Annotated in this window: 51 protein-coding genes; 35 read left to right on the plus strand and 16 right to left on the minus strand. The window is 65.1% G+C overall.

Annotated features, from left to right (window positions below):
• From A8G08_RS27545 to A8G08_RS17255, 7 genes are all read left to right on the plus strand, one after another.
• A partial coding sequence (locus tag A8G08_RS27545; RefSeq protein ID WP_169823325.1) for a hypothetical protein occupies nucleotides 1-457 on the plus strand: 457 nt, incomplete at its 5' end.
• An 8-nt stretch (nucleotides 458-465) separates the two neighbouring features.
• Nucleotides 466-1,221, plus strand: a complete 756-nt coding sequence (locus A8G08_RS17230; RefSeq protein ID WP_068276691.1) for a thioesterase II family protein — start codon at nucleotides 466-468, stop codon at nucleotides 1,219-1,221.
• A complete protein-coding gene (locus A8G08_RS17235; protein ID WP_068276694.1) occupies nucleotides 1,218-2,537 on the plus strand; it encodes a beta-ketoacyl [acyl carrier protein] synthase domain-containing protein in 1,320 nt (439 codons plus the stop codon). The genes A8G08_RS17230 and A8G08_RS17235 overlap by 4 nt, the downstream gene beginning before the upstream one ends.
• Nucleotides 2,440-6,789 carry a nocobactin polyketide synthase NbtC gene (gene nbtC, locus A8G08_RS17240; protein WP_084436432.1) on the plus strand — a complete coding sequence of 1,450 codons (4,350 nt, stop codon included), beginning with the start codon at nucleotides 2,440-2,442 and terminating at the stop codon, nucleotides 6,787-6,789. The genes A8G08_RS17235 and nbtC overlap by 98 nt, the downstream gene beginning before the upstream one ends.
• A 2-nt stretch (nucleotides 6,790-6,791) precedes the next feature.
• Nucleotides 6,792-7,739, plus strand: coding sequence for a daunorubicin/doxorubicin resistance ABC transporter ATP-binding protein DrrA (locus A8G08_RS17245; RefSeq protein ID WP_068276817.1), 948 nt, complete (start codon nucleotides 6,792-6,794; stop codon nucleotides 7,737-7,739).
• Nucleotides 7,736-8,524: an ABC transporter permease gene (locus A8G08_RS17250; RefSeq protein ID WP_245672870.1), complete on the plus strand. Its 789-nt coding sequence runs from the start codon at nucleotides 7,736-7,738 to the stop codon at nucleotides 8,522-8,524. The genes A8G08_RS17245 and A8G08_RS17250 overlap by 4 nt, the downstream gene beginning before the upstream one ends.
• Nucleotides 8,521-9,309, plus strand: coding sequence for an ABC transporter permease (locus A8G08_RS17255; RefSeq protein ID WP_068276696.1), 789 nt, complete (start codon nucleotides 8,521-8,523; stop codon nucleotides 9,307-9,309). The genes A8G08_RS17250 and A8G08_RS17255 overlap by 4 nt, the downstream gene beginning before the upstream one ends.
• A 52-nt stretch (nucleotides 9,310-9,361) precedes the next feature.
• Here A8G08_RS17255 and A8G08_RS17260 read toward each other — a convergent pair whose 3' ends face one another.
• Entirely contained in the window at nucleotides 9,362-10,735 is a 1,374-nt protein-coding gene (locus tag A8G08_RS17260; protein WP_068276699.1) for a SagB family peptide dehydrogenase, read from the minus strand.
• Between the two features lie 312 nt (nucleotides 10,736-11,047).
• Between A8G08_RS17260 and rplN the strand changes: the two genes are divergently transcribed.
• The 5 genes from rplN (at nucleotide 11,048) to A8G08_RS17285 (ending at nucleotide 13,531) form a co-directional block, all read left to right on the plus strand.
• Nucleotides 11,048-11,416, plus strand: coding sequence for a 50S ribosomal protein L14 (gene rplN, locus A8G08_RS17265; protein WP_068276702.1), 369 nt, complete (start codon nucleotides 11,048-11,050; stop codon nucleotides 11,414-11,416).
• Nucleotides 11,416-11,730 carry a 50S ribosomal protein L24 gene (rplX, locus tag A8G08_RS17270; protein WP_068276705.1) on the plus strand — a complete coding sequence of 105 codons (315 nt, stop codon included), beginning with the start codon at nucleotides 11,416-11,418 and terminating at the stop codon, nucleotides 11,728-11,730. The genes rplN and rplX overlap by 1 nt, the downstream gene beginning before the upstream one ends.
• Before the next feature lies 1 nt (nucleotide 11,731).
• Nucleotides 11,732-12,298, plus strand: coding sequence for a 50S ribosomal protein L5 (gene rplE, locus A8G08_RS17275; protein WP_068276708.1), 567 nt, complete (start codon nucleotides 11,732-11,734; stop codon nucleotides 12,296-12,298).
• Nucleotide 12,299: 1 nt separating this feature from the next.
• A complete protein-coding gene (locus A8G08_RS17280; protein ID WP_068276711.1) occupies nucleotides 12,300-12,485 on the plus strand; it encodes a type Z 30S ribosomal protein S14 in 186 nt (61 codons plus the stop codon).
• Nucleotides 12,486-12,592: 107 nt separating this feature from the next.
• Entirely contained in the window at nucleotides 12,593-13,531 is a 939-nt protein-coding gene (locus A8G08_RS17285) for a hotdog family protein (protein ID WP_245672871.1), read from the plus strand.
• A gap of 567 nt (nucleotides 13,532-14,098) precedes the next feature.
• Here the strand turns inward: A8G08_RS17285 and A8G08_RS17295 are convergent.
• The 3 genes from A8G08_RS17295 to A8G08_RS17305 are packed head-to-tail and all read right to left on the minus strand — an operon-like array spanning nucleotide 14,099 to nucleotide 15,866.
• Complete coding sequence (locus tag A8G08_RS17295; protein WP_068276718.1) at nucleotides 14,099-14,872, minus strand: hypothetical protein; 774 nt, start codon at nucleotides 14,870-14,872, stop codon at nucleotides 14,099-14,101.
• Nucleotides 14,872-15,198, minus strand: coding sequence for a type VII secretion target (locus A8G08_RS17300; protein ID WP_068276721.1), 327 nt, complete (start codon nucleotides 15,196-15,198; stop codon nucleotides 14,872-14,874). The genes A8G08_RS17295 and A8G08_RS17300 overlap by 1 nt, the downstream gene beginning before the upstream one ends.
• A complete protein-coding gene (locus tag A8G08_RS17305) occupies nucleotides 15,198-15,866 on the minus strand; it encodes a hypothetical protein (RefSeq protein ID WP_157108629.1) in 669 nt (222 codons plus the stop codon). The genes A8G08_RS17300 and A8G08_RS17305 overlap by 1 nt, the downstream gene beginning before the upstream one ends.
• Nucleotides 15,867-16,068: 202 nt before the next feature.
• Between A8G08_RS17305 and A8G08_RS17310 the strand changes: the two genes are divergently transcribed.
• Entirely contained in the window at nucleotides 16,069-17,607 is a 1,539-nt protein-coding gene (locus A8G08_RS17310; RefSeq protein WP_068276727.1) for an APC family permease, read from the plus strand.
• Nucleotides 17,608-17,696: 89 nt separating this feature from the next.
• Here the strand turns inward: A8G08_RS17310 and A8G08_RS17315 are convergent, their stop codons facing one another.
• Both A8G08_RS17315 and A8G08_RS17320 read right to left on the minus strand, forming a co-directional pair.
• Nucleotides 17,697-18,782 (minus strand): NAD(P)H-dependent amine dehydrogenase family protein, encoded by a 1,086-nt coding sequence (locus tag A8G08_RS17315; protein WP_068276730.1) that lies wholly within the window; start codon nucleotides 18,780-18,782, stop codon nucleotides 17,697-17,699.
• A gap of 39 nt (nucleotides 18,783-18,821) precedes the next feature.
• Nucleotides 18,822-19,850: a Rieske 2Fe-2S domain-containing protein gene (locus A8G08_RS17320; protein ID WP_068276733.1), complete on the minus strand. Its 1,029-nt coding sequence runs from the start codon at nucleotides 19,848-19,850 to the stop codon at nucleotides 18,822-18,824.
• 129 nt (nucleotides 19,851-19,979) lie between these two features.
• Here A8G08_RS17320 and A8G08_RS17325 point away from each other — a divergent pair, with 129 nt between their 5' ends.
• From A8G08_RS17325 to map, 10 genes are all read left to right on the plus strand, one after another.
• Nucleotides 19,980-20,609, plus strand: coding sequence for a TetR/AcrR family transcriptional regulator (locus A8G08_RS17325; RefSeq protein WP_068276736.1), 630 nt, complete (start codon nucleotides 19,980-19,982; stop codon nucleotides 20,607-20,609).
• A 341-nt stretch (nucleotides 20,610-20,950) separates the two neighbouring features.
• The gene (gene rpsH / locus A8G08_RS17330; RefSeq protein ID WP_068276739.1) at nucleotides 20,951-21,349 is read left to right on the plus strand and encodes a 30S ribosomal protein S8; all 399 of its coding nucleotides are present in this window, start codon (nucleotides 20,951-20,953) and stop codon (nucleotides 21,347-21,349) included.
• A 12-nt stretch (nucleotides 21,350-21,361) separates the two neighbouring features.
• The gene (gene rplF / locus A8G08_RS17335) at nucleotides 21,362-21,901 is read left to right on the plus strand and encodes a 50S ribosomal protein L6 (protein ID WP_068276742.1); all 540 of its coding nucleotides are present in this window, start codon (nucleotides 21,362-21,364) and stop codon (nucleotides 21,899-21,901) included.
• Nucleotide 21,902: 1 nt separating this feature from the next.
• Nucleotides 21,903-22,310, plus strand: a complete 408-nt coding sequence (gene rplR / locus A8G08_RS17340) for a 50S ribosomal protein L18 (protein WP_068276745.1) — start codon at nucleotides 21,903-21,905, stop codon at nucleotides 22,308-22,310.
• 34 nt (nucleotides 22,311-22,344) lie between these two features.
• Nucleotides 22,345-22,977: a 30S ribosomal protein S5 gene (gene rpsE, locus A8G08_RS17345; RefSeq protein WP_068276747.1), complete on the plus strand. Its 633-nt coding sequence runs from the start codon at nucleotides 22,345-22,347 to the stop codon at nucleotides 22,975-22,977.
• Nucleotides 22,977-23,156, plus strand: coding sequence for a 50S ribosomal protein L30 (gene rpmD / locus A8G08_RS17350; protein ID WP_068276750.1), 180 nt, complete (start codon nucleotides 22,977-22,979; stop codon nucleotides 23,154-23,156). The genes rpsE and rpmD overlap by 1 nt, the downstream gene beginning before the upstream one ends.
• A gap of 2 nt (nucleotides 23,157-23,158) precedes the next feature.
• The gene (gene rplO, locus A8G08_RS17355; protein WP_068276753.1) at nucleotides 23,159-23,599 is read left to right on the plus strand and encodes a 50S ribosomal protein L15; all 441 of its coding nucleotides are present in this window, start codon (nucleotides 23,159-23,161) and stop codon (nucleotides 23,597-23,599) included.
• 322 nt (nucleotides 23,600-23,921) lie between these two features.
• Complete coding sequence (gene secY / locus A8G08_RS17360) at nucleotides 23,922-25,244, plus strand: preprotein translocase subunit SecY (protein ID WP_068276756.1); 1,323 nt, start codon at nucleotides 23,922-23,924, stop codon at nucleotides 25,242-25,244.
• Nucleotides 25,241-25,786, plus strand: coding sequence for an adenylate kinase (locus A8G08_RS17365; RefSeq protein WP_068276758.1), 546 nt, complete (start codon nucleotides 25,241-25,243; stop codon nucleotides 25,784-25,786). The genes secY and A8G08_RS17365 overlap by 4 nt, the downstream gene beginning before the upstream one ends.
• 10 nt (nucleotides 25,787-25,796) lie before the next feature.
• Nucleotides 25,797-26,594: a type I methionyl aminopeptidase gene (gene map, locus A8G08_RS17370; RefSeq protein ID WP_068276827.1), complete on the plus strand. Its 798-nt coding sequence runs from the start codon at nucleotides 25,797-25,799 to the stop codon at nucleotides 26,592-26,594.
• Between the two features lie 65 nt (nucleotides 26,595-26,659).
• Here map and A8G08_RS17375 read toward each other — a convergent pair whose 3' ends face one another.
• Genes A8G08_RS17375 through A8G08_RS17400 form a run of 6 tightly spaced genes read right to left on the minus strand, consistent with a single transcriptional unit; the run spans nucleotide 26,660 to nucleotide 31,346 of the window.
• The gene (locus A8G08_RS17375) at nucleotides 26,660-27,712 is read right to left on the minus strand and encodes an NADH:ubiquinone reductase (Na(+)-transporting) subunit F (RefSeq protein ID WP_068276762.1); all 1,053 of its coding nucleotides are present in this window, start codon (nucleotides 27,710-27,712) and stop codon (nucleotides 26,660-26,662) included.
• Nucleotides 27,713-27,722: 10 nt separating this feature from the next.
• The gene (locus A8G08_RS17380; protein WP_068276765.1) at nucleotides 27,723-28,043 is read right to left on the minus strand and encodes a phenol hydroxylase subunit P4; all 321 of its coding nucleotides are present in this window, start codon (nucleotides 28,041-28,043) and stop codon (nucleotides 27,723-27,725) included.
• A gap of 1 nt (nucleotide 28,044) precedes the next feature.
• Nucleotides 28,045-29,601, minus strand: coding sequence for a YHS domain-containing protein (locus A8G08_RS17385; RefSeq protein ID WP_068276768.1), 1,557 nt, complete (start codon nucleotides 29,599-29,601; stop codon nucleotides 28,045-28,047).
• Between the two features lies 1 nt (nucleotide 29,602).
• Entirely contained in the window at nucleotides 29,603-29,890 is a 288-nt protein-coding gene (locus A8G08_RS17390) for an MmoB/DmpM family protein (RefSeq protein ID WP_068276771.1), read from the minus strand.
• On the minus strand, nucleotides 29,887-30,903 hold the full coding sequence (locus A8G08_RS17395) for a ferritin family protein (protein ID WP_068276775.1): 1,017 nt from the start codon (nucleotides 30,901-30,903) through the stop codon (nucleotides 29,887-29,889). The genes A8G08_RS17390 and A8G08_RS17395 overlap by 4 nt, the downstream gene beginning before the upstream one ends.
• Before the next feature lie 11 nt (nucleotides 30,904-30,914).
• Nucleotides 30,915-31,346 carry a hypothetical protein gene (locus A8G08_RS17400; protein ID WP_068276777.1) on the minus strand — a complete coding sequence of 144 codons (432 nt, stop codon included), beginning with the start codon at nucleotides 31,344-31,346 and terminating at the stop codon, nucleotides 30,915-30,917.
• Nucleotides 31,347-31,523: 177 nt separating this feature from the next.
• Between A8G08_RS17400 and A8G08_RS17405 the strand changes: the two genes are divergently transcribed.
• Nucleotides 31,524-32,471 (plus strand): AraC family transcriptional regulator, encoded by a 948-nt coding sequence (locus tag A8G08_RS17405; protein WP_068276830.1) that lies wholly within the window; start codon nucleotides 31,524-31,526, stop codon nucleotides 32,469-32,471.
• 112 nt (nucleotides 32,472-32,583) lie between these two features.
• On the opposite strand, the gene A8G08_RS17410 is transcribed toward A8G08_RS17405, so the two are convergent.
• Together A8G08_RS17410 and A8G08_RS17415 are read right to left on the minus strand one after the other, a co-directional pair.
• Nucleotides 32,584-33,585, minus strand: coding sequence for a MerR family transcriptional regulator (locus tag A8G08_RS17410; protein WP_068276781.1), 1,002 nt, complete (start codon nucleotides 33,583-33,585; stop codon nucleotides 32,584-32,586).
• 16 nt (nucleotides 33,586-33,601) lie between these two features.
• Nucleotides 33,602-34,255 (minus strand): HEAT repeat domain-containing protein, encoded by a 654-nt coding sequence (locus A8G08_RS17415; protein WP_068276833.1) that lies wholly within the window; start codon nucleotides 34,253-34,255, stop codon nucleotides 33,602-33,604.
• A gap of 110 nt (nucleotides 34,256-34,365) precedes the next feature.
• On the opposite strand from A8G08_RS17415, the gene A8G08_RS17420 reads away from it, so the two are divergent.
• Nucleotides 34,366-34,791 (plus strand): VOC family protein, encoded by a 426-nt coding sequence (locus A8G08_RS17420; protein WP_068276784.1) that lies wholly within the window; start codon nucleotides 34,366-34,368, stop codon nucleotides 34,789-34,791.
• 3 nt (nucleotides 34,792-34,794) lie between these two features.
• On the opposite strand, the gene A8G08_RS17425 is transcribed toward A8G08_RS17420, so the two are convergent.
• Complete coding sequence (locus tag A8G08_RS17425) at nucleotides 34,795-35,895, minus strand: epoxide hydrolase family protein (protein ID WP_068276787.1); 1,101 nt, start codon at nucleotides 35,893-35,895, stop codon at nucleotides 34,795-34,797.
• A gap of 41 nt (nucleotides 35,896-35,936) precedes the next feature.
• Nucleotides 35,937-36,371, minus strand: coding sequence for a D-aminoacyl-tRNA deacylase (dtd, locus tag A8G08_RS17430; RefSeq protein ID WP_068276836.1), 435 nt, complete (start codon nucleotides 36,369-36,371; stop codon nucleotides 35,937-35,939).
• A gap of 72 nt (nucleotides 36,372-36,443) precedes the next feature.
• On the opposite strand from dtd, the gene A8G08_RS17435 reads away from it, so the two are divergent.
• The 10 genes from A8G08_RS17435 (at nucleotide 36,444) to A8G08_RS17480 (ending at nucleotide 44,709) form a co-directional block, all read left to right on the plus strand.
• Nucleotides 36,444-37,292 carry an LLM class F420-dependent oxidoreductase gene (locus A8G08_RS17435; RefSeq protein WP_068276790.1) on the plus strand — a complete coding sequence of 283 codons (849 nt, stop codon included), beginning with the start codon at nucleotides 36,444-36,446 and terminating at the stop codon, nucleotides 37,290-37,292.
• A 253-nt stretch (nucleotides 37,293-37,545) separates the two neighbouring features.
• The gene (infA, locus tag A8G08_RS17440; RefSeq protein WP_003418601.1) at nucleotides 37,546-37,767 is read left to right on the plus strand and encodes a translation initiation factor IF-1; all 222 of its coding nucleotides are present in this window, start codon (nucleotides 37,546-37,548) and stop codon (nucleotides 37,765-37,767) included.
• A gap of 75 nt (nucleotides 37,768-37,842) precedes the next feature.
• Complete coding sequence (rpmJ, locus tag A8G08_RS17445) at nucleotides 37,843-37,956, plus strand: 50S ribosomal protein L36 (protein ID WP_040515091.1); 114 nt, start codon at nucleotides 37,843-37,845, stop codon at nucleotides 37,954-37,956.
• Nucleotides 37,957-38,152: 196 nt separating this feature from the next.
• Nucleotides 38,153-38,524, plus strand: a complete 372-nt coding sequence (gene rpsM, locus A8G08_RS17450; RefSeq protein ID WP_068276792.1) for a 30S ribosomal protein S13 — start codon at nucleotides 38,153-38,155, stop codon at nucleotides 38,522-38,524.
• Nucleotides 38,524-38,937, plus strand: a complete 414-nt coding sequence (gene rpsK / locus A8G08_RS17455; RefSeq protein WP_068276795.1) for a 30S ribosomal protein S11 — start codon at nucleotides 38,524-38,526, stop codon at nucleotides 38,935-38,937. The genes rpsM and rpsK overlap by 1 nt, the downstream gene beginning before the upstream one ends.
• 20 nt (nucleotides 38,938-38,957) lie before the next feature.
• Nucleotides 38,958-39,563, plus strand: a complete 606-nt coding sequence (gene rpsD / locus A8G08_RS17460) for a 30S ribosomal protein S4 (RefSeq protein ID WP_068276798.1) — start codon at nucleotides 38,958-38,960, stop codon at nucleotides 39,561-39,563.
• Between the two features lie 100 nt (nucleotides 39,564-39,663).
• Nucleotides 39,664-40,728, plus strand: a complete 1,065-nt coding sequence (locus tag A8G08_RS17465) for a DNA-directed RNA polymerase subunit alpha (RefSeq protein WP_068276800.1) — start codon at nucleotides 39,664-39,666, stop codon at nucleotides 40,726-40,728.
• A 41-nt stretch (nucleotides 40,729-40,769) separates the two neighbouring features.
• Nucleotides 40,770-41,351, plus strand: a complete 582-nt coding sequence (gene rplQ, locus A8G08_RS17470) for a 50S ribosomal protein L17 (RefSeq protein ID WP_068276803.1) — start codon at nucleotides 40,770-40,772, stop codon at nucleotides 41,349-41,351.
• Nucleotide 41,352: 1 nt separating this feature from the next.
• The gene (truA, locus tag A8G08_RS17475; RefSeq protein WP_084436434.1) at nucleotides 41,353-42,279 is read left to right on the plus strand and encodes a tRNA pseudouridine(38-40) synthase TruA; all 927 of its coding nucleotides are present in this window, start codon (nucleotides 41,353-41,355) and stop codon (nucleotides 42,277-42,279) included.
• 231 nt (nucleotides 42,280-42,510) lie between these two features.
• Entirely contained in the window at nucleotides 42,511-44,709 is a 2,199-nt protein-coding gene (locus tag A8G08_RS17480) for a sensor histidine kinase (protein ID WP_068276809.1), read from the plus strand.
• Nucleotide 44,710 lies beyond the last annotated feature (1 nt).

Consider the following 44,710-nt stretch of genomic DNA (forward strand, 5'->3'; position numbering starts at 1 on the left):
GATCGATGTGGAACGCGCCGAGGCGGATCCAAAACTGGGGCGCACCCTGCTGGATTCCGTCCGCGCCCATATCGCGTCGGTGCCCGAGCAGGGACTCGATTTCGGCTTGCTGCATTCGGTTCTCGGTGTTCCCGGGCTGATCGATGCCCACGAACCCGAGATCGAATTCAACTATCTGGGTCGGGTCGATCTCGGCGGGCAGAGCGGTCGGGCGTGGTCGATGGTGACCGATCCGGTGTTGGTGCGGGCGATGCCAATCGCGCCCGAACCCGATCTGCCGCTGCGCTATTCGCTCGGTCTCATCGCCGCTGTGCAGACCACGGCGGAGGGTCCCCAATTGATGATCACGTGGCGTTGGAGCGACGCCATGTTCGACCAGTCCGACATCGACCGACTGTCCGGACTCTTGAATCGCAGTGTCGCAGCTCTCCTGGCCGCGACGAATCCTGAAAGTTGAGTATTTTGGTGACTACTGCCACGCGCAAACCGGGATGGATTCGGAAGTTTCACAAGCCGGATTCGCCGGAACGGCTGCCGCTGTTGATCTTTCCGCACGCTGGTTCGGGAGCGTCCGCGTATCGCGAGCTGTCGAAGGCGCTCAGCGCGCACTATGACGTCATCATCTTCCAGTACCCGGGACGCCAGGACCGTGTGAAGGAACCGGCCCTGGCCTCGTTGCCGGAGATCGCCGCCGGCGCCTTCGCCGAATTCCAGGCATCCGGTTACAACCGCGGCGTGCCGGTCGTCACCTTCGGGCACAGCATGGGCGCCATGGTCTCCTTCGAATTCGTCAGGCTCGCAACGGCAGCGGGAATTGACGTGCGCCAGGCGACTGTTTCAGCCGCGGTGCCACCCAGTCGAGGCGCGTTCCGCAAGCGCACTCCCGATGACGACGACGAGCTGCTCGATCACCTCGCCATGCTCGAGGGAATCGATTCGGACGTTATGGCGAGCCGCGAGATCATGCGAATGTCATTGCCTGCCATCAAAGCCGATCACAAAGCCGCCGAGGCATACACCTGTCCGCCGGACATTCGGATCGGCACCCGGATCCACGCGATAGGTGGTGACCGGGACCCGATCGTCTCCATGGCTGATCTGCACGGCTGGCACAACCATGGTGAGAACGTGGAGGTCACGATGTTCGAGGGTGGGCACTTCTATTTGAACAGTCATATCGATGCGCTCGCGGAGATCTTGTCGAAGCAGGCGCAGCGATGACCACTGCGATCGCGCGGGATACCGACCACATCGTCATCGCCGGTATGGCCGTCGAGGCGCCGGGTGGAGTCGACAGTCCCACGTCCTACTGGTCCGCGCTCGCGGCGTCGGAAGAATTGATCGGTCCGCTCCCACGAGATCGAGGCTGGCCGCTCGAGGAACTGCTGTCCACTTACCAGATCGAGGGCTGGAGTGAGGTGCGCGACGCAGGAGGATTCCTCGACGCCGCGGCCCAGTTCGACCCTGCCTTTTTCGGAATCGGACAGCGTGAAGCTCTCGCGACGGATCCACAGCAGCGGGTGGCGCTACGAGTAGCTTGGCGCGCGCTCGAGAACGCGGGAATCAATCCGGGCGCCCTCGAGGGCGAGGACGTCGGATGTTTCATCGGCTGTTCACCGATGGAGTACGGACCGCGCTGCGCGGAAGTGAACGAGTACAGCGGGAATCGCGTCATCGGTTTCGGGCTGAGCGCCGCCGGGCGGGTGTCGCACAGCCTCGGACTCATCGGACCGACGATGTGCGTCGACTCCGCCTGCGCCTCGTCGTTGACAGCGCTCCATCTGGCTGCCGCCGCGGTGCGCGAGGGGGATTGCGAATGGGCGCTGGCCGGCGCGGTAAGTGTGATGGGCTCCCCGGCAGCATTTTTCGAGTTCTCGAAGCACAACGCGCTGTCCACCGATGGGCACTGCCGGGCCTATGCCGATAACGCCACCGGCACCTTGTGGGGTGAGGGCGCGGGCATGGTCGTCGTCGAACACGAGTCGCGTGCCCGGCGACTGGGGCATCGCGTATACGGCCGCATCCTCGGTTCGCACACCAACCACAACGGCAAGGGCAGGCCGATCCTGGTGCCCCGCACCGAGGCTCAGGAACGAATGATTCGGAAGACCATCGACAAGTCGGGCATCGACCCTGCCGATGTGAAGATGATCGAGGGTCACGGCACTGCAACCAGAGCCGGCGATCCCATCGAACTCACCGCCCTGCAGAACACCTACGGTGCAACGGGTTCGCGCCCGCTGCTCGGCTCGGTGAAGTCGAATGTCGGCCATGCGCAGGCCGCTGCCGGGATGCTCGGTCTGATCAAACTGCTGCTCGCCGGCAGGCACGGTCGAATTCCGGCGACGCTGCACTCCGAAAACCCCACCACGCGAGTGGATTGGGACCGGTCCAGCCTGCGGCTCGCCACGGAGCTACAGCCATGGGAGCCCACGAACGATGTCCGCTACGGCGCCGTCTCGTCGTTCGGTGCGTCGGGATCCAACGCGCACGCCATCATCGCGATGCCCGTCACTGAGGAGAACGCCGATTTCTAGCTATCGACTGCCCGACGGAACGATCCCGGTCCTGCTGTCGGCAGATACTCCACGAACGCTGTGTGAAGAGGCCGCAGCCCTCCATTCCTACGTCAGCGACCGGCCCGAGGCTATGCCCGAGCGGATCGCCGACATGCTGTTCCGCACGCGCGTTGCGCGGCGCCACCGCGCGCTTGCGATGGTGACCAACCGGGACGAACTGCTCGTGGCGCTGCAATCGGTACAAGGCGGCCGCGAACACCCATTGGTCGTCAGCACGGCCGAACCCGCTGCGGCGCGCCGGCTCGCCTACGTGCTGCCGGGACAGGGGAGCCAGCGCCCCGGCATGGGCAAGCTCTTCTACGACCGGGTGCCGGCGTTCCGCACCGAGGTGGACCGCTGTGCCGCGATCTTCGAGGAGCTGTTCGGCGAATCGCCGTTGCGCTACCTGCTCGACGCCGACGCCGAGGCCGATGACAGCGCTCGAATCGTTCAGCCGGCTTTGTTCCTGCAGATGGTCGGGCTCGGCGCGATGTGGCGATCGGTGGGCATCGAGCCGAACGCCGTCGTAGGCCACAGCCAAGGCGAAATCGCTGCGTCGTACCTTGCAGGCGCGATGACCCTGTCCGACGCGATCGTCGTCGTCGGCACGCGGGCGCGCGCCGTCGACAAGATCTCCTCGGACAGATTCGCGATGGCGGTCGTCGCCGCCGATCGCGACGAGTGTGAGGAACTGCTCGCACGGCAGTCGGGCTGGGCTCAGGTATCGGTCGTCAATTCGCCACGGATGATGGGGATCTCCGGCGATCGCGAAACCGTTGGGAACGTCGTCGACGTGCTCACCGAACGCGGCCGGTTCGCCCGCCTCATCCGGGTCCGGTACCCGGCGCATACGAGCATGCTCAACGAGTTCCGCGACGTGATTAGCGACGCCGTGACCGAGCGTCTCGAAAACTCGCACTTCCTCGACACCGATATCGAATGCTTCGGTGCAACTCTCGGTGGACCGGTCACGTCGGACATTCCGGTCGACGAGTACTGGTTCTGGAATCTGCGCAACCCGGTGCGGTTCGACAGAGCCATCGGCGCGGCAGTCGAGCGGGACGTCGACACGTTCATCGAACTCGCCGAGCATCCGACGTTGCAGCTGGCAGTCGAGGAGAACCTCGCGGCCCACCCTGCCACGGTGACCGGTACGTCCAATCGGACGGCAACGGATCTGGCCGAGTTCACGCGCAACCTGGCGACCCTGGCAGTCCGCGATCTGAACTACCGGTGGGACACCCTGCGCACGGAATCCGACGCCCCCGTTCGGCTTCCACTGCCAGATTTCCCGAATGTACGGATGAACGAGACGGCGCTCTGGTTGCCGTGGGACCTTCACGCCGGGTCGACGAGGCACGTCGTCACCCAAGCACCGGCACCGGTCGCCCCGGTCCAGCCGATCGCTTTTGTCCACCCGATCGCCGCGCCGGCCACGCAGCTAGTGTCCGAGGACTGGGTCCGGCTCGTGCAACGCTCGATGACCGCGCCACGCTCTCTCGGGATTGTCGACCACACCGGCGGCCTCACGGAACTCGTCGATGCGCTGGGTGAGTACGCGTCGAGCCAAGGCCTGACAGCGCGGCTCATCAACGGCGACACCGTCGAGGGGCGAAGCCACTCGCGCACAGATACAGCTGAATTCGACACGATCGTGACGCTTCTGCCCGCCCTGCCCGACATGGACGGATCGACGGCAGTCGCTGCGACCGCGGAGTTCTTCGGCGATCGCGGCTGGTGGTCCAAGCCCGACTCGTCGGTGACCGAGTACTGGCTCGTCACCGTCGGCGGCGAAGCCGTACTCCCGACCGACATCGCGCCGCACCCGGTGCATGCCGCGGCTGCTGCGGGATTCCGTGCGGTGGGCACCGAATACCCAGGTATCGAGTTCCGGCATCTTGATCTCGCTCCCGGCCAGGTTGGATCCGAGTCGGTGACCGCGATCTTCGCGGCATTGCATACGGCGCTTGAGCCGGAGTTGGCGCTGCGCGACGGCAATCTGTACGCGAAGCGGCTCGTCGCGGCCGACCCTTCCGTTGCCGCCGTGGCAGCGCCGGAGAACGTCGTGATCACCGGTGGTACAGGCAGTCTCGGGCTCGAATTCTGTGAGGACCTCGCGCGCAGGGGCGCCCGGCGCGTCACGCTGGTCAGCAGGTCGGGGGAGACGGCGGCGGTCGCAGAGCGGCTGCGGCGGATTCGTGCGCTCGGAGCGACCGAGATTCGGGTCGCTTCATGCGACATCGGTGACAGCGGCGCCGTTGCGCGGCTGGCCGAGGAGCTCCGGGATGCGCCTGCGCAGCTGATTGTTCACGCGGCGGCCGACAACTCCGCTGTCGCCGTGCTCGACCTGGCGGAGATCACTCCCGATCGCGTCGACAACGCGTTGCGGGGGAAGATCGTCGGACTCGAGAACGTGCTCAATTCCCTTGCCAGGACCGATGATTGCCAGGTCGTGCTGTGCTCCTCGCTGGCGGCGACGCTCGGCGGGCGCGGAACAGCGATCTACGCCGCCGCCAACCGCGCGCTCGATGCGTTCGCGTACCGCAGCCGGGCCAACGGGCTGGATTGTGTGTCCGTGCAATGGGGTCAGTGGGCGGTATTCCAGGGCCGGGACGCCTCCGACCTCACGAGTCTCGCTGAGGTGGGCTACCTTCCCATGCGTTCCGCGGATGCGATCGAACTCGGGCTCGGCGGGCTGCGCGCGAACGCGATCGTGGCCGCGTTCGACTGGGATCGCGGCCGCGAGGTCCTCGGTGCCTTCGGCTACGGTCCCGTGCTCTCCGGCCTGGTGACACCATCCAGCGTCGCCGGTTCTGCGCCCCTCCCGGTCGCGGACAGCGGCCGGGTGATCGCCGCAACCGAGGTGCGCGAATGCCTCGTGAAATTGCTTGCCGAGATCATCGGCGCCGACGATCTCGACACGATCGACAGCACGCGATCGCTGGTGTCCATTGGTCTGGACTCGTTGCAGGCGTTGGAGCTTCGTCGGCGGGTAGCGAGCGAATTCGGGTGCGAACTGCCGGTTGCGGACCTGATCGGTGGGGCATCCCTCGACGACGTAGTTCGCATGATCGGTGCCGTGCCGAGTGCCGCCGAGCCCGAGCCTGTGGATCGTGTCGCATGGGCACGCCTGGCGGCCGAGCAGGCCGTTACGGGCCCCATCGATGTCGATCGTTTCCGGTCCGCCCGGCGGGACATCGACCTGTTCGGGCTGGACGCGATGCTGTCGACTCTGGCACCTGCGCTTTCGCAGCAGGAGGCGCGCTCGGTCGACGAGATCGCGACCCGAATGGAGTTCGCGGAGCGGCATCGATGGTTGCTGCGGCAGTGGTTGCTGGCACTCACCGAGAACGGCTGTCTCGAGTACGACCAGGATCTCGGCTACCGATATGTGCGGCCCGTGCCGTCGCCGACCCGCCGGTCGCTGCTCGACGTGACGACCGACCTCGGTTACACCCCACCACTCGCGGCATTCCTTTCCGCGGCGAACGAGAACCTGACCGAGCTCGCCCAGGACCGGATTCGCGTGCAGGAACTGTTGTTCCCCAATGGGGACATGTCGACTGCTGAGGCCGCTTATCGGGACAATCTGAGCGCCCGCTACATCAACCTCGCGGCCGGCCGAGCGGTGGCGGATCTCGTTGAGGGCTTGCGCAGCGATCGCTCGCCGGTCCGCATCCTTGAAGTGGGTGCAGGGATCGGTGGTACCACCGACGATGTGACGGCTGCGGTGTCCGGACTGCCCGTCGAGTACCACTTCACCGACGTGTCCACGTTCTTCCTGGATGCGGCGAAGAAGCGATTCGCCGACTATCCGTGGATGCGTTACGGAATCATGGACATGAATGCGGATCTGGCGCAGCAACCGCGTCACGACATCGTGATTGCTGCCAACGTGCTGCACAACGCGTTCGACATCCGGCACACGTTGCAACAGGTGCACGATCTGCTCAATCCCGGTGGTGCGGTGGTGATCATCGAGACCTGCCACGCGCATTGTCAGTTGCTGACATCGGTCCACTTCCTGATGTCGCCCGCCTCGGGTCAGCCGCATGCTGGCCTGAGTGATGTGCGGGCCGGAACCGACCGAATCTTCCTGACCGAACGCGAATGGCAGCACGAGCTGACCGCCGTGGGTCTCACTCCTGCGCTCGTGCTGCCAGACGGGGACCATCCCGTCGCCATGCTCGATCAGCGCGTCTTCGTCGCCATCCGCGGAACGGGGGTGTGATCATGCCGGACCATGCCATTGTCGTGGAATCGGTCGAGAAGACCTTTGGTGCGGTAAAAGCCTTGCAGGGCATCACCTTCAGCGTTCCAACCGGAAGCGTTCTCGGGGTGCTCGGTCCGAATGGGGCAGGAAAGACGACCATGGTGTCGATCCTCGCCACACTCATGGAGCCCGATTCGGGGCGCGCCACGGTCGCGGGGTACGACGTTGTCGATCAAGCGGCGCAGGTGCGGTCGTCGATCATGCTCACCGGTCAGTACGCCGCGCTCGACGAAGTGCTGACCGGCCGAGAGAATCTGGTCCTGTTCGGCAGGCTGATGGGCCTGCATCGCAAGGCTGCCGCGCAGCGTGCCCAGGAACTGCTCGAACAGTTCGACCTGACCGACGCCGCCGACCGGCGGGTCGGCCAGTACTCCGGCGGTATGCGCCGCCGTATCGACATCGCCTGCGGCCTCGTTCGTCCGCCGCAGGTCGTCTTTCTCGATGAGCCGACCACGGGCCTGGACCCGGTCGGGCGCCAGAGCCTGTGGTCCTTGGTGCGATCGCTGAAGGAGCAAGGCGTGACGATCTTGCTCACTACGCAGTACCTCGAAGAGGCAGATGCGCTGAGCGACAACATCATCGTCATCGACAAGGGGCGCGTGATCACCGAGGGAACCGCCGATCAGCTCAAGGCGCGATCGGGATCGAGCTATTGCGAGGTCGTTCCGGTCGACTCCGGTCAGGTATCCGCGTTGGTCGCGGCGCTGTCGGATTTGGGTGTGGTCACCGTTGCCGAGTCGGCGGACCGGGTGTCACTCCCGGCGCCCAACGGAGCGGTCACGTTGTCGGAAGCCCTCAGCCGGATCACCGCCGCAGGTATCGAATTGATCGATATCGCCTTGCGCCGGCCGTCGTTGGACGAGGTCTTCATCGAGTTGACCAGGCCTGCAGTGAGCGTGTCAGCGTGACCATCGGTTCCGATACGAAAACAATTGGTGTACTGCATGTTCCGGCTCGAATGCAGTGGAGTGCACTGACCGCGCGCAGCATTCGCACCACGCTGCGCGAGGGCGACCTCGTGGTGGCATTCGCGGCACCTCTGGTGATCTACATCTGCTTCTACGTGCCGTTGCGGCGGTCGATGGAATCCGACGGAGTCGACTACGCGCAGTACCTGCTGCCGCTGGTGGCGGTATACGCGATGTTCCTGTCGGCGATGTTCGCCGGTGACCGCGCGGCGCGCGAGATCGTCGGGGGAATGGCAACGCGCTTGCGTGCGATGCCGGTGCCCGCGTGGATTCCGATTACGGCCCGGATGTCGGCGAACGTGCTGCGCGCTGTGGTTTCGCTCGCGGGCGCTTTTGTCATTGGTTCGATCTTCGGGTTTCGGTTCCACGCCCTCGGCGCGGCACTGGTGTTCTTGATCCTCATCTTGAGCTTCGGCGCGGCGATGGTGATCATCACCGACGCGCTTGGCACATACACACGCAACTCCGAACTCGCCAGCACCGTCCTCTTCGGCCCGATCCTGCTGTTGGTCATGACGTCGACCGGGTTCGTCCCAGTTCAGGGCTTTCCGGGCTGGATACAACCGCTGGTCCGTAACCAGCCGATATCGCAGATCACCGAGGCGTTGCGCGGCCTGGCCGACGGCCGTTTCGATGCGTCGCTCGGCATCGCCGCGATCTGGATTGCGGCCTTTCTGTTGGTGGGCGCCGTGCTGGCCGTCGGCGCGCAGGGACGGAGATCATGAACGACATTTACCGCGGCTCGCTCTCGGCGGGGAGCCTGCTCGAGACCGGTCGATTGCTCCGCCGATGGTCGCGTCAGCCGGAAGTGATCACGACGACGCTGGCGCTGCCGATTCTGCTGCTCCTCATGTTCGATCTGGTGCTGGGCAAGTCACTTGGCTCAGGTGTTGGCGACGCCGCTGACGATCCCATTTACGGGTTCGTGCCGATGATTGCTATCGCCGGCGCGATCTACGGATCGACCGGCACCGGTTCGTCGCTGTTCAAGGAGCGCGAAAGCGGTCTGCTGCGCCGGTTTTGGGTTCTGCCGATTCACCGGGCTACCGGACTCGTCGGCCGACTGCTCGCCGAATGTGTTCGCGCTGCGGTGGCGACGGTCGTAGTGCTCCTGCTCGGCGTCGTGCTCGGGTTGCGCTTCGAACACGGCTGGGCGGGGATGCTCGGTTCTCTGGTGGTGCCGATCATCGTGATCGCCGGGTTCACCCCGCTGGTCGTCGCAATCGGCGTCAGTGCCGTCGGCGACAAGGTCGTCGAGCTCTTCGCAATCCTGGTGCTGCTCGCGATGTTCTTCAACACCGGTTTCGTTCCGGTCCAGGACTATCCGGGCTGGCTGCAGCCTGTCGTCCGTTACCAGCCGATGAGCTGTGCCGTCGACGCCATGCGCGGGTTCACCCTCGGTGGCGCGATCGCCACGCCGCTGCTCTACACGGTCGCGTGGTCGGCCGGGTTGGTCGCGGTCTTCGGCACTCTCGCGGTCCGCGGCTACCGCAAGGCAGCGCGAAGCTAACCGGCCACGAAGCTAACCGGCAGCGAGATCATGGCGTCGAGCGGCAGCGAGATCATGGCGCCGAGCCGATGATCATGCTGCCGACGCTGCACTCTTCCAGTTCGTCCACGCCTGCGGCCGTCGCAAACGCGGCGGTGTCGCCGAAGCCCTGGGCGCAGGCGCCGAGCCCCATGTCGGTTGCCACGAGGTAGAGCGTCTGCATCAGCACGCCCACGTGCTTGAGCATCGTGGCGTAGGCGACCGTTTCGTAGGTCCACATGATCCGGCCCGACCGGGCCGCCATGACGAGGAGGATCTGCGGTTCGGCACCTGCGGCCAAGGTCGCCGAAGTCGATTTCACGAGCCGTTTCACCGCGGGTGAATCGGCCGCTGCGACGGGCCGCAGCACGTGGTCGAACGAGTCGTAGTGATACATCCCCGGCGCCAGTCCGGCGACGCTGCGCACCACTGGGTACAGCTCGAGTTCGTAGACGCTGCCGCCCGACGGATAGGGCCGAGAGATCAGTTCCTCGCCCTCGTCGGACGGCTTCGAACTGCGGGTCCGCGCTGTGCGGTAGAGCAATTCGGCAAGCTGGTCGACAGTGATCGGCCTGTCGTCGTCGAAGGCCCGCGTTGAAACCCGGTCTTCGAGGACAGCGGTCAGGGTCGGGCCTTCGACTCGCTTGAGCGCTATGTCCACCGCAGGCAGGGTGATCGACTCGGATGGATAATGCGGCTTGCGCGCCGGTGGCTGCGGGAACCGACCCTTCGCCCACTTGGTCGGGCCGAAATGCTCCCAGGTGATGGTGCGTTCGCCGAGTGTGCTGCGGCGGTGGAACCACAGATCGGGCGTGCTCCAGCTTCGTGTGGCGAACTCGCGATCTTCTTCCTTCGCGTCGGAAACCAGGAAGCCGCACCACCGAAGATCCTGCGCGAACTGCTGTGTGACGCTGGCCGGCAGGGTGACGTCTGCGCCATCCGGGCCGTCGAGCAGGGCGAGCAGTCGCGGATCGTGGATTCGCAAATCGCTCCAACCCCGAGGGTGTTCGAGGACGAATCCCTCCGAATCGCGGTGTAGGACAGCGAATTTCGACAGGGTCATCGACGTGGGGAGCGGCGTGTCCGGACGCGGCGCCGGCTGCCCGAACGGATGAATCGTGTACAGGTCGACACCGCCGTCGCGCACGGTGACCGACAACCAGCCACCGTCCGTCAGCCGGGCCATCAGTCCGGTGACGTCGGCTCCGTCTGCGGCAGTGGACATCTCGGCCACCGTTGCCGGTCCCTGGTTCAGTGTCTTGAGTGCCTGGAGGAGTCCCGCGGTCAAGCCGGTCAGCTTCTCGTTGCGCGGCGGATTCAGCAGTACGGCGCCAGCGGGCGTGGTTAGGCACGTGACGCCTGCGCGCAGTGCAAATTTGGTCTGGTTTGGATACGTGACGGCGGACAAACCGGGCAACCTTTGCGGATTAACTCGCCTGTGCGGCGAAGGTAGGCTGGATCTCGTCGAGTATGTAAGGCTAACCTACATTGCGCTCCATCCGTTGGGGTAGGCCCAGTCACGCAAGGGTGATTTGGAGTTGACCAGCGTGTTCGCCTAGACTTGAGCGGTTGCTTGCGGGGTGTTCCATGTCCGCGATCCGGCAGCGAACCCCTTGTGGCGTGCAAAACCGCAGGCAGGCGCGCGTTCGGATGGCAACAGACCACGCGTATCGGGTCGGTATCCGCTGCGCATGAACAAGCCAGGTCATAGGAGAACGCTGTGATTCAGCAGGAGTCGCGACTTCGTGTCGCCGACAACACGGGTGCGAAGGAAATTCTCTGCATCCGTGTGCTCGGTGGCTCGTCCCGTCGCTACGCCGGGATCGGCGACATCATTGTCGCCACCGTCAAAGACGCCGTCCCGGGTGGAAACGTCAAGAAGGGCGAGGTCGTCAAGGCCGTCATCGTCCGCACCGTCAAGGAGCGCCGTCGTCCGGATGGTTCGTACATCCGTTTCGACGAGAACGCCGCCGTCCTGATCAAGGCGGACAACGATCCTCGCGGAACCCGCATCTTCGGCCCGGTCGGCCGTGAGCTGCGCGAGAAGAAGTTCATGAAGATCGTTTCGCTCGCCCCGGAGGTGCTGTGATGAAGGTGCACAAGGGCGACACGGTGCTGGTCATCGCCGGCAAGGACAAGGGTGCCAAGGGCAAGGTCATTCAGGCCTACCCGAAGGAGAACCGGGTCCTCGTCGAGGGCGTGAACCGCATCAAGAAGCACACCGCCGTTTCCGCCAACCAGCGTGGCGCGCAGTCCGGCGGCATTGTGACCCAGGAAGCCTCGATCCACGTTTCGAACGTGATGGTTGTGGATTCCGACGGCAAGCCGACTCGCGTTGGCTACCGCACTGACGAGAACGGCAAGCGGGTCCGCATCTCCCGTAAGAACGGGAAGGACATCTGAGATGACTTCGACTGAGAACAAGGTCCAGCCGCGGCTGAAGCTGCGCTACCGCGCGGAGATCCGCGACGAGCTCAACAAAGAGTTCAACTACGCGAACGTGATGCAGATCCCGGGCGTGGTCAAGGTTGTCGTGAACATGGGTGTCGGCGACGCCGCCCGTGACGCGAAGCTGATCAACGGCGCGGTCACCGACCTGCAGCTGATCACCGGCCAGAAGCCGGAGATCCGTAAGGCTCGCAAGTCCATCGCGCAGTTCAAGCTCCGTGAGGGCATGCCGATCGGTGCGCGCGTGACGCTGCGCGGCGACCGGATGTGGGAGTTCCTCGATCGCCTCACCTCGATCGCGCTGCCCCGTATCCGCGACTTCCGTGGCCTCTCGCCGAAGCAGTTCGACGGCAACGGCAACTACACGTTCGGCCTGAACGAGCAGTCGATGTTCCACGAGATCGACGTGGACCGGATCGACCGCCCGCGCGGTATGGACATCACCGTCGTGACCACTGCCACGAACAACGAAGAAGGCCGTGCCCTGCTCAAGCACCTCGGCTTCCCGTTCAAGGAGATCTGAGATGGCGAAGAAAGCACTGGTCAACAAGGCCAACAAGAAGCCGAAGTTCTCGGTGCGGGGTTACACCCGCTGCCAGAAGTGCGGCCGCCCGCACGCGGTATTCCGCAAGTTCGGTCTGTGCCGTGTGTGCCTGCGCGAGATGGCGCACGCCGGCGAGCTTCCGGGTGTGCGCAAGAGCTCCTGGTGAGCTAGCACCACTCAACTGAACAACGACGAAGGGCACGGTCTCATCGAGGCCGTGCCCTTTCTCGTTGCGTTCCGGCCGCCCCTCGAGGCGGCGACCGCTGTATGTAAATGGCATTCTCTGTCATGATGGCAAGCATGCTCGATCAAGAGAATGCCGTTCCCGTTACCGCCTCGTCAGCAGCGGCGACGCGAACCCACTTCGGCTCCGACTTCGATCTCGTCTCGTTGCAGGTGTCGAGGGAACGCTCGGTCATGCGCGCCATGCTGACCGACAAGCTCCGCTCGCATGCGGGCTCGGCCTCCCTCGGGTTTCTGACGACGCTCGTCGACTTCGTGACGTCCGATCCAGCGCTCGTGATCGTGGAGCCGGACTGGACGGCCACGCAAGACCTCGCACTGCATGCAGTCGCGCCGATTCTCGAGGGGCCTGTCATCGTCGACAGTCGGCTCGTGCGTGCCGGCAAGAAGACGGTGGTCGTGTCGGCTGACGTCTACGACGCCCACGGCATCACCGATCTGCGCGAGGCCGCCGACGCGATCGACGCTGCGGATGGTGCCCCACGCGACGGTGCGCCGACTTTGGCCGCGCGCAGTCTGGTGACCTTTGCCCGTCTCCCACGCTCCGCGGCGCGCGATGCCGATTCCTACACCCCAAGCAAATGGATCGGGAAGCTCCGGGAGCATCCGGGCGTGCCCGTCGACGGAACGATCTACTCCCGGCTCGATTTTCGTGTGCTCGACGCTGCCGGCGGGGTTCTCGAGCTCGACAAGCACCCGGCTGTCCTCAACTCGATCGGCACGCTCCAGGGCGGTGCACAGGCCATCTTCGTCGAGGCTGCGGCACACGCGATGCGGCCCGACCAGGTCGCGACTGACATCCAGGTGCACTATCTGGCCCAAATGCGGTCTGGTCCGGCGAGGTCGTACGGGACGGTGATCCGGGACGCGGCCGATCACAGCGTGCTGAGTATTCGGATCGTCGACGCGGGTGACGACGACCGGCTGCTCACGCTGACGACAGTGACGTTGCAGCGGGTTGGGGGCTGACCGCAAGTTCAGTCAATGCGCCTGTGCTTCAGTCGCTTACGCCCTCCACCCAGATTGCGAGTTCGGCTTCCCTCGAGGGTGTTCCGTCCCACGGGTGCAAATTGAACGCCGCGTCGCGGAGATAGTGGCGCTTTGTGGTTGGGGCCTTTGGCGTTTGGATACCCCAGTCGGTGACGACAACTTCGTGGATCTTGGGCCCGAGCTCGCTCCTTTTCAACGCGTGCGCAACGTCGGTTGCAGCAGATCGAACGGAGTCGGGTCCGGTCGAGTCAGGAACATTGAGGTCAATGTGGACATCGAGAGTGTTCGGTGCACCGAGGCCTTCGTACGTGACAACAGCGAAGAGGCAGGACCTCCCGGGTAGATCGAGATCCTTCAATTCCGCGGTCAGGAGTTTATCTTCGGGACTGTCTGACGCAGACGGACTCGGCCTTGCGCACGGTTCCTCTGGCGTGGTGGTGGGGGATGCCGAGCTAGCAGGTAGCGCAATACTTGGGGTGTCGGTGTCGCAGCCTGTGAGCAGCATCGCGCAGGCCCAGGTGGCCGTCGCCAACGTGAAGATTCGCATTACTCTGCTAGCTTCCAATCCTTTTTGTCGGAAAACCCGGTCGCAACCGAGGCCGGCCAGTGGTCCTTGCCGTCGTCGCCGGTGGGGAAGCCGGCGGGGTGATTGACGATGTTCTTCAGTTCGTTCGACGAAATCCACACTTTCGATTGGACTTCGAGGAAGGACGTCTCGGTGGTCACAACGAAGTCGACCGCGGTGACGATGGCGCTGCCGAATTTGTCTATACCCCATGGAGCCTCGACGATCGACGCGACCTCCGCGAGCGCCACTCCGACCTCCGCCAGCAGCGTTGCGAGCTTGTCTACGATTTGCTTGTAGAAGTTACGGCCCTCCTGGGCCAGCGTCAGCAGTTCGGTGTGAATCTTCTGACACGCCTCCGTCATCGTGGTCATGGCGGTCTTTTGGTGCTCTGACGAGTCCTTATACCGCGTGTAGGCCTTGCCGTCCCAATGACCCTCCAGGCTCACTTCCGAGTTCCCCTGGGCATTGCTCGCCGATAGGGCACTGCTGCCGATCTTCTGCCACTCCGCCGCGTAGTCGATGAACAGCAGCGGCGCGAGAATTCCCTCGCCGACGTCGATCAGTGTGTCGATCAGCTTCTGCAGGTGGTCCTGGGCGGCGTCACGGTCGTGGGTGATCGCCAGATAAAGCGCCGGGCTGATCCATTTGATTCGGTCGACATTGTCGTTGAGCTTGTCCGGAAGTTGCCTGATCTCGTCGAGTCTGTTGTCGAAGTCGTCCTTGACCTCGTTGTAGTCCAATTTGTCGACCATCAGATGGTGTACTCCTGCAGTTGCGCATCCACGCCCTGCAAGCCGCGGGCGTTCTCGTCCTCTTGCGCGGCGTAGTTGGCCGCGACGGTATGCAGGGTGTCGCTGATCTGCTGCGCGGCGCTGGCGCCCTCACGGAGTCGTTCCTGAATGTATTGGGCTGCAGCGGCATACGCATTCCACGTTTCGATGAAGATGCCGAACTGGGTCCTCGGGTACTTCACGTTCTCGATGGAGGTGGCGGTGTCGGTCAGTTTGACGGCGACCTGTTCGTGCCACGTTTTTGATGCCCGCTCGAGCAGGTCGAGTTCGACTTTCACGTCGGTCATCAGTTCTCCTTCCTCAGTAGCTGCTGCTCGTGGCGCACGAGGCGGGTGGTCAGTTCCTGGTCCGACTCCTGGTCGAGATACGCGTCATGCGGCAGGTGTGGCTTCTTGGCGCGGACCTGATCGCAGCAGTCGACAACGTCCGTCGCGATGGTGAACGCGTCCACCGACGCGGCCCACTCCGGATCGATGGTGATGGAGATGAGGCTCGACGTGGTCGCAACCACCGTCAGGCCGGGCTCGTCATGCCGGTTGTAGCCGCGCCCGTGCACGGTGTACGTGTGCGCCCCGAAGATCGTGTTCCAGGTTTCCTGGTACTCGTCGTAGGTGCGTTTCTGCAGCAGCAGCGCAGCCGCGTCGCGAATCCGAGGCCGATCCTTTTCCGGGCGGCGGCCCGACTCGACGAGCGCGAGCGCGGCTTCGTAGACCGCGTAGCGGTATGCGTCCATGATCGACTGGCCGTACAGCGCGGGGGTGAACAGGCTCTGCCACCGCGGATCGAGCGTGATCCTCGTCGGCAGGCGATCGGTCGCGATTTCCACGCTGACCAGCGACGACCGCTGCGGGGGCGTCCACGTGTCCGAAGTCGGCTGCCCGGCCCGGACGGGGGCGTGGTTGGCCTCGTCCTCGTCGTCATAACCAACGCCGAATTCGAGATACCTAGGTGGCACACCATTCCCTTCTCGCGTTCTATGGCGCGCTGCGCAACCGAGAGGATTGCGTCGGATCCTCGGTTCGAGCCCATAGGCTTTGACGCGCCGGAGCCGACTGCGGATCCATCGCCTTGCGCTGCGATAACGGCCTGGTTCCTTCGCCCCCCAATCGGGGTATCTAGCGGCTACGTTCGTTTGAGGCAGACGGTGGAGGTATGCGATGACTCAAACCGAAGCGAATTCCGCTCCACAGTCGGGTCCCGCCGGGCATCCGGAGCTCAAACGCGTCCTCGGGCCTGGTCTGCTGCTGCTCTTCATCGTCGGCGACATCCTTGGCGCGGGCGTCTATGCGGTGACCGGCCAAATGATCGACAACGTCGGCGGAATGGCATGGGTGCCATTCATCTGCGCGTTCATCGTCGCGACGCTGACCGCGTTCTCCTACCTCGAACTGGTCACGAAGTTCCCGCAGGCGGCGGGCGCTGCGCTGTACACGCACAAGGCATTCGGCATTCAGTTTTTCACCTTCCTGGTCGCGTTCGCGGTGATCTGCTCGGGCATCACGAGCGCATCGACCTCATCGAACGTGGTGGCCGGCAATCTGCTCGAAGGACTGCACGAAACGTTCAGTGAAGCCGACGGACTCGGCTGGTTCGACGTGCCGGACGGCAATGGCGCGCAGCTCTTCGTCGCGCTCGCCTTCATGGTGTTGCTCGCGCTGATCAACCTGCGCGGCGTCGGCGAGTCGGTGAAGTTCAACGTCGTGCTCACGATCGTCGAGATGACCGCACTGGTCATCGTCATCGTGATCGGGTTCGTCGCCGCCGGGCGTGGCACCGGCCAGGGCGATATCTCGAATCTGGTGGTGTTCGAGGACCCGAACGAGAAGGGCTGGTTCATCGCGGTCACCATCGCCACCACAATTGCCTTCTTCGCGATGGTGGGTTTCGAGGACTCGGTGAACATGGTGGAGGAGACGAAGGAACCGGAGCGAATCTTCCCGCGCACCATGTTTACCGGGCTTGGCATCGCGTGCCTGTTCTATGTGCTCGTCGTTGTGTCGGTGATCGCGGTGTTGCCGCTCGACTACGACTCCGGCGACGAGGGCATCTTGCTGCACGTGGTGCGCGTCGGTGCACCGGATATTCCGATCGACGAGATCTTCCCGTATCTCACCGTTTTCGCAGTCGCCAATACGGCGTTGATCAACATGCTGATGGCAAGTCGCCTTATCTACGGACTCGCTCGTCAGCAGGTGCTGCCCACCGGACTTGGCGCGGTGCTGCCGAACCGCCGCTCACCGTGGGCGGCGATCATTTTCACCACCGCCATGGCCCTCGGGCTCATTATCGTGGTCAACCAGATGTCGAAGAACTCTGTGGTGGCCGCACTTTCGGGAACCACGGGGCTACTGCTGCTGTGCGTCTTCGCGATAGTCAACATCGCTTGCCTGGTGCTCAAGCGGCGCCCGCACCCGAAGGCATTTTTCCATGCGCCGGTGTGGGTGCCGGTGGCGGGCGCGATTCTGTGCTTGTTCCTCGCCGGGCCATGGGCGCGCAGCTCCGCGCAGATGATCCAGTACAAGATCGCGGGCGTAATGCTGGCGATCGGCGTCGTGCTGTCCGGGATCACGTACCTGATCAACCGTGCGCAGGGCCAAAAGATGGAGTTCAAGGATATCGAGCACCTCGCCGACGACGAGAACCCGGATCTCGACCCGGCGGACCGGTACCGCGAACCGCACCACCCCGAAAACTGAACTCGCCGCGCACTTTTCCGGGTGACCGCGCACGCCTGGGCATGCGCGACACCACGAAAAGGTGCGCGGCGAGGTTCGGTCGGTGACCGCTACTTCTTGAAGCGCCCCGCGAAACCGCGCAGCGGCACATCGGCACTGGTCAGAATTCCGGGCGGTGCGGCGACCACGGAACGGATCGAGTTCAGTGCGGGCAGGCCGGTGACGGTCATTCCGATCGAGGCGAAGTTTTCGGGATTCGACAGGTCGACACCGGGCTTCGGGAAGATCATGTGCTTGTTGTAGATGCACGGATCGCCCTGGATCTGAGTGATGTAGCAGCCCTTGATGTCCCAGCTCGGGTCGGTGTGCGGGGTCATCTGCCACTCGAGGTGAGTCTCGACGCGCGCGACGCCGTCCACCATGCCCTGGTACTTGATGTAGTTGCCGCCGAGCGAGCCCTTGGGCAGCTTGTACCAACCGAGATCGACGTCCCGGGTGCAGGCGCCCAGCTCGTACTCGAACTTAACCTCGTCGAGTTCGAGACCGAAGCAGTCGGCCATCATCAGCACGCTGTCGGCGAAGACCCGGGTGTACTTCTCGAGCTTCCCGGGGATGCTCGGGTCATCGACGGGCAGGCCGTAGCCGACCTCGATCCAGGTGTCCTTCGAGTGGTGGCACGAAACGTCGACCGATTCGATGGTGGTGATGTTCTCGATCTCGGCGACGTCGGCCGAGCACGCCACACCGAGGATCTGGTTGACGCCCGGGTTCATGCCCGTGCCGTAGAAGGTTGATCCGCCACGCTGGCAGGCGGCCTCGAGCACCTCGGACACCTTCTTGCCCGACGGGTGCGGGTGGTTGGTGTCGCGGTGCCAGCCGGTGATCCAGTCGGCGGTGGTGACGATATTGATGCCGGCCTCGAGCACACGCTCGTAGAGATCCTCGTCCGGGAAGACGCCGTGGAAGGTCATCACATCGGGCTTGGCGGCGATGATCTCCTCGACCGTCCCCGTGGCGATCACGCCGTTGGGCGCGATCCCGGCGATCTCACCGGCGTCACGGCCGATCTTTTCCGGTGTGTAGCAATGCAATCCGATTAGTTCGAGATCGGGGTGTTCGCCCATTCGCTTGATCATCTCGGTGCCGACGTTGCCGGTCGCCACCTGGAAGACGCGAATCCTTGGCTGAGTGCTCATAGAAGTTTCGGCCTTTCTTGTCACCGTTTGGTCGACGTCTCAGGAGGGCTGTGCCGCGGACAGGTCGCGGGCTTCGCTCCACTCGGGGGTGTCGGGATAGAACTGGGTGGCCCACTTTCGCAGCGCGCGGAAGCCCTCGAATTCCTTGGGGGACAGCGCGGGTGGGTCGGAGTAGCGCTGGTGCTGCCAGATGTTGACGTCGAGTTCGAACTGATCGATGACGAAGCCCGCCATGGCCTTCCCGTACCCGCTCAGGTCGGTGTTCTCTTCGCCCGGCTTGCGCCCGATCCATACCGTGAACCGCACATCGGAGGTGTGCTCGTCCACCGGAGTGACGCAGGGCATGGTGCGGTTTTCGACCATGCCCCAGCTCTTCGTGACCGAGACGCCGAGCCCGGCGTTGATCGATTCCACTCCGCTGGTGGCGTCTTCGAGTGTCGCGCCCTCGTCGAACGCGATGGTGAAGTCGACGAACGAGACGGGTCCGGAGAAGTCGTGGCGGGTGAACTCCGGCATGAACGGGGTCTTGTGCACGAACTTGAAATGCGCGAAGTCGACGCCGTTTTCCATGATGTATTGCGGGTGAATCTCCAGCTGTTCGCGAAAGAGCGTCGCGCCGGGGATCGGCGGGTAGTAGTCGGCGGCGGTCTTACCGTCCCCGAAGGCGGCGAACATATCCGGGACATCGAAGTACGGCGCACGGCCCTCGACGTCGTGCCAGATGAAGATCGACTCGTTGAGCTCGGCTACCGGGTAGCTGCGGATTCGGCGGCCCTTGTTCGCGTGCTTCTCGTAGGGCACGCACACATTGCGGCCCTCGTGGTTCCACTCCCAGCCGTGGAACGGGCAGACGATCCGGTCGCCTTCGACCCGTCCGCCGTAGCCGAGATGGGCACCGAGGTGCTCGCAGTAGGCGTCCATCACCGCGACGTCGCCGTCGGCCGAGCGCCACGCGATCATCTCGCGGCCGAAGTACTTCATCTTGTGTACTTCGCCGACGCCCACCTCGGCGGACCATGCCACCTGAAACCAGCCGGTGGGCTTCATGGACAAGGGCGTCTTCGCCATGGCCGATCGCTCCTCTCGTGTGACCTGCCTCGCAATCGTAGAAGGTTCTACGACTATTGCAATAGCCGAATCGTAGAAGGTTCTGTGAAAATAGCAAACGAGGTGGTTCTGTCGACTAACATCGGGCAAATGACCGAAGCCGGCGTCACCGGGAGGCGTGCGAACCGTCGCGGCATGGCGACCCGGGAAAGCATGCTCAAGGGCGCGCTGCGCTCACTTGCCTCCGGTGATCCCGCCTCTGTATCCGGCAACCGGATCGCCAAGGAAATCGGCGTCACCTGGGGTGCGCTCAAATACCAATTCGGCGACATCGACGGCTTCTGGGCGGCGGTGCTGCACTACACGGCCGAACGCAGGGGAGACCTGCCTGCGCGCGTGGATCCGAACCAGTCGCTGCGCGAGCGGGTCGAGGGCATGGTCGAGCTGATGTTCGACGGGCTCACCGCGACCGATTCGTTGGCGATCGAAACCCTGCGCGCCGCATTGCCGCGCGAGCACGCCGAGCTCGAGCGGCTCTACCCACGCACCGCAGCCGAACTGGCCTCATGGAAGCCGCTATGGAATGAGGCCTGCCAGAAGGCATTTGCCGATCTGGCGATCGACCCGGTGAAGGTTCGCGAGGTCGCCACCTTCTTCCCGGCTGCCATGCGCGGCATCGTCTCGGAGAAGCAACTCGGCACGTACTCGGATCTCGCGGAGGCGCGGCAAGGGCTGGCGAATTCGATCATCGCGTACCTGTACCAGCCGGACGTGAAGTAGCGCCCTCGAGCTTCGCCGCACACTTCCTATTGGCCGGCACACCTTCCCGCGTGCCGGAGCGTGTGGGCTCAGGAAGTGTGCGGCGGGCGGGGAGTCATGGAGATCGGACGTTCCGACCTGGGCCGATTTGGCTCACGCTGGGCTTTTCCCTACACTAGAACGGTTGCCTGGGCGACGTGTGCACTGCTGTGCCCGTGAAACCCGCAGGTGACATGCACTCATTCCGGCCGGCAAGGGCTGGCCGGACCAGCCGAATTGTTGTAGGCCCACGGCGGCGCGCTTGTAAAAAGTGTGTCCGTGTTGCATGGGAACCGCAGCGAGAAAGGTGTCGAGGTCGAACCATGACCATGACAGATCCGATCGCAGACTTTCTGACACGTCTGCGCAACGCCAACTCGGCGTACCACGATCAGGTGAAGCTGCCGCACAGCAAGATCAAGGCGAACATCGCCGAGATCCTCAAGCGTGAGGGCTACATCGTCGATTACCGCACTGAGGACGCCGAGGTCGGTAAGACCCTCATCGTCGACCTGAAGTACGGCCCCAGCCGCGAGCGCAGCCTCGCCGGCGTGCGTCGCGTTTCCAAGCCCGGTCTGCGGGTTTACGCGAAGTCCACCAACCTGCCCAAGGTCCTGGGCGGCCTCGGCGTGGCGATCATCTCCACGTCGTCCGGTCTCCTCACCGACCGTCAGGCGGCCAAGCAGGGAGTAGGCGGGGAAGTCCTCGCCTACGTCTGGTAAGGGGCGCACAACATGTCGCGTATTGGAAAGAAGCCGATCACGGTTCCGTCCGGCGTCGAGGTCAACATCGACGGCCAGGACGTCTCGGTCAAGGGCCCGAAGGGCACCCTGTCCCTGACTGTTGCCGAGCCGATCACGGTCGCCAAGGCCGAGAGCGGCGAGCTCGAGGTGACGCGCCCGGACGACGAGCGTCGTAGCCGCGCGCTGCACGGTCTTACCCGGACCCTGGTGTCGAACCTCATCGTCGGTGTGACCGAGGGCTACACCACAAAGATGGAGATCCACGGCGTCGGTTACCGCGTCGCGCTGAAGGGCCAGGACCTCGAGTTCGCGCTCGGTTTCAGCCACCCGGTGCCGATCGAGGCTCCCGAGGGCATCACCTTCGCAGTCGAGACGCCCACCCGGTTCTCCGTGTCCGGCATCGACAAGCAGAAGGTCGGCCAGATTTCGGCGAACATCCGCCGCCTGCGTCGCCCCGACCCGTACAAGGGCAAGGGCGTTCGCTACGAAGGCGAGCAGATCCGTCGCAAGGTCGGAAAGACGGGTAAGTGATATGAGCCAGACCGAAAACCAGAAGGCCAAGCGGATTCCGCTCGGCACGGATGCTTCGACCGCGCGTCGTCTCTCGAAGACGCGTCGTCACTTCCGCCTTCGCAAGAAGATCTCGGGCACGCCCGATCGGCCGCGCCTCGTGGTGCACCGCTCGTCGCGGCACCTGCATGCACAGCTGGTGGACGACCTCGCGGGTCGCACCATCGCCGCGGCCTCGACCATCGAGGACGACGTGCGTGCGCTCGAGGGCGACAAGTCGGCCCGTGGCGCGAAGGTGGGCGAGCTGATCGCCGCCCGCGCCAAGGCAGCCGGCGTCGAGACCGTGGTCTTCGACCGCGGTGGCCACGATTACCACGGCCGCATCGCCGCCCTGGCGGACGCCGCTCGCGAAGGTGGGTTGAAGTTCTGATGATCAACACTGTTCTGAATGGAAGGATCGCCTGATGCCGGGACGTCAAAGGCGTGACGGCGGAAGCGGACCCGCCGGAGCAAACGGACCAAGCAATGACGGTCGGGGCGGTCGCGACCGCCGCGACGGTGGCCGTAACCAGCAAGAGAAGAGCAACCACCTCGAGCGGGTCGTTGCCATCAACCGTGTGTCGAAGGTCGTCAAGGGCGGCCGGCGCTTCAGCTTCACCGCGCTGGTCATCGTGGGCGACGGCAACGGTCTCGTTGGTGTCGGCTACGGCAAGGCCAAGGAAGTTCCCGCGGCCATCCAGAAGGGCGTCGAGGAGGCTCGCAAGGGCTTCTTCCGTGTCCCGATGATCGGCAGCACCATCACCCATCCGGTTCAGGGCGAAGCCGCTGCCGGTGTCGTGATGCTGCGTCCGGCCAGCCCCGGTACCGGTGTTATCGCCGGTGGCGCGGCTCGTGCCGTGCTGGAGTGCGCGGGTATCCACGACATCCTGTCGAAGTCGCTCGGTAGCGACAACGCCATCAACGTCGTGCATGCGACTGTCGCTGCTCTCAAGCAGCTGCAGCGTCCGGAAGAGGTCGCCGCTCGCCGCGGTCTGCCGATCGAGGACGTCGCGCCTGCGGGCATGCTGCGCGCGCGTGCAGGTCAGGGGGCGTCGTAATGGCCGATCTGAAGATCACCCAGGTCAAGAGCACCATCGGCGCCAAGGCCAACCAGCGTGACAGCATGCGCACGCTGGGCCTGCGCAAGATCCGGCAGTCGGTTGTGCGTGAGGACAATGCGCAGAACCGCGGCCTGATCAACGTGGTGCGCCACCTCGTGGAAGTTGAGGAGGTCTAACCATGACCATCAAGTTGCATCATCTGAAGCCGGCCCCCGGCGCCAAGACCGAGAAGACTCGTGTCGGCCGCGGTGAGGGCTCCAAGGGTAAGACCGCTGGTCGCGGCACGAAGGGCACCAAGGCCCGCAAGAACGTGCCGGCCGCCTTCGAGGGTGGGCAGATGCCGTTGCACATGCGGCTGCCCAAGCTCAAGGGCTTCACCAACCGGTTCCGTACCGAGTACCAGGTCGTGAACCTCGCGGCCATCCAGCGGCTGTTCCCCGAGGGCGGCACCGTCGGCGTCGAGGATCTCGTCGCCAAGGGTGCGGTTCGCAAGAACCAGCTCGTGAAGGTGCTCGGCGAGGGCGAGATCACCGTTGCCGTGCAGGTGACGGCGAACAAGTTCTCCGGCTCCGCCAAGGAGAAGATCGCCGCTGCGGGTGGGACCACCACCGAGCTGTGACGGTTCCGACGAACTGAGTAGTACCCACTGGCCGCGGCCGAGGCGCTCGCTTCGGTCGCGGCCGGTGTCGTACCGGGCCGCTCGCGGCCCGTGTTCCGACACCCGCCACGCCATGTTCCTGCGGTGGAACCACGACGGTGGAACCGTCTTGGAACCACCGCTACGAGGCACTTCCGCCCAGATAATGCGTGGCTGATATTCTCGGAGACTGCGTGGCTGGCAGCTGTACCGCTGCCGGTCCGACTGATGTTTGCCCGTGATTCACGCTGGTCCATCCAGCATGCCGCTAAGTTGCCGAACTCGGTGACGCACAGGAGGATCCTTGCTTTCCGCCTTCGTGTCGGCCTTCAGGACCCCGGATTTGAGGCGGAAGATCCTCTTCACGCTCGGACTGGTGGCCTTGTACCGTCTCGGTGCCTCGCTCCCGTCCCCGGGCGTCGACTACGGCAACATCAAGAAGTGTGTCGACGAGGTGTCCGGCGGAGATAGCGCCGGCATCTACCAGCTGATCAATCTCTTCTCCGGCGGCGCATTGCTGCAGTTGTCGGTGTTCGCGATCGGCATCATGCCGTACATCACGGCGAGCATCATCGTGCAGCTGCTGACGGTCGTCATCCCGCGCTTCGAGGAGCTGCGCAAGGAAGGCCAGGCCGGCCAGACCAAGATGACGCAGTACACCCGGTACCTGTCGATCGCCCTGGCGATCCTGCAGGCCACGGGCCTCGTCGCGCTTGCGTCGCGTGGTCAGCTGCTGCAGGGCTGCCAGGAGGAGATCCTCGCCGACGACAGCATCTTCGGGCTGATCGTCATCGTGCTCGTGATGACCGCGGGTGCCGCGCTCGTCATGTGGTTCGGTGAACTGATCACCGAACGCGGCATCGGCAACGGCATGTCGCTGCTCATCTTCGCCGGTATCGCTTCGCGTATCCCCGCCGAGGGCAAGGCCATTCTGGACAGCCGCGGCAACCTCGTCTTCGCGCTCGTGTGTGTGGCGGCCCTGGCCATCATCACCGCGGTCGTTTTCGTCGAGCAGGGCCAGCGCCGCATCCCGGTGCAGTACGCCAAGCGGATGGTGGGCCGCAAGATGTACGGCGGCTCGTCGACCTACCTGCCACTCAAGGTGAACCAGGCCGGCGTGATCCCGGTCATCTTCGCTTCATCACTGCTGTATCTGCCCAACCTGATCGCTCAGCTGACCGGTTCGGCAACTGCAACGGATCCGAACTGGTGGCAGGAGTTCATCCAGCAGTACTTGGTGAACCCGAGCAACCCGGTCTACATCGCGATCTACTTCTCGATGATTGTGTTCTTCACCTACTTCTACGTCGCGATCACGTTCAACCCGGACGAGCGCGCAGAGGAAATGAAGAAGTTCGGCGGCTTCATTCCGGGCATCCGTCCGGGACGTCCGACCGCCGACTACTTGAACTATGTGTTGAGCCGCATCACCCTGCCGGGCTCGTTGTACCTGGGCATCGTGGCGGTGCTGCCGAACTTGTTCCTTGACATTGGTAGCTCGGGGGCTGGGGGGAACCTGCCGTTCGGTGGCACCGCGGTGCTGATCATGGTCAGCGTCGGCCTCGACACGGTCAAGCAAATCGAAAGCCAGCTCATGCAACGCAACTATGAAGGGTTCCTCAGGTGAGAATCGTTCTGCTCGGTCCCCCGGGCGCCGGTAAAGGTACTCAGGCCGTCCTGCTGTCGGAGAAGCTCGGTGTTCCGCACATCTCCACGGGCGACCTCTTCCGCGCCAACATCGGCCAGGAGACGGCGCTCGGCCTCGAGGCGAAGAAGTACCTCGACGCCGGCGATCTCGTACCCAGCGACATCACCAACCGCATGGTTGAGGCCCGCGTCGCCGAGCCGGACGCAGCGAACGGTTTCGTGCTCGACGGCTTCCCCCGCACGGTCGATCAGGCCGACGCGCTCGAGGACATCCTCGCCGCGCTGAACACCAAGCTCGACGCGGTGCTGTGCTTCACGGTCGCCGAGGACGTGGTGGTCGAGCGCATGCTCGCTCGCGGCCGTGCGGACGACAGCGAGGACGTAATCCGTAACCGGCTCAAGGTGTACCGCGACGAAACCGCACCGCTGCTCGATCACTATGACGGCCTCGTCGTCACGGTCGACGGCATCGGCGAGATCGACGAGGTCAACACCCGGGCCCTGCGAGCGCTCGGACACTGAGGTAATGGCGATGTCGCTGCGCCGCAAGCGCAAGGTGGTGCCCTTCCAGTCCGCGGGCGAGCTGGACGCGATGGCGGCGGCCGGCGCGGTCGTCGGCCGCGCCCTGGTCGCCGTCCGCGAGGCCGCGAAGCCGGGTATCTCCACGCTGGAGCTGGACCAGATCGCCGAGCAGGTGATCCGGGAAGCCGGCGCAGTGCCGTCGTTCCTCGGCTACCACGGTTTCACCGGGTCGATCTGCTCCTCGGTGAACGACCGCGTGGTGCACGGCATCCCGTCCCCGGCGGACATCCTCGCCGAGGGTGACCTGGTGTCGATCGATTGCGGTGCCATCCTCGACGGCTGGCATGGCGACTCCGCGTGGACGTTCGGCGTCGGTGAGATCGACGCTGCGGACGCGGATCTGAGCGAGGCAACCCGACTGTCGATGGAGGCAGGCATCGCCGCGATGTTGCCGGGCAACCGGCTCACCGACGTGTCGCATGCGATCGAGCTGGGCACCCGCGCTGCCGAGCAGGCACACGGCCGCAGCTACGGCATCGTCGATGGCTACGGCGGCCATGGCATCGGCCGCTCGATGCATCTCGAACCGTTCCTCGCGAACGAGGGCGCGCCCGGTAAGGGCCCCGAGCTGGTGGTCGGTTCGACCCTGGCGATCGAGCCGATGCTCACCCTCGGCACCACCCAGACCGTGGTGCTCGACGACGATTGGACCGTCGTCACCACCGACGGCAGCCGTGCCGCCCACTGGGAACACACTGTCGCGGTGACCGAGGACGGCCCGCGCATTCTGACGCTGCGCCCGGAGTAAACGACCCTCAGCCGCACACCTTTTGCGGATCGCGAATAGCTGTGCGGCTGAGCGGGTCGAGGCACCTACCGCTTGATCAGCGGGCTGCGCACAACATGATTGCCGTTGGCGCGGTCTGCCGAGTCGAAGAAGTCCTCCCGATAGATATTGCGCGGGAACAGTCGTGCCTTCATCAGCGCCTTCATGGTGTCGGCAACCATGTTCGGGCTGCCGCAGATGTATGCCACGTTCCCCGAGGCCTTCGGGAAGTCCTCGGCGAGCAGTGCCGGCACCCGGCCCGTCCGGCCGCCGAACTCCTCCCGCGACACCGCAGGCCGGTAGCTGAACCAATCGTGCTCGGCCTCGAACGCCTCGAAGAACTCCCGGTCGTAGAGCTCCTCAACCTTCGCGACACCGTGGTAGAGCACCACTTCGTGCTCGGAATCGGTCTCGGCGATGTGCCGGATCATCGCCTTCATCGGCGCGAGCCCAGTGCCGCTCGCGAGCAGCAGGATCGGCTCGTCGCGCAGCGGCCGGAACGAGAACCTGCCGTACGGACCGGAGAACGCGACGGCGTCACCGGGCGCCATCGACTTGAACACCCAGCCGTCGGTACATGCACCCCCGGCGGAGAGCTTGATGTGCAACTCGATTCGCTTCGGATCTGCCGGGGTGCTGGCGATCGAATACGGTCGCTCGTCGCCGTTGGGTGTCCTCAGTAGCAGGTACTGACCTGGGTTGAACGCCACCGGCTCGTCCACCGCGATGACCACCCGCCGGACGGTCGGCGTGACAGCCTCCACCGATTCGATCGTGCCGGTGTAGTCGCGCACCGGGTGCACGTCGACGCCCTCCTCGACGTCGACGTCACCCTCGATGGTCAGATCGCTGCGCGGCTTGGCGACGCAGATCAGTGCGGCGCCCTCGTCGCGTTCGCTCTCCAGCAGCGCATATGGCGACGCGTCGCCGAAATCGACTTCGCCATCGAGGATCTCGGCCTTGCAGGTTCCGCACGTGCCATGGGTGCAGGCGTGCGGCAACCAGATCCCCTCGCGTAGGCATGCGTCGAGCACGGCCTGATCCTCGCGGCATTCGATCTCCACGCCGATCGGTTCGATCGACACCGTGTAGCTGGTCATCGCAGAGCTCCTAGGTGGCGAAGGACAGCAGGGCCTTGTGCCCGATGCCGAGGTCGGCGAGCGTCCTGCCCGGGTCGGCCTCGAGCGGCTCGTCGAACAACTGCCAGTCGTGCACCGATGCCGAGTCGTACTCCGGGTCGGACTCCGCCCAGGCATCCACGATGGCGCTGCGGAATTCGCCGAAGGTCATGGCCTTCGGTGCGCGGAAGCAGCCGGCCGAAGAGAACAGCAGGTTCCCGCGCCAGTGCACGTAAACCAGTTCGTCGTCACCGAACAACTCCACGCGATCGGCCGATGGGTAGTCGTAGTCGTAGAGCGCCTTGACGGTCATCTCACTTCTCCTTGCTCTTCGAATCGTCGTGCCACGCTGCCCAGGACGCCTCGTCGGTCGAGCCGCGGTAATCGCCGTTGTCGCCGGGTTGGATGCCGTACCAGTCGAGGACCTCCGGCACGCTCGGCCCTCCGCAATTGCCTTGGTAGATCTGGTGCACCGGCAACCACGCCTGGATGTACTTCTCCGGCTCCCTGTCGAAGATCCACTGGCAGCCGTCGCTGCAGGTATGGAACGTCTCGCCACGGAACTCGCTGTGCCGGAAAGAAATCCGCGTCGGATCATCGACCTCGGTAAAGGCCATCGGGATCTGGCAGACCTGGCACAGCTGAGGCAGGCCCTGCACGAACATCCGGCCGCCGTCCGCCTCGATCCGCTTGTGCTTCTCCCAGGTGGGCTTGTAGATCTCGGCGAAGCTGTCCGGGTACTGCTCGGACAGCCACGCCATCTTCTCGTCGGTCGGCGTCTGCGTCGTGAACGCGGCGGCGAAGGAGAAGTTGTGCAGGATCTTGTACGCCTGATGCGACAGGTGATCCTTCTCGGCGATGGCCAGGTCGACATGCCGTGGCGGCTTGATCCCGTAGTACTCGAGGTCGGGGAACAGCCCGTTCATCATCTGATCCTCGAAGTACAGCTCGAAGGCTTCCTTCCAGCTCATCACCTCGCGGGGGAGCATGTAGTCCATCATCGCGGCGACCAGCGCGGCCACCCGGTACGCCCGCCAGAACCACTTGTCGATCCAGCCCTGGATGATCGGCACGTTCGCCTCGTCCTGCTCGAGCAGGAACTTGATCGCCTCGAGCCCGAGGGTCATGTGCCGGCTCTCATCGGACTGCGCGGAGAAGCCGAACGACATTGTCGGCATATCGCCGTTGAAGCTCGCGCCGCTCATGAACGGCACGAAAAGCAGGTTTGTGAGCAGATATTCGAAGCTGAACGAGATCGCGATGAGGAACTCGAACGGCCCGGCCGTCATGGCGTCGTCGAAGAACGACTTCGGCACCGATAGGTACCAGACACGGTCCTTCTGCTTCGTCCAGCTGTGGAAGCCGCCGTAGTACTTGTTGTAGTTGCTGATCGTGTGGATCTGCGTCTGGCAGTGCCGCAGCTCGTCCACGCTCTGGCACAGCGCGGCGAACCGCGGTGCCGGGCCTTCGAGATAGCGGCCCAGGTAGGCGAAGTGCCGATGCGCGGCGTACTCGAGCGGAGTGACGCCCTGGATGAACAGCTTGATGGCGTTCAGGTAGCTGGCGTCGGCAAGGGTGAGATGGCCTTGGCTCTGGGCGAATCCGTCGAGAACCGCGTAGAGCCGCTTGTCCTTCTCGGCCTGGTACTTGTAGTAGGCGTCGACGGTCAGGCGGAACGGGTCTTCCCAGCCGTCCCAGTCGTGCACCTTGATGCCCTCGTAGTCGGTGTAGGGGAAGAGCTTCTCCCGCTCGACATAGGTTGCGTCCCAATCGAGATCGCGGGTGAGCAGCGAGTAGCGCTGCTTGAGTGGAAGCTTCTTCTTGCGCGGTGCGGCCTTCGCGGCCTTGGCTCCGGTGGCTTCGATTGTCATATCAGTGCTCCCACTTCACGATGATTTGGTCGTCGTCCCACTCGGAGAAATTGCCGGCGTACGACACGATCGCCAGCTGGAATTCGCCGGTCTCCCACTCGCGGCCGAGGCGGTCTTCGACCGTCTCGCGGTTGATCACGATCTGGCCGGGGGACTGCAGCTTCACCAGTCCGGGCAGGTGCCGCACGGTCATATCCGGGTTGTCGCTGCGGATCGCCTCGATCAGCGGCCGGTTCTCCTCGGACTCCTGCAGGTCGATGCCCACCAGGCGGGCAGTTCCGGTGCTCATGCTTGTTCTCCCAAAAGTGCGGTCCACTTGGCGGTTTCGGCGGCGTCGATATCGGCGAGCAATACGCCGGCATGTGCCTCGGGCAGGTTCTCGTCGATGAACGCGGCGATCGGTCGGACGGCGTCGAGGGCCCGCGGGCGCCATTCGTCGCGGATGCGGGTCAGCACTTCGACGTTCGTGGCGGCGGTCTCGGGATCGGCCGTCCACGACGCGAGCAATGCGTCGACCCACTTGCGCTGATCGGCGAACCACGCGGTGAAGTACTGCGCGACCAGGCTGTACGCGCCGCCCCCGGTCAGTAGGGCCGACTCGTCCAGGCCACGGAAGATCAACGGGTAGATGAGTGAATCGGCCATATCGAGCGCGAGCAGGGCCTCGGCCCAGTCGTCGGCCACCATGATGTGTTCGACAAGCGAACGCAGGGGCTGGAGATGTGTTGCCGACATCCAGTCGAGCTTGGCCGATTCGAGCGCCTCGGCTGTGCCGTCACCGACTGCAAGTCCGACCCGGGAGATCATCTGCGCGTTGCCGATTCGGTCGAACGAGGCAAAGCTGCAGCACTGCGCGAGCGAGGTGCCGTAGGCGAACCGCGACCCTGCCACGCTGATCAGCTGGCCGCCGGATTCATAGTGCCGCAACGGAATCACGGCCGCGCGAACGATGGCTCGCCACGTGTCGGGCAGCTTCACCAGTATGTCGCGGCTTTCCAGGTAGCTCAGCGTTTTGCCGAACTCCTCGTGATGTGCGGCGCGGTTGGTGACGTACGGCGTGTAGTAGTACTGCCGCGGGTCCAGGAACGAATACGAATCGGTAAGGCGCAGGGCGCTGAACCGGGGGTCGTACAGCTCGCGCTCCGAGTCCCAGGTGGGGCGGTAGTGGAAGATATCGCGCGGCTCGATGTCGAGCGTGCCTTCGAGGTAGCGGCTGGCCGGCTCGTCACCGATGCGATCGATGATGTTCTGGTACGTGTGGCGTTTCGCCTCGACGACCTGGTAGCGAAGTTCGTATTGCACGGGTTTCTCCTTTACGCGTGCGCCGGGTCGGCGAGCAGGGTGAGTAGCAGCGACTGCAGTTCGTCCGCGCCGGACAGCTCGCGAGTTTCGGTCTCGTCGAGGCCAGGGGCGGACAGACTCGCTGTGGCGGTGTGGCCGCTGACCACAGTCGCGATGCGCGCTTCGCGATCGCGGTAGCGGATGGTGAACGTGAACGCGCCGGGTCCGGTGCCGTCGACGAGTTCGAAGACGTCGCCGCGCTCACGCAGTACGGCGTTGGCCTCACTGACCAGCTGTTCGGCGAGCGAGCGGACGATGACCTGCACGTCGGCGGCCGCGGCGATGGACCGTGTGCGACTGGGTTCGGTAGCGGGTGCGGTGTCAAATGGGCACTCCGCAGGCTCCGCGCCTGCGGCAGGTTCACCGTCGAGTTTGGCCGAAACGGCCAGCATGAAGGGCGTCATGCGGACGACTCCTCGAGTCGGTTTTCGATTGATGTGACGCAGACCATAGGTCCGGAATTGATGCACCTGCGATCCGCTCTGCGCGGTCGCGATCCGCTTTGCGCGACGAGTCGTATTTGCCAACTTTCGTGGCGCGCATCACACTGGCGACGCGGGTGAGGAGTGGAGGACGCACGGATGCGCGACAGCGCGCGGGACGAGTCGAAACGTGATGACCAGGATTGGGAAGCGGCCGAACACGCCGTCTCCGACGCCTACTTCCCGCACGTCCTGCGGCCCGCGGCGGCGGGCTCGCATCCGGAGCTGAACGTCGCATCCACCCAGCTCGGAGCGTTGCGGCTCGCCCGAATCGGCTGGGGTGCAGAGGTATCCGTTGTCACCCAGCATCCCGGCGCATACGCGATCAATATCCCGATGCGCGGACACATCGAGTCGATCAGCGGCGGCCACCAGGTTTACTCCGAACCGGGCAAGGCGTCGGTGTTCGCGCCCGACACCGAGGCGGTGATCACCCGGTGGACGGAGAACTGCGAAATCGTCGGCGTGAAGCTCGACCGCGACTATCTGCATCGCGAGTTGTCCCGCGTCGCCGGTCGGCCCGGCGTGCAGCTACCTGCGCAGGTGGACCTCAGCACGCCCGAGGGTCGCAGCTGGCTTGCGCTGCTGGAATCGGTGAACACTCAGCTGCGCGGTGAAGGGTCACTGCTGCAGAACCCGCTGGTGGCCGACCAGCTAGCCGGCGCGGTGACGACGGCATTCCTGCTTGCGGTGCTACCCGAGGACGACAGCGGTGGGCCGATCCGGCCGCGGATCGTCAAGCGCGTGCTCGACCGGATCCACGAGGATCCGGCGCAGCCATGGACCGCGGCCGACATGGCCGAGGTCGCGGGGGTGAGCGTGCGCCGGCTGCAGGAAGCGTTCCGGGAGTACGTCGGGGTCGCGCCGCGCGAATACCTGCTCGATGTGCGCCTCGACCGGATTCACGAGGAGCTCGCCACCGGGGATCCCGTCGTCACCTCGGTTACCGATGTCGCACTGCGGTGGGGGATTACCCACACCGGACGGTTCGCCGCCGCGTATCGGCGCCGGTTCGGTGTCGCGCCGTCCGAGACGCTGCGCAGGTAGCGCGCACTCCATCGGATCGTCTGCGACGCGCACCAATTCACGCCACCGCGCATGCCTGGGCGTGCGCAAGCGCTGCAAAAGGTGCGCGGCGAAGTGTCGGGCATCCGAACTGTCAGTCGTGGTCCCGGCTGTGCAGGATTGCCGCGGCCGTGGCCGCGATCGTCCGGTCGCCGTCGTCCGTCAGCACGACCAGTGCCGCCTGTGCTGCTGGTCCCGGAATCTCCGCCAACGCTTGCGTGATCCGCAGGCGCACAGCCGGGTCCGCCGCGCCGCCGAGTCGGTCGGTTAGGGCGCCGACGATGTCCTCGCCGGTGGTGGCGACCTCGGTGAGCAGTCCCAAGGCCTCGGCCGCCTCGACGTCGCGTTGCCCCTCGACGACCAGCTCGAGCAGGGCAGGCACGGCGTCGGCGCTGCCCCGCGCGCCGAGGGCGAGGGCGGCTCGCCCGCGGACGGTGGCGTCGTCGTCGTCGAGCGCTTGCCGCAGCAGCGTCGTCGCCTCCGCCGCGGGCACCTTCGCAATCGCGGACGTCGCCCGGAGCCGGACGATGGCGTCGTCCGACTCCAGGCCTGCGGCCAGCTCCGCGAGCCCGCGCCCGGCCGCGCGGGCCAGCGACCACTGCAGAGCCCCTGCCACGTTGAGGTTGTCCTCGGCGAGGGCCGCCGCAGCCAGCGTCGGCCCGGGCAGCGCCGCACTCCCGTCGGCGGTGAGCACGGCCTGCTGACGTCTGCCAGAGGAATCGGACTCGAGCGCCCGCAGCAGCGGGACGATGCTCAGGACGTCGCCCCACTGCGCGGGAGCCGCCGCGTCGACCCGCTCGAGTTTGGTGAGCAGTTCCTCCTCGGCGGCGATCCGCGCCCGCGTGTGCCGGATGAGCTCGCTCACCAAATCGGCCGGTGCGAATCCGGGTTCGTCCAGTGCCCGCTTCGCGTCGGCCAGAGACAGGCCGAGGGTCCGAAGGCTCTCGACGTGGAAGAGCCGCCGGATGTCGTCGGGGGAGTACTCGCGGTAACCGCCCGAGCTTCGGCCGGTCGGCTCCACCAGTCCCAGCGCGTCGTAATGCCGCAGCATTCGGGTGCTGACGCCGGACAGTCGCGCGACCTCACCGATCAACATCCGCGGACCTCTTTCGTCACGATTCGCGGCCGACCGCGACCCGCTTCGCCATCTCGACCGCCATCGAGAAACCGCTGTCGGGGTCACGGTGGAGCTGCTCGGTGGCCTCGGCGTGCGCCCGCACGCGCGGATCGTTGCTCGCCCGGGCGGTCTCCAGAACGGGCAGGACGGCGTCGCCGAGACCCACCAGCGTGCGGCTCAGGCTCAGCATCGTGTCCCGGTCGCCGCGCCCGAGCGCCGACGCGAGATCGGTTGCGAGCGTGGCCTCGTGGCCCGTCGGGACGAGGACGAGGGCGGCCCGCCACGCGCTGCGGGCGACCTCGTCGTGCGCGTCGTGCAGCAGCGCCGACACCGCCGGCCAGGCCGCTCCGTCCCCGATCTTCGACAGGGTGTGCAGCGCCTGGCTGCGCGCCTGCGGGATGTTCGAGCCGAGCTCCACGATCAGCCGCGGCACCGTGATCTCGGCGGGCAGGCGAACCAGCGCCCACGTCAGCATGTCCCGGACGAAGAAGTCCGGCTCGACCGCACACCGGGCGACCAGGGCTTCGACGAGGTTCGGATCTCCAATGGTCCCTGCGGAGAGCGCCGCCCGCAGTCGCACGGAGGACTGGGCCCCGGTCAGGGCGTCGACGAGGCGAGCATCCGGCTCGCCGTGGTGGGTCGTGTACATGACAACCACCTCCTTCGCCGACAACTCCACTCCTTGACACTGTGTCAGGGTCAAGGTCTCGGTGTTGCGGATCACCGGTGGATGTCCGAGGGGCCTCGTATGGTCCGGTCATGAGCTACGAATTTCAGGTGGTGGTGGATTCGCAGCGCCCGCACGATCAGGCGAAGTGGTGGGCGCAGACGCTCGGCTGGCAGGTCGAACCCAGCGACGAGGACATGATCCGCGGTCTCGTCGCTGCCGGACGGGCCCGTGAGGAGGACACCCAGGTCTACGACGGTGTCCTGGTGTGGCGGGTCGGCGCCGCGATCCGAGACCCCGAGCACCCCGAGCGTCCGCGGGTTCTGTTCCAGCTGGTGCCCGAGGACAAGACCGTCAAGAACCGGATGCACCTGGACGTTCGGGCCGGGGAGGACCGGCAGGCGATCGCGGACGCGCTCGTCGAACGCGGTGCCACCGTCCTGCATCACGCCGAGCAGGGGCCGTTCAAATGGATCACCCTGACGGACCCCGAGGGCAACGAGTTTTGCCTGACCTAGCCGCTACCGGACGCTGTCGAAGAATGTTGCGACGTCGTCGACATAGAGTTCGGGCTGCTCGAATGCGGCGAAGTGACCGCCGCGCGGCATATCGGTCCAGTGGGTGATGTTGAAGCCGGCCTCGCACCAACTGCGCGGTGACTGCAGGATTTCCTTCGGGAACGACGCGATGCCGGTGGGAAGTTCGACGCGGCCCGTATTGAACGTGCGGAAGCTCTCCCAGTACAGACGTGCCGACGATGCGCCAGAAGCGGTGAGCCAGTACAGCATCACGTTGTCGAGCATTTCGTCTCGGGTCAGCGCGTTCTCGGGGTGCCCGTCGCAGTCGGTCCACGACCAGAACTTCTCGACGATCCAGGCCAGCTGGGCGACAGGGGAGTCGACCAATCCGTAGCCGATTGTCTGCGGACGCGTGGACTGCTGTTTGGCGTAGGCGTTGTCCCACTTGCGGTAATACTTCATCCGCTCGAGCGCCCGCTTCTCGTCGTCGGTCGGATTGTCGAGCGGTCCCGGAGGAAATCCGAGGGGCATGTTCAGGTGAATCCCGGTGCAACCGCCGCCATTTCGCCCGATCTGCGCGGTGATCGAGGCGCCCCAGTCGCCACCCTGTGCGCCGTACCGCTCGTAACCCAGCCTGCCCATCAACGTGTCCCACGCCGCGGCGATCCGCTCCACGCTCCACCCGGTTCGCGTCGGTTTACCGGAGAAGCCGTAGCCCGGTAGCGATGGGCACACCACGTCGAATCCACGCTCGGTCAACGGCTCGATCACCTTGTGGAACTCGACGATCGAGCCCGGCCAGCCGTGGGTGATCAGCAGCGGAAAGGCGTCGGGCCGCGAGGACCGCTGGTGGATGAAATGGATGTCGAGCCCGTCGATTTCGGTGGTGAAGTGATCGAAGCGGTTGAGCGCCTGCTCGCGGGCGCGCCAGTCATAGGTGGTGGCCCAGTAATCGGCGAGTTCCTGGGTGTAGGCCAGGGGAATCCCCTGGCTCCAATCGTCAACGCATTCGGCCTCCGGCCAGCGTGTCACTTCCAGCCGGATCCGCAGATCCTCGAGTTCGTCATCGGTGACTGCGATGCGGAAGGGGCTGATTCCAGACATGACCGGGATCCTCTCAGCAACTCGTGGCATTCAGCCACGATTCAGGACTCGAGCAGGATCGTCACTGGGCCGTCGTTGACGAGGTCCACATGCATATGTGCGCCGAACTTCCCTGTTTCGACGGTGGCACCGAGCGCGCGCAGGGCATCGGCGAACGCATCGACCAGCGGTTCGGCTACCGGACCCGGCGCGGCCTTCGACCACGAGGGCCGCCGGCCCTTCGCGGTGTCGGCGTAGAGCGTGAACTGGCTGACCACAAGGATCGGCGCGTTCACGTCCGAGGCCGACCGTTCCCCCTCGAGGATGCGAAGCGACCACAACTTGTTCGCCAGTCCCGCGGCGATCTGCGGCGTATCGGAATGTGTGGCGCCCACGAGTGCGAGCAGGCCCTGGCCGGGTTCCGGAGAGATCGCTCCGACCACCTCGCCAGCTACGGTGACGGACGCCTTCGCGACGCGCTGCACGAGAACTCGCATGGTGGTCGATCGTGCCATGTACGCTGCCGCCCACGCGGGAATCATTCGGTGTAGCAAGGAGTTGCGCACGGCATGGGCGATCACGGCTTGGGACAGTTCGGTGTGTGGCGCGGCGGAACACGCAGTGTGACTCCGGAGAACGCGGTGGAGATCGAGCAGCTCGGCTATGGCGCGATCTGGATCGGCAGCTCGCGGAAACCGTCGCTGAAGTTCGTCGAGCCGTTGCTCGAGGCGACCAGCACCATCACCGTCGCGACCGGCATCGCGGATGTCTGGAGTAATCCGCCCAAGGAACTCGCCGCCTCGTTCCATCGCGTCGAGCAGCACTTCCCGGGCCGGTTTCTGCTCGGCATCGGTATCGGGCATCCCGAGGCGAGCCAGGACTACACCAAGCCGTTCCAGACGCTCGTCGACTATCTGGACGTGCTCGATGGCGAGGGTGTGCCGAAGGAGCGTCTCGCGCTCGCCGCGCTGGGCCCGCGCGTGTTGAAACTGTCGGCGGATCGCACCGCAGGCGCGCACCCCTATCTCACCTCGCCCGAGCACACCCGCTTCGCGCGCGAAATCCTCGGACCGGACGCACTGCTCGCCCCCGAACAGAAGGTCGTCCTCGACACCGATTCGGAAAGCGCCCGCGCGGTCGGCCGCGAAACTGCGGAGATATACCTGCAGCTGAAGAACTACCGCGCGAACCTGAACCGGCTCGGTTACGCCGATGCCGATATCGACAACGGCGGCAGTGACGCGCTGATCGACGCCCTGGTCGTGCACGGTGATGCGGCGGCGGTCGCTGCCGGCCTACGCGCGCACGTCGACGCCGGCGCCGACCACGTCTGCATTCAGGTGCTGCCGATGTTCGACGACGCGATGCCCGCGCTGCGGGTGCTCGCCAAGGAACTGGGGCTATCCGCGCCCCGCTGATCGCGGTGAACGTCAATCCGGAGTTTGTGGTCGCTCCGCAGGCTCCGCTCCGGGCCCATTTGGCCTGGTGGGCAACCTTCGGTAGACTCGGCTAACGGTGCGCTCTGCGTGCCGGTTGTCTGCGTGCCCGGACCTGCCGCGAGTTATCTCGACGGAACCGAACGAGCGCGAAGGGTGCCGGTGGCCAGTCCGCACCACGGTAACCGACGGTGTGAACTAGCAACCAGGCCTTGAGGCCGGGATCGCGGAGGATATGGCGAAGAAAGACGGGGCCATCGAGGTCGAGGGGCGGGTTGTCGAACCGCTGCCCAATGCGATGTTTCGCATCGAGCTCGAGAATGGTCACAAGGTTCTCGCGCACATCAGCGGGAAGATGCGGCAGCACTACATCCGCATCCTTCCGGAAGACCGTGTGGTCGTTGAGCTTTCGCCCTACGACCTGTCGCGGGGTCGCATCGTCTACCGCTACAAGTAAGACCTACCCGGCCGGTCCTGGCCGGGTACAAGTCTGCCCGCATCAGTGGGCCGACCGAAGAGAGATTGGACGGACGTGAAGGTTCAGCCGAGCGTCAAGCCGATCTGCGAAAAGTGCAAGGTGATCCGCCGCAACGGTCGGGTCATGGTGATCTGCGACAACCTGCGTCACAAGCAGCGCCAGGGCTGACGCCCTTCAGCTGAAGCAGGCGTCAACGCCAGAACGCCACGCACCGATCGACGATCGGATTGGCAGTCGAAAAGAAGACCTCCCAGCACCAGCCGCCGCATACGAGCGACGGCCTACCCCCGGCACGGAGGCCGGGGCCCCGACAGACGTGGGGATGGACAGGGAGCAGACCTCCGACAAGTGAAGGAATCGCCACATGGCACGTCTCATGGGTGTCGATCTTCCGCGCGAGAAGCGTATGGAGATCGCACTGACCTACATCTACGGCATCGGCCGTACCCGCTCGAAGGAGATCCTGGACGCGACCGGCGTCAGCCCGGATCTGCGCACGAAGGATCTGTCGGATGACGATCTGACCAAGCTGCGTGACTACATCGAGGGCTCCGAGCTCAAGGTGGAGGGCGATCTGCGCCGCGAGGTGCAGGCCGACATCCGCCGCAAGATCGAGATCGGCTGCTACCAGGGCCTGCGCCACCGTCGTGGCCTGCCTGTCCGCGGGCAGCGCACCAAGACCAACGCGCGCACTCGTAAGGGTCCGAAGCGCACCGTCGCAGGGAAGAAGAAGTAATGCCTCCGAAGTCACGTACCAGCGGTCCGAAGAAGACCCAGAAGTCGCGTCGTAGGGAAAAGAAGAACATCCCGCACGGCAACGCGCACATCAAGAGCACGTTCAACAACACGATCGTGTCGATCACCGACCCGAACGGCAACGTCATCTCGTGGGCGTCGTCCGGTCACGTCGGTTTCAAGGGCTCGCGCAAGTCGACTCCGTTCGCCGCGCAGCTCGCCGCCGAGAACGCTGCCCGCAAGGCGCAGGAGCACGGCGTCAAGAAGGTCGACGTTTTCGTGAAGGGTCCCGGCTCCGGCCGCGAGACCGCGATCCGTTCGCTGCAGGCTGCAGGGCTCGAGGTCGGCACCATCTCCGATGTCACTCCTCAGCCCCACAACGGCTGCCGTCCGCCCAAGCGGCGTCGGGTCTAGCGGGAAGGAAGGTTTAGAAAATGGCTCGTTATACCGGACCCATCACCCGCAAGTCGCGTCGTCTGCGTGTTGACCTCGTTGGAGGCGACCAGGCGTTCGAGCGTCGTCCCTACCCGCCCGGCCAGCACGGCCGCGCGCGGATCAAGGAGAGCGAGTACCTGCTCCAGCTGCAGGAGAAGCAGAAGGCTCGCTTCACCTACGGCGTCATGGAGAAGCAGTTCTCGCGCTACTACAAGGAAGCCAACCGGCTCAAGGGCAAGACCGGCGAGAACCTGCTGGTCCTGCTCGAGACCCGTCTCGACAACGTCGTGTACCGCGCCGGCCTGGCGCGCACCCGTCGTCAGGCTCGCCAGCTGGTCAGCCATGGCCACTTCCTGGTGAACAACAAGAAGGTCAACGTCCCCAGCTACCGCGTCTCCCAGTACGACATCATCGATGTCAAGGAGAAGTCGCTGCCGACGCTGCCCTTCCAGGTTGCTCGCGAGACCGTCGGCGATCGCCCGGTTCCGGGCTGGCTGCAGGTCATCCCCGGCCGGCTGCGGATCCTGGTTCACCAGGCGCCGGAGCGCGCGCAGATCGATGTCCCGCTGCAGGAACAGCTGATCGTCGAGTACTACTCGAAGTAAGCGTCATGCGCAGGTGAGGGCGCACCCGCCCCGGGTGCGCACTCACCGAAATCCACACGTGGGCGTCAAATAGTGGGCGTCCGTAGAGGAAGAAGAAACAATGCTCATTTCGCAGCGACCGACTCTCACCGAAGAGGTCCTGGCCGACAACCGCTCGAAGTTCGTTATCGAGCCCCTCGAGCCGGGCTTCGGCTACACCCTGGGCAACTCGCTCCGGCGCACCCTGCTGTCGTCCATCCCCGGCGCGGCGGTGACCAGCATCCGCATCGACGGCGTGCTGCACGAGTTCACCACCGTTCCCGGCGTGAAGGAAGATGTCACCGACATCATCCTGAACTTGAAGGGCCTCGTCGTCTCCTCCGAGGAGGACGAGCCCGTCACGATGTACGTGCGCAAGCAGGGCCCGGGCACCGTCACCGCGGCTGACATCGTTCCGCCGGCCGGCGTCACGGTGCACAACCCGGATATGCACATCGCGACCCTGAACGACAAGGGCAAGCTCGAGATCGAGCTCGTCGTCGAGCGCGGCCGCGGCTATGTGCCGGCGGTGCAGAACAAGGCCACTGGCGCCGAGATCGGCCGGATCCCGGTCGACTCGATCTACTCGCCGGTGCTCAAGGTGACCTACAAGGTTGAGGCGACTCGTGTTGAGCAGCGCACCGACTTCGACAAGCTGATCCTCGACGTCGAGACCAAGAACTCCATCACCTCCCGGGACGCGCTGGCTTCGGCCGGCAAGACCCTGGTGGAGCTGTTCGGTCTCGCCCGCGAACTCAACATCGAGGCCGAGGGCATCGAGATCGGGCCGTCGCCGGCCGAGGCCGACCACATCGCGTCGTTCGGCCTGCCGATCGAGGATCTCGACCTGACCGTTCGTTCCTACAACTGCCTCAAGCGCGAGGGCGTGCACACCGTCGGTGAGCTCGTCGCGCGCACGGAGTCCGATCTGCTGGACATCCGCAACTTCGGGCAGAAGTCGATCGACGAGGTCAAGGTCAAGCTGCATTCGCTGGGCCTCGCGCTCAAGGACAGCCCGGCTTCGTTCGATCCGTCGAGTGTTGCCGGCTACGACGCTGCCACCGGTACCTGGAGTGACACCGACGGCGGTGCGTTCAGCGAGGCCGACGGTAGCGACCAGGATTACGCCGAGACCGAGCAGCTCTGAGCCACCGCGCGCTGCTGGGTCCCTGACAGGAGAAACAAACAATGCCCAAGCCCACCAAGGGTGCCCGCCTCGGCGGGTCGGCCAGCCACCAGAAGGCGATCCTGGCGAATCTCGCCACCGCCCTCTTCGAGCACGGCCGGATCACCACCACGGAGACCAAGGCCAAGCGTCTTCGCCCGTACGCGGAGAAGCTCGTCACCCACGCCAAGGCCGGCACCCTCGCGCATCGTCGCGAGGTGCTGAAGGTCATCCGCAACAAGGATGTCGTGCACACCCTGTTCGCGGAGATCGGTCCGTCCTTCGCCGATCGCGATGGCGGCTACACCCGCATCATCAAGACGGTGCCCCGCAAGGGTGACAACGCGCCGATGGCGATCATCGAGCTCGTTCGTGAGAAGACCGCGAGCTCGGAGGCGTCCCGCGCCACCCGCGCTGCGGCTTCGAAGAAGGCCGCTGCCGCCGAGGCCGCTGCCGACGAGAACGTCGTCGCCGAGGTTGAGGCCGAGGCCACCGAGGCCGAGGTCGCCAACGCGGACGCGGTCGCCGAGGCCGTGACCGACGAGTCGAGCACCGTCGCCGCAGCCGAGGTCGCCGACGAGGCCAAGGACTCCAAAGAGTCCTGACGTGGCACTAGCTGATGGGCCCGCCGTTCCCTCCGGGGACGGCGGGCCCGTTCCATTCCAGGAGGGTCGCGCGGCGCCGGTGACGTCGGGTCGCTCCGCTTCGAGGCGCTTGCGGCTCGATATCTCGTATGACGGCACCGATTTCCGCGGCTGGGCACGCCAGCCCGACCTGCGCACGGTGTGCGGCGTGCTCGAGGAATCGCTGGGTACCGTCCTACGCGAGCCGGTCGAACTGACGGTCGCGGGGCGCACCGATGCCGGCGTGCATGCCGAGGGCCAAGTGGCGCATATGGACGTCGCCTGGGATGGCGACGACCTGCCGAAGCTGGTCCGGCGGATGGCGCGGTTTCTGCCCTCGGATGTGCGGATCATGCGGCTCACGGACGTGCCGCCCGAGTTCGATGCCCGCTTCTCTGCGCTGCGGCGCCACTACAGCTACCGGCTGTTCACCTCGGATTACGGTGTCCCGCCGCTGGAGTCGCGCGGCATGGTCGGGTGGAGCCGCCCGGTGGATCTGGAGGCGATGCGTGCGGCTTCTCAGGCGCTGCTGGGCCTGAACGACTTCGCGGCGTTCTGTCGGCGCCGTGACGGCGCGACGACCGTGCGGGAGCTGCAGCGGTTCGATTGGGTGATCGACGGCAACCGGCTGACCGCGCATGTCAGCGCGGATGCGTTCTGCTGGTCGATGGTGCGCAGCCTCGTCGGCGCGGTCCTCGCCGTGGGGGAGGGGCGTCGCAGCGTCGAATGGACTAAGAATTTGCTAAATGAGCGGGCGCGGTCGAGTGGCGTTACTGTGGCCCCTGCACGTGGGCTGAGCCTGGTGGCGGTGGACTATCCGGACTATGCGCTGCTCGCCGAGCGCAACGCCGAAACCCGTGCTGTGCGTACGGAATCCGCAGGTTCGGGCGGATGCTGCGGTGGAGATTGACCGATCGGTGAAAGTGACATATGTCACGTTAGGTAGTCAAATATTACGGCGGTCTAACCGAGCGATCACGAATCGATACAATCGCAGCCGGGTTGTGTTATGCCCTCGTGATCTGAAATCCTACGCGGCAATGTCTCTCATTCGGTCGCCCGAATGGGGGAGCGCTGACGTAGTCAACGGTCCTGAGCGAATGCGCTGTGCGTGTCCGTGGGGTTGGGAAGTGAGTTGTGAATGAGGGACGGGTCGCGGTCCGGCGTACGCGCTTGGAACCCGGAAACTTGGCGGCTCCGCTGGAAGGTCGGCGCCGTCCTCGCGGTCCCGCTGTCGGTCGCCCTTCTGCTCGGCGGACTCCGCATCTCCGACGAATTGCAGACTTCGCAGCGGCTGAATGAAGCAGCCGACAGCGTCGACGTGGTTACCGCGGCGATCGAGCTGGAGGCCCGCACGAACCAGGTGATGGGTGGTCAGGCAACCGCAACCGTTGCCGACGGCGAACTCGACCACCTCGACGAAGCGATCGGGCACGGCCAGGCGGTCCTCGACCGCGGCAAGCTCGCACCCGAGGTGGCCGCCGCACTGGCCGACGTGATGGATGTCGCTCAGACGGTGTTCGGCGAGGGTCCGACGACCGAGATCGACCTCGAGGAGATGAAGGCTCGAGCACATCGCGTGCAGGCCAACACACTCGACATCGTCGAGTTGTCGCTGCAGTCGGTCGAAGACTCCACCGTTACCGCCGCGAAGAACCAGTTGGTCGCGGCCCTCGGCGGCCAGCGTCGCCTGTTCGACGAGGTGGCCGGCGGCGTCGCGATTCTGCGTGACCCGAACGGCGGACACGATGTTGAGGAAGAGCTCAACATCATGGCCGAGAACGCGATGGTCGACGTGCTCGCCCGGTACTACCCGGACGATGACCGTCGGATCGCCGACCTCTACAAGGGCATCGAGAACCGCTTCGGTCTGGTCAACCAGGGCCGCAAGACCCAGATCTGGCCGCTGTTCGAAACCCGTGAATCGCTGATCGACAGCCTCGGCACCTACACGACCCTGGTTCAGAATTCCGCGAAGACGATCACCAGTGGCGTGCAGGAACTTGCGGACAACGCGCGCGACCGCGCGATCCGTGACGCCGCGATCGTCCTCGGCGGTCTGTTGCTCGCGGTCGTCGTCGGTCTGATGATCGCGCGTTCGCTCATCGCGCCGATTCGCCGCCTGCGCGTGAGCGCGATCGGTATCGCCGAACGCGATCTACCCGCCGAGGTGGACCGGATCAAGGCCGGTGAAAACGCCCTCGACGTGGTGCCCGAGCCGGTCCCCGTCCATACCAAGGAAGAGATCGGCCAGCTCGCTCGCGCCGTCGACGAGATCCACGACCAGGCGCTGCGCCTGGCCGGTGAACAGGCCGACCTTCGTCTCCAGGTCAACGAGATGTTCGAGACGCTGGCCCGGCGAAGCAAGTCGCTCGTCGATCATCAGCTCTCGCTCATCGAGTCGATGGAGTACGAGGAGAAGGACCCGCGTCTGCTCGAGCGGCTCTTCCGTCTCGACCACCTCGCCACTCGTATGCGCCGTAACGGCGACAACCTGCTGATTCTCGCCGGTACTGCCGCGCGCAAGGGCCGTGCCACCCCGGTTGCCGTGGTGGACGTGCTGCGCGCCGCGGTGTCCGAGGTTGAGGACTACCGCCGGGTGAAGCTCGGTGCGACACCGGATCTGGCGATTGTCGGTTCGGCGGCAAGCGACATCGTGCACCTCCTCTCCGAGCTGCTCGACAACGCGGTGCGCGCCTCTCCGCCGGCCAGCGACGTGACGTTCAACTTCGCCCGGTCGCAGGATGGCGGCCTGGTGATCGAGGTGTCCGACCGTGGTGTCGGTATCACCCCCGCCGAAATGTTCGAGATGAACGAGCGGCTTGCCCGTTCCGCCGAGGTTGGTCCCGAGACCGCTCGCCGAATGGGTCTGTTCGTGGTCGGGCGACTCGCCGAGCGTCACGGTCTGAAGGTGCGGCTGCGTGCCACGTTCGAAAGCGCTGCCGACCCGGGCCTGACCGTCATGGTCTATTTCCCGAAGCGTCTCATCGACGAGTCGGGTGCAGTCCAGCAGCCGTTCGAGCCGACGTATGCGGCCCGTCCGATGGCACCGATCCCGCCGCGTGAAGGCCTTGGAGCTCTCGCGGGCGCCAACGCCGCGCTGCCGCGTGGGTCGAATGGTCAGTCAACGCCGACTCAGCCGCAGCGTCCGACCGAACCGCCGGTTTCTCGTCCGCAGGGCTCCTCGGTGACCGAGGCCGGCCGGTCCACGCGCGAGACCGGTCTTGCGGGTCTCCCGAAGCGTGACCAGGGCGCAACGGATCTCCCGCCGCGTACCCCAGGTGCGACGCCGGGTATCCCGGCAGCCGGCATCGGGTCTCGCGGGTCTGCCGCAGCGTGAG

This window comes from Aldersonia kunmingensis, assembly GCF_001646865.1.
Classification (GTDB): domain Bacteria; phylum Actinomycetota; class Actinomycetes; order Mycobacteriales; family Mycobacteriaceae; genus Aldersonia; species Aldersonia kunmingensis.

Bases quoted from the DNA above. Each gene is read 5' to 3' on its own strand.
- A8G08_RS17235 (WP_068276694.1), top strand. From the start codon at position 1,218: ATGACCACTGCGATCGCGCGGGATACCGACCACATCGTCATCGCCGGT.
- nbtC (WP_084436432.1), top strand. From the start codon at position 2,440: ATGTCCGCTACGGCGCCGTCTCGTCGTTCGGTGCGTCGGGATCCAACG.
- A8G08_RS17245 (WP_068276817.1), top strand. From the start codon at position 6,792: ATGCCGGACCATGCCATTGTCGTGGAATCGGTCGAGAAGACCTTTGGT.
- A8G08_RS17255 (WP_068276696.1), top strand. From the start codon at position 8,521: ATGAACGACATTTACCGCGGCTCGCTCTCGGCGGGGAGCCTGCTCGAG.
- rplX (WP_068276705.1), top strand. From the start codon at position 11,416: ATGAAGGTGCACAAGGGCGACACGGTGCTGGTCATCGCCGGCAAGGAC.
- rplE (WP_068276708.1), top strand. From the start codon at position 11,732: ATGACTTCGACTGAGAACAAGGTCCAGCCGCGGCTGAAGCTGCGCTAC.
- A8G08_RS17280 (WP_068276711.1), top strand. From the start codon at position 12,300: ATGGCGAAGAAAGCACTGGTCAACAAGGCCAACAAGAAGCCGAAGTTC.
- A8G08_RS17285 (WP_245672871.1), top strand. From the start codon at position 12,593: ATGGCATTCTCTGTCATGATGGCAAGCATGCTCGATCAAGAGAATGCC.
- A8G08_RS17295 (WP_068276718.1), bottom strand. From the start codon at position 14,872: ATGGTCGACAAATTGGACTACAACGAGGTCAAGGACGACTTCGACAAC.
- A8G08_RS17300 (WP_068276721.1), bottom strand. From the start codon at position 15,198: ATGACCGACGTGAAAGTCGAACTCGACCTGCTCGAGCGGGCATCAAAA.
- A8G08_RS17310 (WP_068276727.1), top strand. From the start codon at position 16,069: ATGACTCAAACCGAAGCGAATTCCGCTCCACAGTCGGGTCCCGCCGGG.
- A8G08_RS17315 (WP_068276730.1), bottom strand. From the start codon at position 18,782: ATGAGCACTCAGCCAAGGATTCGCGTCTTCCAGGTGGCGACCGGCAAC.
- A8G08_RS17320 (WP_068276733.1), bottom strand. From the start codon at position 19,850: ATGGCGAAGACGCCCTTGTCCATGAAGCCCACCGGCTGGTTTCAGGTG.
- A8G08_RS17325 (WP_068276736.1), top strand. From the start codon at position 19,980: ATGACCGAAGCCGGCGTCACCGGGAGGCGTGCGAACCGTCGCGGCATG.
- rpsH (WP_068276739.1), top strand. From the start codon at position 20,951: ATGACCATGACAGATCCGATCGCAGACTTTCTGACACGTCTGCGCAAC.
- rplF (WP_068276742.1), top strand. From the start codon at position 21,362: ATGTCGCGTATTGGAAAGAAGCCGATCACGGTTCCGTCCGGCGTCGAG.
- rplR (WP_068276745.1), top strand. From the start codon at position 21,903: ATGAGCCAGACCGAAAACCAGAAGGCCAAGCGGATTCCGCTCGGCACG.
- rpsE (WP_068276747.1), top strand. From the start codon at position 22,345: ATGCCGGGACGTCAAAGGCGTGACGGCGGAAGCGGACCCGCCGGAGCA.
- rpmD (WP_068276750.1), top strand. From the start codon at position 22,977: ATGGCCGATCTGAAGATCACCCAGGTCAAGAGCACCATCGGCGCCAAG.
- rplO (WP_068276753.1), top strand. From the start codon at position 23,159: ATGACCATCAAGTTGCATCATCTGAAGCCGGCCCCCGGCGCCAAGACC.
- map (WP_068276827.1), top strand. From the start codon at position 25,797: ATGTCGCTGCGCCGCAAGCGCAAGGTGGTGCCCTTCCAGTCCGCGGGC.
- A8G08_RS17375 (WP_068276762.1), bottom strand. From the start codon at position 27,712: ATGACCAGCTACACGGTGTCGATCGAACCGATCGGCGTGGAGATCGAA.
- A8G08_RS17380 (WP_068276765.1), bottom strand. From the start codon at position 28,043: ATGACCGTCAAGGCGCTCTACGACTACGACTACCCATCGGCCGATCGC.
- A8G08_RS17385 (WP_068276768.1), bottom strand. From the start codon at position 29,601: ATGACAATCGAAGCCACCGGAGCCAAGGCCGCGAAGGCCGCACCGCGC.
- A8G08_RS17390 (WP_068276771.1), bottom strand. From the start codon at position 29,890: ATGAGCACCGGAACTGCCCGCCTGGTGGGCATCGACCTGCAGGAGTCC.
- A8G08_RS17400 (WP_068276777.1), bottom strand. From the start codon at position 31,346: ATGACGCCCTTCATGCTGGCCGTTTCGGCCAAACTCGACGGTGAACCT.
- A8G08_RS17405 (WP_068276830.1), top strand. From the start codon at position 31,524: ATGCGCGACAGCGCGCGGGACGAGTCGAAACGTGATGACCAGGATTGG.
- A8G08_RS17410 (WP_068276781.1), bottom strand. From the start codon at position 33,585: ATGTTGATCGGTGAGGTCGCGCGACTGTCCGGCGTCAGCACCCGAATG.
- A8G08_RS17415 (WP_068276833.1), bottom strand. From the start codon at position 34,255: ATGTACACGACCCACCACGGCGAGCCGGATGCTCGCCTCGTCGACGCC.
- A8G08_RS17420 (WP_068276784.1), top strand. From the start codon at position 34,366: ATGAGCTACGAATTTCAGGTGGTGGTGGATTCGCAGCGCCCGCACGAT.
- A8G08_RS17425 (WP_068276787.1), bottom strand. From the start codon at position 35,895: ATGTCTGGAATCAGCCCCTTCCGCATCGCAGTCACCGATGACGAACTC.
- dtd (WP_068276836.1), bottom strand. From the start codon at position 36,371: ATGCGAGTTCTCGTGCAGCGCGTCGCGAAGGCGTCCGTCACCGTAGCT.
- A8G08_RS17435 (WP_068276790.1), top strand. From the start codon at position 36,444: ATGGGCGATCACGGCTTGGGACAGTTCGGTGTGTGGCGCGGCGGAACA.
- infA (WP_003418601.1), top strand. From the start codon at position 37,546: ATGGCGAAGAAAGACGGGGCCATCGAGGTCGAGGGGCGGGTTGTCGAA.
- rpsM (WP_068276792.1), top strand. From the start codon at position 38,153: ATGGCACGTCTCATGGGTGTCGATCTTCCGCGCGAGAAGCGTATGGAG.
- rpsK (WP_068276795.1), top strand. From the start codon at position 38,524: ATGCCTCCGAAGTCACGTACCAGCGGTCCGAAGAAGACCCAGAAGTCG.
- rpsD (WP_068276798.1), top strand. From the start codon at position 38,958: ATGGCTCGTTATACCGGACCCATCACCCGCAAGTCGCGTCGTCTGCGT.
- A8G08_RS17465 (WP_068276800.1), top strand. From the start codon at position 39,664: ATGCTCATTTCGCAGCGACCGACTCTCACCGAAGAGGTCCTGGCCGAC.
- rplQ (WP_068276803.1), top strand. From the start codon at position 40,770: ATGCCCAAGCCCACCAAGGGTGCCCGCCTCGGCGGGTCGGCCAGCCAC.
- A8G08_RS17480 (WP_068276809.1), top strand. From the start codon at position 42,511: ATGAGGGACGGGTCGCGGTCCGGCGTACGCGCTTGGAACCCGGAAACT.